Origin of the sequence: Streptomyces sp. NPDC004111, assembly GCF_042874215.1 — a bacterium.
GTDB lineage: Bacteria > Actinomycetota > Actinomycetes > Streptomycetales > Streptomycetaceae > Streptomyces.
The window spans coordinates 1-53193 of record NZ_JBIAMU010000020.1 but is presented as its reverse complement, the minus strand read 5'-3'; the positions used below and the strand labels follow the sequence as shown (position 1 = coordinate 53193).

General features: G+C 70.3%; 66 protein-coding genes and 3 pseudogenes (1 of these 69 only partly in view). 42 read left to right on the top strand and 27 right to left on the bottom strand.

The features are described from left to right. The 19 genes and pseudogenes from ACFYVL_RS33270 to ACFYVL_RS33180 form a co-directional block, all read left to right on the top strand. Positions 1 to 138 (top strand): annotated as a pseudogene (locus ACFYVL_RS33270) (hypothetical protein) (its annotated part extends 69 nt beyond the left edge of the window); the annotation flags it as partial. Positions 139 to 181: 43 nt separating this feature from the next. Next, positions 182 to 877 carry a hypothetical protein gene (locus ACFYVL_RS33265; RefSeq protein WP_389251825.1) on the top strand — a complete coding sequence of 232 codons (696 nt, stop codon included), beginning with the start codon at positions 182 to 184 and terminating at the stop codon, positions 875 to 877. Beyond that, complete coding sequence (locus ACFYVL_RS33260) at positions 874 to 1245, top strand: DUF3310 domain-containing protein (protein WP_389251557.1); 372 nt, start codon at positions 874 to 876, stop codon at positions 1243 to 1245. The genes ACFYVL_RS33265 and ACFYVL_RS33260 overlap by 4 nt, the downstream gene beginning before the upstream one ends. Further along, complete coding sequence (locus tag ACFYVL_RS33255) at positions 1242 to 2042, top strand: metallophosphoesterase (RefSeq protein WP_389251555.1); 801 nt, start codon at positions 1242 to 1244, stop codon at positions 2040 to 2042. The genes ACFYVL_RS33260 and ACFYVL_RS33255 overlap by 4 nt, the downstream gene beginning before the upstream one ends. A 48-nt stretch (positions 2043 to 2090) precedes the next feature. Then, positions 2091 to 2774, top strand: coding sequence for a hypothetical protein (locus ACFYVL_RS33250; RefSeq protein ID WP_389251553.1), 684 nt, complete (start codon positions 2091 to 2093; stop codon positions 2772 to 2774). Between the two features lie 84 nt (positions 2775 to 2858). Beyond that, positions 2859 to 4874: a ribonucleoside-triphosphate reductase, adenosylcobalamin-dependent gene (gene nrdJ, locus ACFYVL_RS33245; RefSeq protein WP_389251551.1), complete on the top strand. Its 2016-nt coding sequence runs from the start codon at positions 2859 to 2861 to the stop codon at positions 4872 to 4874. Positions 4875 to 5002: 128 nt separating this feature from the next. Continuing rightward, a complete protein-coding gene (locus tag ACFYVL_RS33240; protein WP_389251549.1) occupies positions 5003 to 5134 on the top strand; it encodes a hypothetical protein in 132 nt (43 codons plus the stop codon). Continuing rightward, positions 5131 to 5640, top strand: a complete 510-nt coding sequence (locus ACFYVL_RS33235) for a hypothetical protein (RefSeq protein WP_389251547.1) — start codon at positions 5131 to 5133, stop codon at positions 5638 to 5640. Before ACFYVL_RS33240 ends, ACFYVL_RS33235 begins: the two co-directional genes overlap by 4 nt. Before the next feature lie 71 nt (positions 5641 to 5711). After that, complete coding sequence (thyX, locus tag ACFYVL_RS33230; protein ID WP_389251545.1) at positions 5712 to 6410, top strand: FAD-dependent thymidylate synthase; 699 nt, start codon at positions 5712 to 5714, stop codon at positions 6408 to 6410. Between the two features lie 37 nt (positions 6411 to 6447). After that, positions 6448 to 6714: a hypothetical protein gene (locus tag ACFYVL_RS33225; protein ID WP_389251543.1), complete on the top strand. Its 267-nt coding sequence runs from the start codon at positions 6448 to 6450 to the stop codon at positions 6712 to 6714. Next, positions 6714 to 6926 carry a hypothetical protein gene (locus ACFYVL_RS33220; RefSeq protein WP_389251541.1) on the top strand — a complete coding sequence of 71 codons (213 nt, stop codon included), beginning with the start codon at positions 6714 to 6716 and terminating at the stop codon, positions 6924 to 6926. The genes ACFYVL_RS33225 and ACFYVL_RS33220 overlap by 1 nt, the downstream gene beginning before the upstream one ends. After that, positions 6923 to 7162, top strand: a complete 240-nt coding sequence (locus ACFYVL_RS33215; RefSeq protein WP_389251539.1) for a thioredoxin domain-containing protein — start codon at positions 6923 to 6925, stop codon at positions 7160 to 7162. The genes ACFYVL_RS33220 and ACFYVL_RS33215 overlap by 4 nt, the downstream gene beginning before the upstream one ends. Positions 7163 to 7262: 100 nt before the next feature. Next, positions 7263 to 7538 carry a hypothetical protein gene (locus ACFYVL_RS33210; protein WP_389251536.1) on the top strand — a complete coding sequence of 92 codons (276 nt, stop codon included), beginning with the start codon at positions 7263 to 7265 and terminating at the stop codon, positions 7536 to 7538. Next, complete coding sequence (locus ACFYVL_RS33205) at positions 7531 to 7767, top strand: hypothetical protein (RefSeq protein WP_389251534.1); 237 nt, start codon at positions 7531 to 7533, stop codon at positions 7765 to 7767. The genes ACFYVL_RS33210 and ACFYVL_RS33205 overlap by 8 nt, the downstream gene beginning before the upstream one ends. Further along, on the top strand, positions 7767 to 7955 hold the full coding sequence (locus ACFYVL_RS33200) for a hypothetical protein (RefSeq protein WP_389251532.1): 189 nt from the start codon (positions 7767 to 7769) through the stop codon (positions 7953 to 7955). Before ACFYVL_RS33205 ends, ACFYVL_RS33200 begins: the two co-directional genes overlap by 1 nt. Next, positions 7943 to 8173: a hypothetical protein gene (locus tag ACFYVL_RS33195; RefSeq protein ID WP_389251530.1), complete on the top strand. Its 231-nt coding sequence runs from the start codon at positions 7943 to 7945 to the stop codon at positions 8171 to 8173. Before ACFYVL_RS33200 ends, ACFYVL_RS33195 begins: the two co-directional genes overlap by 13 nt. A gap of 66 nt (positions 8174 to 8239) precedes the next feature. Beyond that, positions 8240 to 10159, top strand: a complete 1920-nt coding sequence (locus ACFYVL_RS33190) for a DNA polymerase (RefSeq protein WP_389251528.1) — start codon at positions 8240 to 8242, stop codon at positions 10157 to 10159. Positions 10160 to 10185: 26 nt separating this feature from the next. Continuing rightward, positions 10186 to 10398: a hypothetical protein gene (locus ACFYVL_RS33185; protein ID WP_389251526.1), complete on the top strand. Its 213-nt coding sequence runs from the start codon at positions 10186 to 10188 to the stop codon at positions 10396 to 10398. Further along, positions 10370 to 10795, top strand: coding sequence for a deoxycytidylate deaminase (locus tag ACFYVL_RS33180; RefSeq protein ID WP_389251524.1), 426 nt, complete (start codon positions 10370 to 10372; stop codon positions 10793 to 10795). The genes ACFYVL_RS33185 and ACFYVL_RS33180 overlap by 29 nt, the downstream gene beginning before the upstream one ends. An 89-nt stretch (positions 10796 to 10884) precedes the next feature. On the opposite strand, the gene ACFYVL_RS33175 is transcribed toward ACFYVL_RS33180, so the two are convergent. From ACFYVL_RS33175 to ACFYVL_RS33165, 3 genes are read right to left on the bottom strand one after another with little or no spacing between them, the layout of a single operon-like run. Then, the gene (locus ACFYVL_RS33175) at positions 10885 to 11379 is read right to left on the bottom strand and encodes a hypothetical protein (protein ID WP_389251522.1); all 495 of its coding nucleotides are present in this window, start codon (positions 11377 to 11379) and stop codon (positions 10885 to 10887) included. 1 nt (position 11380) lies between these two features. Further along, a complete protein-coding gene (locus ACFYVL_RS33170; protein WP_389251520.1) occupies positions 11381 to 12034 on the bottom strand; it encodes a hypothetical protein in 654 nt (217 codons plus the stop codon). A gap of 10 nt (positions 12035 to 12044) precedes the next feature. Continuing rightward, positions 12045 to 12332, bottom strand: coding sequence for a hypothetical protein (locus ACFYVL_RS33165; protein WP_389251518.1), 288 nt, complete (start codon positions 12330 to 12332; stop codon positions 12045 to 12047). Positions 12333 to 12433: 101 nt separating this feature from the next. Between ACFYVL_RS33165 and ACFYVL_RS33160 the strand changes: the two genes are divergently transcribed. Beyond that, positions 12434 to 13102, top strand: coding sequence for a pentapeptide repeat-containing protein (locus tag ACFYVL_RS33160; RefSeq protein WP_389251516.1), 669 nt, complete (start codon positions 12434 to 12436; stop codon positions 13100 to 13102). 1 nt (position 13103) lies between these two features. Here ACFYVL_RS33160 and ACFYVL_RS33155 read toward each other — a convergent pair whose 3' ends face one another. From ACFYVL_RS33155 to ACFYVL_RS33145, 3 genes are all read right to left on the bottom strand, one after another. Next, the gene (locus ACFYVL_RS33155) at positions 13104 to 13982 is read right to left on the bottom strand and encodes an aKG-HExxH-type peptide beta-hydroxylase (protein WP_389251514.1); all 879 of its coding nucleotides are present in this window, start codon (positions 13980 to 13982) and stop codon (positions 13104 to 13106) included. Between the two features lie 94 nt (positions 13983 to 14076). After that, a complete protein-coding gene (locus ACFYVL_RS33150) occupies positions 14077 to 14235 on the bottom strand; it encodes a hypothetical protein (protein ID WP_167390876.1) in 159 nt (52 codons plus the stop codon). A 165-nt stretch (positions 14236 to 14400) separates the two neighbouring features. Beyond that, positions 14401 to 14565 (bottom strand): hypothetical protein, encoded by a 165-nt coding sequence (locus tag ACFYVL_RS33145; protein WP_389251512.1) that lies wholly within the window; start codon positions 14563 to 14565, stop codon positions 14401 to 14403. Between the two features lie 473 nt (positions 14566 to 15038). Here ACFYVL_RS33145 and ACFYVL_RS33140 point away from each other — a divergent pair, with 473 nt between their 5' ends. From ACFYVL_RS33140 to ACFYVL_RS33125, 4 genes are read left to right on the top strand one after another with little or no spacing between them, the layout of a single operon-like run. After that, positions 15039 to 15395, top strand: coding sequence for a hypothetical protein (locus ACFYVL_RS33140; RefSeq protein ID WP_389251510.1), 357 nt, complete (start codon positions 15039 to 15041; stop codon positions 15393 to 15395). After that, a complete protein-coding gene (locus ACFYVL_RS33135) occupies positions 15367 to 15891 on the top strand; it encodes a DUF6879 family protein (RefSeq protein WP_389251508.1) in 525 nt (174 codons plus the stop codon). The genes ACFYVL_RS33140 and ACFYVL_RS33135 overlap by 29 nt, the downstream gene beginning before the upstream one ends. A gap of 10 nt (positions 15892 to 15901) precedes the next feature. Next, positions 15902 to 16747 (top strand): helix-turn-helix domain-containing protein, encoded by an 846-nt coding sequence (locus tag ACFYVL_RS33130; RefSeq protein WP_389251506.1) that lies wholly within the window; start codon positions 15902 to 15904, stop codon positions 16745 to 16747. Between the two features lie 14 nt (positions 16748 to 16761). Beyond that, a complete protein-coding gene (locus ACFYVL_RS33125; protein WP_389251504.1) occupies positions 16762 to 16947 on the top strand; it encodes a DUF397 domain-containing protein in 186 nt (61 codons plus the stop codon). Positions 16948 to 16991: 44 nt separating this feature from the next. On the opposite strand, the gene ACFYVL_RS33120 is transcribed toward ACFYVL_RS33125, so the two are convergent. The 5 genes and pseudogenes from ACFYVL_RS33120 to ACFYVL_RS33100 form a co-directional block, all read right to left on the bottom strand. After that, entirely contained in the window at positions 16992 to 18593 is a 1602-nt protein-coding gene (locus ACFYVL_RS33120) for a recombinase family protein (protein WP_389251819.1), read from the bottom strand. A gap of 103 nt (positions 18594 to 18696) precedes the next feature. Then, positions 18697 to 20082, bottom strand: a pseudogene (locus tag ACFYVL_RS33115) (aldehyde dehydrogenase family protein); the annotation flags it as partial. 55 nt (positions 20083 to 20137) lie between these two features. Then, positions 20138 to 21433, bottom strand: coding sequence for a GAF domain-containing protein (locus ACFYVL_RS33110; RefSeq protein ID WP_389251502.1), 1296 nt, complete (start codon positions 21431 to 21433; stop codon positions 20138 to 20140). 164 nt (positions 21434 to 21597) lie between these two features. Then, complete coding sequence (locus tag ACFYVL_RS33105) at positions 21598 to 21846, bottom strand: hypothetical protein (protein ID WP_389251500.1); 249 nt, start codon at positions 21844 to 21846, stop codon at positions 21598 to 21600. Between the two features lie 10 nt (positions 21847 to 21856). Further along, a complete protein-coding gene (locus ACFYVL_RS33100) occupies positions 21857 to 22075 on the bottom strand; it encodes a hypothetical protein (RefSeq protein WP_389251498.1) in 219 nt (72 codons plus the stop codon). Positions 22076 to 22757: 682 nt separating this feature from the next. Between ACFYVL_RS33100 and ACFYVL_RS33095 the strand changes: the two genes are divergently transcribed. The 4 genes from ACFYVL_RS33095 to ACFYVL_RS33080 all read left to right on the top strand — a co-directional run bounded on the left by ACFYVL_RS33095 (position 22758) and on the right by ACFYVL_RS33080 (position 25162). Beyond that, the gene (locus tag ACFYVL_RS33095) at positions 22758 to 23027 is read left to right on the top strand and encodes a hypothetical protein (protein ID WP_389251496.1); all 270 of its coding nucleotides are present in this window, start codon (positions 22758 to 22760) and stop codon (positions 23025 to 23027) included. 169 nt (positions 23028 to 23196) lie between these two features. Next, positions 23197 to 24282: a fatty acid desaturase family protein gene (locus ACFYVL_RS33090; protein WP_389251494.1), complete on the top strand. Its 1086-nt coding sequence runs from the start codon at positions 23197 to 23199 to the stop codon at positions 24280 to 24282. 81 nt (positions 24283 to 24363) lie between these two features. Then, the gene (locus ACFYVL_RS33085; protein ID WP_389251492.1) at positions 24364 to 24546 is read left to right on the top strand and encodes a hypothetical protein; all 183 of its coding nucleotides are present in this window, start codon (positions 24364 to 24366) and stop codon (positions 24544 to 24546) included. A 73-nt stretch (positions 24547 to 24619) separates the two neighbouring features. Next, a complete protein-coding gene (locus ACFYVL_RS33080; RefSeq protein ID WP_389251490.1) occupies positions 24620 to 25162 on the top strand; it encodes an MOSC domain-containing protein in 543 nt (180 codons plus the stop codon). 423 nt (positions 25163 to 25585) lie between these two features. Here the strand turns inward: ACFYVL_RS33080 and ACFYVL_RS33075 are convergent, their stop codons facing one another. Further along, on the bottom strand, positions 25586 to 26389 hold the full coding sequence (locus ACFYVL_RS33075) for a hypothetical protein (protein WP_389251488.1): 804 nt from the start codon (positions 26387 to 26389) through the stop codon (positions 25586 to 25588). 102 nt (positions 26390 to 26491) lie between these two features. Further along, positions 26492 to 26758: a hypothetical protein gene (locus ACFYVL_RS33070; protein ID WP_389251817.1), complete on the bottom strand. Its 267-nt coding sequence runs from the start codon at positions 26756 to 26758 to the stop codon at positions 26492 to 26494. 162 nt (positions 26759 to 26920) lie between these two features. Here ACFYVL_RS33070 and ACFYVL_RS33065 point away from each other — a divergent pair, with 162 nt between their 5' ends. Continuing rightward, the gene (locus tag ACFYVL_RS33065; protein ID WP_389251486.1) at positions 26921 to 27811 is read left to right on the top strand and encodes an oxygenase MpaB family protein; all 891 of its coding nucleotides are present in this window, start codon (positions 26921 to 26923) and stop codon (positions 27809 to 27811) included. A 94-nt stretch (positions 27812 to 27905) separates the two neighbouring features. Here ACFYVL_RS33065 and ACFYVL_RS33060 read toward each other — a convergent pair whose 3' ends face one another. Next, positions 27906 to 28520, bottom strand: a complete 615-nt coding sequence (locus ACFYVL_RS33060) for a class I SAM-dependent methyltransferase (protein ID WP_389251484.1) — start codon at positions 28518 to 28520, stop codon at positions 27906 to 27908. A gap of 189 nt (positions 28521 to 28709) precedes the next feature. Here ACFYVL_RS33060 and ACFYVL_RS33055 point away from each other — a divergent pair, with 189 nt between their 5' ends. The 5 genes from ACFYVL_RS33055 to ACFYVL_RS33035 all read left to right on the top strand — a co-directional run bounded on the left by ACFYVL_RS33055 (position 28710) and on the right by ACFYVL_RS33035 (position 31851). Then, entirely contained in the window at positions 28710 to 29204 is a 495-nt protein-coding gene (locus ACFYVL_RS33055) for a DUF742 domain-containing protein (RefSeq protein ID WP_389251482.1), read from the top strand. Between the two features lie 121 nt (positions 29205 to 29325). Continuing rightward, the gene (locus ACFYVL_RS33050; RefSeq protein WP_389251480.1) at positions 29326 to 29976 is read left to right on the top strand and encodes an ATP/GTP-binding protein; all 651 of its coding nucleotides are present in this window, start codon (positions 29326 to 29328) and stop codon (positions 29974 to 29976) included. Between the two features lie 148 nt (positions 29977 to 30124). Further along, positions 30125 to 30520, top strand: coding sequence for a roadblock/LC7 domain-containing protein (locus ACFYVL_RS33045; RefSeq protein WP_389251478.1), 396 nt, complete (start codon positions 30125 to 30127; stop codon positions 30518 to 30520). Between the two features lie 161 nt (positions 30521 to 30681). Next, complete coding sequence (locus ACFYVL_RS33040) at positions 30682 to 31620, top strand: DUF6397 family protein (protein WP_389251476.1); 939 nt, start codon at positions 30682 to 30684, stop codon at positions 31618 to 31620. 15 nt (positions 31621 to 31635) lie between these two features. Then, complete coding sequence (locus tag ACFYVL_RS33035) at positions 31636 to 31851, top strand: hypothetical protein (protein WP_389251474.1); 216 nt, start codon at positions 31636 to 31638, stop codon at positions 31849 to 31851. Here the strand turns inward: ACFYVL_RS33035 and ACFYVL_RS33030 are convergent. From ACFYVL_RS33030 to ACFYVL_RS33020, 3 genes are all read right to left on the bottom strand, one after another. After that, entirely contained in the window at positions 31833 to 32282 is a 450-nt protein-coding gene (locus ACFYVL_RS33030) for a YchJ family protein (protein WP_389251472.1), read from the bottom strand. The genes ACFYVL_RS33035 and ACFYVL_RS33030 overlap by 19 nt on opposite strands. Before the next feature lie 215 nt (positions 32283 to 32497). Beyond that, a complete protein-coding gene (locus ACFYVL_RS33025) occupies positions 32498 to 32872 on the bottom strand; it encodes an RNA-binding S4 domain-containing protein (protein ID WP_389251470.1) in 375 nt (124 codons plus the stop codon). A 9-nt stretch (positions 32873 to 32881) separates the two neighbouring features. Next, positions 32882 to 33808 (bottom strand): alpha/beta hydrolase, encoded by a 927-nt coding sequence (locus ACFYVL_RS33020; RefSeq protein WP_389251468.1) that lies wholly within the window; start codon positions 33806 to 33808, stop codon positions 32882 to 32884. A 167-nt stretch (positions 33809 to 33975) separates the two neighbouring features. On the opposite strand from ACFYVL_RS33020, the gene ACFYVL_RS33015 reads away from it, so the two are divergent. From ACFYVL_RS33015 to ACFYVL_RS33005, 3 genes are all read left to right on the top strand, one after another. Continuing rightward, positions 33976 to 34227: a hypothetical protein gene (locus ACFYVL_RS33015; RefSeq protein ID WP_389251466.1), complete on the top strand. Its 252-nt coding sequence runs from the start codon at positions 33976 to 33978 to the stop codon at positions 34225 to 34227. 201 nt (positions 34228 to 34428) lie between these two features. After that, positions 34429 to 37500 (top strand): DUF4132 domain-containing protein, encoded by a 3072-nt coding sequence (locus ACFYVL_RS33010; protein ID WP_389251464.1) that lies wholly within the window; start codon positions 34429 to 34431, stop codon positions 37498 to 37500. Positions 37501 to 37877: 377 nt separating this feature from the next. Next, on the top strand, positions 37878 to 38072 hold the full coding sequence (locus ACFYVL_RS33005; RefSeq protein WP_389251462.1) for a hypothetical protein: 195 nt from the start codon (positions 37878 to 37880) through the stop codon (positions 38070 to 38072). A gap of 39 nt (positions 38073 to 38111) precedes the next feature. On the opposite strand, the gene ACFYVL_RS33000 is transcribed toward ACFYVL_RS33005, so the two are convergent. The 3 genes from ACFYVL_RS33000 to ACFYVL_RS32990 form a co-directional block, all read right to left on the bottom strand. After that, a complete protein-coding gene (locus ACFYVL_RS33000) occupies positions 38112 to 38822 on the bottom strand; it encodes a DUF2470 domain-containing protein (protein ID WP_389251460.1) in 711 nt (236 codons plus the stop codon). A 275-nt stretch (positions 38823 to 39097) separates the two neighbouring features. After that, positions 39098 to 39658: a TIGR03086 family metal-binding protein gene (locus tag ACFYVL_RS32995; RefSeq protein ID WP_389251458.1), complete on the bottom strand. Its 561-nt coding sequence runs from the start codon at positions 39656 to 39658 to the stop codon at positions 39098 to 39100. A gap of 88 nt (positions 39659 to 39746) precedes the next feature. Beyond that, positions 39747 to 40367, bottom strand: coding sequence for an L-threonylcarbamoyladenylate synthase (locus ACFYVL_RS32990; protein ID WP_389251456.1), 621 nt, complete (start codon positions 40365 to 40367; stop codon positions 39747 to 39749). A 197-nt stretch (positions 40368 to 40564) separates the two neighbouring features. Here ACFYVL_RS32990 and ACFYVL_RS32985 point away from each other — a divergent pair, with 197 nt between their 5' ends. Beyond that, positions 40565 to 41107 (top strand): FABP family protein, encoded by a 543-nt coding sequence (locus ACFYVL_RS32985; RefSeq protein ID WP_389251454.1) that lies wholly within the window; start codon positions 40565 to 40567, stop codon positions 41105 to 41107. Positions 41108 to 41359: 252 nt separating this feature from the next. Beyond that, a complete protein-coding gene (locus tag ACFYVL_RS32980) occupies positions 41360 to 41695 on the top strand; it encodes a hypothetical protein (RefSeq protein ID WP_389251451.1) in 336 nt (111 codons plus the stop codon). A 163-nt stretch (positions 41696 to 41858) separates the two neighbouring features. Here the strand turns inward: ACFYVL_RS32980 and ACFYVL_RS32975 are convergent, their stop codons facing one another. The 3 genes and pseudogenes from ACFYVL_RS32975 to ACFYVL_RS32965 form a co-directional block, all read right to left on the bottom strand. Further along, a complete protein-coding gene (locus ACFYVL_RS32975) occupies positions 41859 to 43241 on the bottom strand; it encodes an MFS transporter (protein WP_389251450.1) in 1383 nt (460 codons plus the stop codon). 143 nt (positions 43242 to 43384) lie between these two features. Next, a complete protein-coding gene (locus tag ACFYVL_RS32970) occupies positions 43385 to 44005 on the bottom strand; it encodes a GrpB family protein (RefSeq protein WP_389251448.1) in 621 nt (206 codons plus the stop codon). A gap of 519 nt (positions 44006 to 44524) precedes the next feature. Beyond that, positions 44525 to 45364 (bottom strand): annotated as a pseudogene (locus ACFYVL_RS32965) (helix-turn-helix domain-containing protein); the annotation flags it as partial. A gap of 84 nt (positions 45365 to 45448) precedes the next feature. On the opposite strand from ACFYVL_RS32965, the gene ACFYVL_RS32960 reads away from it, so the two are divergent. Beyond that, positions 45449 to 46324, top strand: coding sequence for an alpha/beta fold hydrolase (locus ACFYVL_RS32960; protein WP_389251446.1), 876 nt, complete (start codon positions 45449 to 45451; stop codon positions 46322 to 46324). 63 nt (positions 46325 to 46387) lie between these two features. On the opposite strand, the gene ACFYVL_RS32955 is transcribed toward ACFYVL_RS32960, so the two are convergent. The 3 genes from ACFYVL_RS32955 to ACFYVL_RS32945 form a co-directional block, all read right to left on the bottom strand. After that, on the bottom strand, positions 46388 to 47743 hold the full coding sequence (locus ACFYVL_RS32955; protein ID WP_389251444.1) for a glycoside hydrolase family 18 protein: 1356 nt from the start codon (positions 47741 to 47743) through the stop codon (positions 46388 to 46390). A gap of 88 nt (positions 47744 to 47831) precedes the next feature. Further along, entirely contained in the window at positions 47832 to 48809 is a 978-nt protein-coding gene (locus tag ACFYVL_RS32950) for a threo-3-hydroxy-L-aspartate ammonia-lyase (RefSeq protein WP_389251443.1), read from the bottom strand. 52 nt (positions 48810 to 48861) lie between these two features. Beyond that, positions 48862 to 49890, bottom strand: coding sequence for an ABC transporter permease (locus tag ACFYVL_RS32945; protein ID WP_389251441.1), 1029 nt, complete (start codon positions 49888 to 49890; stop codon positions 48862 to 48864). Between the two features lie 105 nt (positions 49891 to 49995). On the opposite strand from ACFYVL_RS32945, the gene ACFYVL_RS32940 reads away from it, so the two are divergent. Beyond that, the gene (locus ACFYVL_RS32940; RefSeq protein ID WP_389251439.1) at positions 49996 to 50640 is read left to right on the top strand and encodes a TetR/AcrR family transcriptional regulator; all 645 of its coding nucleotides are present in this window, start codon (positions 49996 to 49998) and stop codon (positions 50638 to 50640) included. Here ACFYVL_RS32940 and ACFYVL_RS32935 read toward each other — a convergent pair. Then, on the bottom strand, positions 50627 to 51394 hold the full coding sequence (locus ACFYVL_RS32935; protein ID WP_389251815.1) for a TetR/AcrR family transcriptional regulator: 768 nt from the start codon (positions 51392 to 51394) through the stop codon (positions 50627 to 50629). The genes ACFYVL_RS32940 and ACFYVL_RS32935 overlap by 14 nt on opposite strands. Before the next feature lie 174 nt (positions 51395 to 51568). On the opposite strand from ACFYVL_RS32935, the gene ACFYVL_RS32930 reads away from it, so the two are divergent. Beyond that, positions 51569 to 52600, top strand: a complete 1032-nt coding sequence (locus ACFYVL_RS32930) for a medium chain dehydrogenase/reductase family protein (RefSeq protein WP_389251437.1) — start codon at positions 51569 to 51571, stop codon at positions 52598 to 52600. Positions 52601 to 53193 lie beyond the last annotated feature (593 nt).

Below are 53193 nucleotides of genomic sequence, written 5' to 3'. Positions count from 1 at the left end.
TACCCGCACTGGGAAGCCCCCGACTATCGGCCTGGCTGGGTGAAGTGCCTGTGCCCCGCGCACGACGAGGCCACCCCGTCCGCGAGCGTCAACTACGACCAGGGCTGCGTGAATTGCCAGGCGTGCGACTTCAAGGGGACCGCCTACTCGATCATCATGAAGGAAGAAGGATGTACGTTCAGTGAGGCTAAGCGACGAGCGGAAGAAGCTGCTCTGGGGAGCGGCCAAGACCTTCCGCGACCAGTTCGAGGGGTCGCCGGCCGAAGAGTATTTGGTGGGACACCGCTGCCTGAACCAGGAGACGGTCGACCACTTCAGTCTCGGGTACGTAGGCGATTCGGCGCCTAGCGGCTTCGAGCAGTACCGGGGAACGGTTGCTGTGCCGTACCTCCGCCGGGGGGCGCTCGGGAACTGGAGCGTGATGTCGATCCGCTTCCGGTGTGTCCGGCCGGAGTGCGTGAAGAACCCGGACGGCACCTTCCGCGACGACGAGGTGCACACCGGCCACGGCAAGATGCAATCGATGGCTGGGGACACGCACCGCGTGTACAACACCCTCGCCATCCAGCAGGAGGCCGAGGAGATCGCGGTCTGTGAGGGTGAGCCGGACACGTGGACGGCGAAGATGTGCGGCCTTCCCGCGGTCGGTATCCAGGGCGTCAAGGGCTGGAAGTCCCACTTCGACAAGCTCTTCGTCGGCTACAAGCGGGTGTGGGTCCTGGCGGACGGAGACGACGCAGGGATGGAGTTCGCGGAGACCGTGGCGAACCGACTGCCGTCCGGCCTGGTGGTCCCGATGGGCGCAGGCATGGACGTGAACAAGACGTACAAGAACCACGGCCGCGAGGCCGTACTCAACAAGGTGGGCAGGGCATGAAGGACGACAACGGTAAGCCGCTGACGCGGTCGCAGGAGATCATGAGGCTCGCCTTCCGGGAGCAGGAGGAGCGCTTCGAGAAGAAGCGAGGGGAGTGGGCCCCAGTGTGGGAGGCCGCCCTTAAAGCGGCCCAGGACTTTACATCCACACGAGTCGGTGACGCGGTGAGTCACCCGTCGCACTACACCAGCCACCCGAGCGGGATCGAGGCCATCGAGCTGACCCGTCACCACGACTTCCTGACCGGCAACGTCCTGAAGTACGTGCTCAGGGCCCCGTACAAGGGCTCGGAAGTCCAGGACCTGAAGAAGGCCGCCCAGTACCTCACGTGGGCCATCGAGAAGGCCGAGAGCAAGGAGAGCAAGTGAAGCGGATCGTCGTCATATCCGACACCCAGATGCCCTACGAGGACACACGGGCCCTGCGGAACGTCATCAAGTTCATCGGGGAGTACGGTCCGGACGCTGTGGTCCAGATCGGGGACCTCATGGACTTTCCCGAGCCATCCCGCTGGAACACCGGGACCAAGTCCGAGTTCCAGACCAACGTCCTGCGTGATGCCGAGTACGCGAAGGCGAAGTTCCTGGAGCCGCTGCGCGAGGTCTACGACGGACCCCTCGGAGTGCTCGAAGGCAACCACGACCTACGGCCGCGGACGTACCTGGCGAAGAACGCGCCGGCACTCGCTGACGCGAAGTACTTCGACCTGGACCAGCTCCTCGACTTCGAGACCTACGGGGTCGACCTGCTGCCCGCGTACTACCCGATCGCACCTGGCTGGGTCGCGGTCCACGGACACGAGAGCAAGGGCATGTCGCAGATCCCCGGTCGCACCGCCGCGAGCAAGGCGCTCAAGGCGGGCAAGTCGCTGGTGATGGGGCACACTCACAAGCTCGCCATCTGCCCCAACTCCACCGGCTACGCGGGCCGGTTCAAGGTGACGTACGGCATGGAGGTCGGTCATCTGATGGACGCCAGGAAGGCCGGGTATCTGGCCGGCGGTCCGGCGAACTGGCAGCGAGGCTTCGGGCTGCTCTACGCAGGCCAGTACAACGCGACCCCGCACGCGATCCCTGTCGAGGACGACGGCAGTTTCGTTGTCGAAGGGCAGCGGTACGGCGCCCTCCTCCGTAACGACAAGGGTCACTTCGTCAAGGCCGTCTGACCCTTTTGCAGCTCCGAGACTTTACATCCACACGAGAAAGACCCGAACATGACGCACGTTGAGATCTCCGCCGACGAGTGGGACAAGCTGTACATCGCCGCCACCAAGGCCGGTGGGATCGTCGCCAAGAAGTTCCCCGGCTCGGTCGAGGCCGACGACCTGACCCAGGGTGTAATGGAGCGCTTCATCGAGTGCGAGAACGCCGCTCGTAAGCTCCTGGACTCCGGTGATGTGGGCGGGGACCGCACCATCTTCAAGGCCCTGCTCATCATGGCCAACCAGGTGGCCTCCGCCGAGGTGAACCGACACCGACAGTTCCACGGGAACTTCTCCTACACGACCGATCACGTCCGCAAGCTGCTGGCCTCCGGCCTGCTCATCAAGGCCGAGGACGGGAACATGTTCGAGGCGCAGCTCAACGCCCTGTCGACGGGACGGAAGTCGAAGAAGGACTTCGTCACCCGGGTCAACGTGGACGACAAGATCGACCTGGAGCGCGGCTTCGGTCAGCTCACCCGAGGTCAGCGCGAAGTCATCGTGCGCCGGTACGTGGACGGCGACACCCTCAACAACGTCGAGCGACGGGATCTGACGCGGGCAGTCGAGGCCCTGACCATCCGGATGAACGGCAGTGCAGCGCTGAACAAGGCCGACCACGACGGCCCCGGCTCGCGGCGTGCGATCACCAACGCCTCCGCCCGTGCGATCACCGGGAACAGCTATGACGGCTGACGACTGGATCACGCCCTGGGGCGACCTCAGAGACCCCGACGACTACGAGTACCAGCAAGACACCCAGAAGGAAGAGAACCCCGCATGAAGATGACCCAGACCGGCCACGACGTGTACAAGCGCACCTACGCCCGACCGCTGCCGGACGGCTCGCTGGAGGACTGGGGCCAGACCGTTGAGCGAGTGGTTCGCGGGAACACCGAGCTGGTGGACGAGCGCTTCATCGAGCCCGGCGAGGCCGAGGCCCTGACGAAGATGCTCACCGAGCTGGAGATCGTCCCGGCTGGCCGGCACCTGTGGGCCTCCGGAGTTCCGGGCCGACAGTTCCTCTACAACTGCCACGTCGCGCCCTGGGAGCGCGGCCTCGCAGACCACGCCGAGTTCACGTTCATGCGGCTCATGGAGGGTGGAGGTGTCGGGGCCCGGTACGGCCGCGACGCACAGCCCGCGGAGGCCGTGGAGAACGAGTTGGAGATCCACCTCGTCTGCGCCGAGGAGCACCAGGACCACGCCGCCATGAAGGAGGCCGGCTACCTCTCCGACGAGTACAGCCACGAGTGGCCGGGCGCCTATCGCGTGGCCGACTCCCGGGAAGGCTGGGCAGAGGCCCTGGTCGACCTCATCGAGACCTTCCTCCGTCAGGACGTGAAGAACCGTAAGCGGGTGTACGACCTCTCCGGGGTCCGCCATGCTGGCGCCCCGCTGCGTACCTTCGGTGGCACCGCCAGTGGCCCTGTGCCGCTCTCTAAGCTCCTCGTCGAGGTGGCCCGGGTCATGAACGTGGCCGCCGTCTTCAAGCGCCCCGTATCGGGCCTGGAGGCCATGGAGATCGATCACCTGATTGCGGAGTGCGTGGTGTCCGGCGGCAACCGCCGCAGCGCGCGGATGAGCATGATGCACTGGACCGATCCCGAGATCCACCAGTTCATCAACGTCAAGAAGAACGGTGGGATGTGGACGACGAACCTCTCGGTGATCACGGACTCCGACTTCATCGTGGACCTGGAGGCGGACTACGAACCCGACTCCGACGCCCGCACGGTCTTCGACGCGGTCGTGGACGCGATGTATGTCAACGGTGAGCCGGGCTTCTGGAACGAGGAGCTGTCCAACCGGGACGAGCCGAACCTCACCGTGGCGACCAACCCGTGCGGAGAGCAGCCGCTCCCTGAGATGGGCTCGTGCACGCTCGGCCACGTCAACCTCGCCGCGTTCTCGAAGCCGGAGGACGAAGGCCGGCTGTTCGAGGCGCACCGCCTGATGGCGCGCTATCTGATCCGGGCGACGTACGGCGACATCACCTACCCGAAGCAGAAGGAGGTCATGGAGCGAGACCGACGCATCGGGCTCGGGCATCTCGGTGTTCAGTGGTTCGCCAACCTCAACGGGCTGAAGTTCAGCGAGATCCCCGGCAGTTGGATGGGGCCGATGCTTCGCGAGCTCTACGAGTACGTGGAGAAGACCGCCCAGCGGTACGCCCGGGAGCTGCGCATCCCGGTGCCGGTGAAGCTCACGACCATCGCGCCCACGGGCTCGGTGTCGAAGCTCAGCGGCGTCTCCGAGGGGCTGCACCCGATCTACGCGAAGTGGTTCAACCGTCGCATCCGGTTCTCCGCGATCGACCCGAAGCAGGTGGAACAGCTCCGCAGGTACGAGGAGCAGGGCTATCACGTGGAGGACTGCGTCTACGCCCCGTACACGAAGGTCGTCACCATCCCGACCGAGGACACCCTCGTCCAGGAGGTCAGTCGGATCTTCGGCAAGGCGGGGGAGTGGGCGGAAGACATCGTCGAGTGCGCGGACGACCTCTCGGTCGAAGAGATGCTGGCTGTCCAGGCGTTCTACCAGAAGACGTTCGTGGACTCCGCGATCAGCTTCACCGTCAACTTCGACCCGAACAAGGTGAGCCGCGACGACCTTCGTGCGGCGCTGCTCAAGTACATGCCCGAGATCAAGGGGACCACCGTGCTGCCCGAAGGGAGCTACGCCCAGGCGCCGTACGAGCGCATCACCAAGGAGGAGTTCGACCAGGCCGCGGCCAAGGAGTCCGGCGACGCCGTAGACCTCGAATGCGCCCAGGGAGCCTGTCCCATCAAGTGACGTGCTTCACGGTACTCGACTTGACATCCACACAGTCGGTGTGGGATCTTAAAGGTGAGGGAGCGAGGACGATTCCGCCCCTCCTTTCCTTTCCCCTCTGACTTTACATCCACACAGGAAAGACGCTGATGAACGCCGAACCCGATCCCATCGTGATGGTCATGATCAAGCGTGGCGGTAGCGACTGGGAGGAGATGACCGGAGCGGAGTTCATCGACCAATTCACCACCAGCAACAACGACTTGGAGCACGCTGCATGACCTTCGACCCCTTCGCTAACAACAACCAGGCCGCCACCGAGCAGGCGCCGGCCAACCCCGTGAACACCTCGATGCCGGCCGCCGTCGCCGCCGCCCCGAATCCCTTCAAGATCGGCTTCACGCTGAAGGCCGCCGACCAGATGAGCGGCGAGTGGCTGACCCCGGCCGTCTACGGCCAGACCGCCCAGGAGACCGCCGAGCGCGGCCGTGACCTGATCCACGCCATGCAGGAGGTCGGCCTCATCGACCTCACCGCGAAGGCCGCCTCGTACGTGCGCTCTCAGCACATCGCCCCGGAGAAGCCGAAGGGCAAGCCGAGCTTCCAGGGCGGCAAGGTCCAGCACCAGGCCCAGGGGGGCGACTACGAGTGCGAGCACGGCAAGCGGAACTTCAAGGACGGCGGGAGCTGGGCCGCCCAGTTCTGCGGCGCCCCGCAGGGCGTCCCGAAGGACCAGCAGTGCGCCCCGCTGTGGCGCCAGAAGGACGGCTCCTTCAAGGCCAAGTAACCCGTACGCAATACCTGTTGAGTAACTGGGGGCCCGGCCGACACCGGGCCCCTTCCTTGTGGAAGGCATAGATGACTGAGATCGAATTCCGATCTGACATGAGCGTCGAGCTGATCGACGCGATGGGCGGTGACCACTCCGTGGTGCGCGCCGCCCGCGTCTCCTCCGGCACCGAGGCCGGAGATCCCCAGCGCGACAAGGGGCTGATCAACTTCCTGGCGCGAGACCGCCACGGCAGCCCCTTCGAGGCCATGGTGTTCCAGTTCAAGATCAGCGTCCCGATCTTCGTGGCCCGTGAGTGGTTCCGCCACCGCATCGGCTCGTTCAACGAGGTCAGCGGCCGGTACAAGGTCATGGACCCCGTCTTCTACGTCCCCGGCCCCGAGCGTCCGCTCAAGCAGATCGGCACCCCCGGGGCCTACACCTTCGCGGCCGGCACCCAGCAGCAGACCGACACCACCGCCATGTGCCACAAGAACATGGCCATGGCCGCGTGGAACTTCTACCAGCACATGCTTGGCGAAGGCGTCGCCCGGGAGACCGCCCGCAACGTGTTGCCCGCGAGCCTCTACACGTCCTTCTACTGGACCGTGAACGGCCGGGCGCTGATGAACTTCCTGTCCCTGCGCTGGAACCACCCCAACTCGACCGTCCCGACCTTCCCCCTGCACGAGATCGAGCAGGCCGCCATGAAGGTCGAGGAACAGGCCAAGGCCGTCGCCCCCGAGGCGTTCGCCGCCTTCGACAAGCACGGCCGCGTCAGCCCGTGACCCCCACACCGCGACACACCACCCACCAGGAGAACTGATGGCCACCTTCACCGACTTCCTGAACAAGAACGGCGCCCACATGACCATGGACTACGGCTTCGACCGCATGACTGACCACCTGGACGTGGACCTCCGTGGCCTCAAGGTCAAGAACGTCACCATCGAAACCACCGACGACGGCACCCGCAAGAAGGTCGGCCTGAAGCGTCAGGCCCTGGAGCGGCAGTACGACGCCACCAAGTCCTACGCCGAGCGCGCCGTCCTCCAGGCGCAGATCGACGTGCTCAAGGAGGTGCTGCGCTGATGCCGGAGATCCCCCAGTTCATCGTCTACTCCGCCCGCTGGGGCTGGAACCACGGCTCCGAGTTCCGGTTCGCCAAGGACCACAACCAGGTGCGCAACGTGCTACGCGGCCTGTTCACCCGGTACGGCCCGGACCTCGATGTCGCCGTGTTCATGGTCGGGGAGACCTTCGACCGCACCAGCTCGTTCGTACTCCCCAAGGAGAGCAAGTGATCAAGTTCTACTACCTGCCCAACTGCGGTCCGTGCGAGGCCACCAAGCCGCGAGCCATCGAGGCCGCGGAGCTGACCCACCACGACATCCTCTTCATCAACGCCCAGACCCGGGCCCCGGAAGACCTGGCCTCCGAGGGCGTCACGGTGGCGCCCACGATCTCCAACGGCATCCGGACCATCAAGGGCGAGCAGACCGTGGAACGCCTCGTGCGCTTCTTCCAGGAGGCCAACTGATGGATACCGCGATGAACATCGCCTTCGGCGCCAACCTCGCCATCCTGTTCCTCTTCGTGGTGGCCGGCATCGGCAAGGCCATGCGGAAGGACGACGAGAAGTGAGCTTCAACAACGTCATCCCGGGGTGGATCGCCGCGCGCCTGGCCGAGATCAAGACCGACCGGTCCGTGGTCCGACAGGACGCAGGCGCCGGCCCCCGGCTCGACGGGAACGACAACGCCACCGTCGTCGTCACCGGCACCCACCGCGAGGGCGGGAACTCCAGCACGGAAGTGCTGCACCTGACCTTCGACGCAGCGGTCAAGCTGCACACCCAGCTCGGTGAGGCGATCAAGACCCACCGCATCTTCAAGGAGTTCAAGCGCAATGACTGACCACGGAATGCCGGACCCCGACGAGTTCGCGAAGTACCTGGAGGCCGCGGGGTTCAACGTCATCGACGCGCAGATGAACCAGTACGGCGAGATGGTGGCCTCGGTCATCACGAAGGCCGCGGAGCTGAAGAAGCACGCCGTGTCGAAGGGCTTCAGTGAAGCCGTGTCCGAGGAGATCGCCTTCAACTTCGTTGACCGTCTGGTCAACCGAGGCGGTGAAGACGCCTGATGGAACAGCTCATCTTCGTCGAGTACCCGGACGGCTCCGTGGACGAGTTCCAGGGTGAGGTCGTCTACGAACGGGACTGCGTCCTGATCTACGAGGAGCACGTCTCCCACCGCATCAACCACGCCCACACGCGGGCCGTGCACGCCCATCCCGTCGTCGTCGAGGAGGCCCAGCCGTGTTCGTTCTGAGGTCGACGCTCGACGCATCCCGGCGCGAGGTGCGCCGTCTGGACAGGCTGGTCGCGGACCAGAACAAGGAGCTGGACTTCCGGGCCGAGGCGTACGGCCGACTGCGGCGCCGGCACCTGGAGCTGGAGGACGACTATCAGGCCCTCGAAGCCGAGTTCCGACAGCTGAAGCTCACACTCCCGGCCCGTGACGCTAGGGGGCGCTTTTCGAAGCGCTAGCACTTGACATCCACACAATAGGGGCCCGCTTCGGCGGGCCCCTTCTCCTTGGAAGGGAACCCCCAGATGATCCGCATGTGCGTGAAGGTTGCAGGCGCACCGGTAGTCATCAACGTGCTGGAGGACTCTGGGGACATCCCGGAATTCGTGCACTGGGTGCGGCAGAACCGCCGCGCCCTCGGATGCGACACCGAGACCACCGGCCTGGACTGGTGGTCGTCCGACTTCCGCCTCCGCCTGGTCCAGTTCGGCAACGAGGACACCAGTTACGTGGTGCCCGTCGAGCTGAGTGACGAGCTGCTTGGCGCCGCTGTCGGCGCCGTACGGTTCGTGGACAAGTTGATCTTCCAGAACGGCACGTACGACCTGCTGGTCTTCGACGCGACGACCGATCTCACGATGGAGGAGATCTGGCCGAAGGTGCTCGACACCAAGATCCTCGCCCACCTCGTCGACAGCCGCGGAGAAGCGGACGGCGGCATCGGCCACAGCCTTGCCTCCCTCACGAAGCACTACATCGACGACGGTGTGGCCGCGAAGGTGAAGGGCTCCATGACGGAGATCGCCAAGAGCCTGAAGACCACGAAGGCGAAGGTCTGGAAGGAGGTCGCCTGGGATCACGGCGGCTACCTCACGTACAGCGGCCTCGATCCCGTGCTCGCCTTCCGGCTTGGCCGCAAGCTCATCCCGCTGCTCCCGCGCACCGTGTACCGGAAGACGGAGATAGGCCCCGGCATCGAGCCGATGAACCTCATCGAGTTCGAGCACAAGGTGGCGGAGATCTGCTCGTACATGAGCCGTCCCGGCATCCGTCTCGACGAGGACTACACCCGCCGCCTGGAGGCCCGCCTCGCGCTGGAGGAGAGCCGCTGGACCAAGCGGGCTCAGGAGATGGGCTGCGAGAACCCCTGGAGCACTGAGCAGTGTGCCGACGCCTTCGAGGCTCGCGGCATCACGACCTTCGACACGACGCCGACAGGAAACCGCAAGGTCGACAAGAGCTTCCTCAACGAGCTGCGGACCAAGGGCGACGAGCTGGCCGAGGCCATCCACCAGGCCAAGTCCGCGCGCAAGAAGCGGAACACGTGGATCAAGTCGTTCCTGGAGTCGATGGACCCCTCGGGGCGTATCCACCCGTCGATCAACTCGATCCAGGCCAGGACCGCCCGCCAGAGCATCCAGGGAATCCCGGCCCAGACGCTTCCCTCCGGGGACTACGAGATCCGGGCGTGCTTCGTCGCCAACGACGGCGAGATCATGCTCAGCACCGACTACTCCAACATGGAGCTGCGCTTCCTCGCGGCGTACTCGCGTGACGAGCGCATGTTGCTGGCCTTCCGCAACGGCGAGGATCTGCACCAGATCACGGCGACGGCCGCGGGCGTTTCTCGCAAGCTCGGCAAGATGACGAACTTCTTGATCGTGTTCGGCGGAGGCCCTGGTGCGCTCTCGCAGCAGGCCGGCATCTCCGTCGCGGAGGCCGAGCGGATCATGAACATCTTCATGGAGACCTACCCGGGCGTGGCCCGGTTCATGGAGGAGAAGACCAAGGAGGCCCGGCGCAACGGCTACGTCACCACGCCGTCCGGCCGGCGCCTGTACGTCGAGAAGCGGTTCGCCTTCCGGGGCACGAACTACTTCGTCCAGAGCGGGTCGCGGGACATCACCTGCCGGGCCCTGGTTCGGCTCCACCACGCAGGTCTCACCCGTCATGCGCTGCTCCCGATCCACGACGAGATCTTGTTCTCGGTGCCGATCGAGCACGCGGACACGGCCGCGCGGATGACCGACGAGCTGATGCGGGAGACGGTGGCCGGCCTGGAGATCCCGACCGACCCCGACCGGGGCGGGAAGTCCTGGGGGTCGCTGTACATGAGCGGCGTGGACACCCTCACCGAGCACGACCCGTACTACCGCGAGAACCCCGAACAGGCGCTGATCGACGACCGGCGGCGCCACCCAGAGAACTACGAGCTGGCCGCTTGAGCGGCGCTGAACGAGAGGAAATGATCTTGCCGACGACTCCATGGGACCCGAACGAGGACGACGCCCGGCGCTGGTTCGAGTTCACCACCGAGGAGCTGGAGGAGCTGTCCGCGATGTTCCAGGGAGCCGAGGAGTACTACCTGAACTACCGGTTGGCCTGCGAGCTGGACCGCCAGATCGAACGTGAGCTGTCCTCCCGGGAGGTGCGCGTTGAGTTCACCTCGCCCTGCCTGGGATGAGTACTTCATCGCCGGAGCCAAGTGGGCTTCTACGCGCGCAGACTGCACCCGCTCTCGGGTCGGCGCGCTCCTCGTGGACGCGAAGAACGAGCTGATCAAGTCGGGGTACAACGGGGCGCCTGCGGGCGTGCCCGGTTGCGCCTCGGCGGGGGCCTGCCCGCGAGGGCGGCTGACGGCCGCGGAGTGCGCTCCCGACAGCGACTACAGCAACTGCATCGCTGACCACGCGGAGAGGAACGCGATCCGCAGGTGCCCGCCCCGGGAGCTACCCGGCGCCACCCTCTATTCGACGCGACGCCCCTGCCCGGCCTGCTGGACCCTGATCGAGGCCGCCGGCATCCACCGGGCGGTGTGGCTGAACGGAGACGGAGGGATCGAATCCCTGGTGCTCCGCTAACTATCTGACGCATCGTCAGTTCATAGATGACACAACGGAAGACGCCCTCGGCCTGTGCCGGGGGCGTCTCTTTTTTGCGTTGTGGGGAGCTACAGGACGATGTCGTGGGGGAAGTCCTTCACGATCGGTTCCAGGTCCCGCCGCATGTTGCACTCCTGTGCGGACCTGATCACCTCGACGTACTTGCCGAAGCGGTTCTCCAGGCGGATGGAGAGGGTGACCGTGCCACGGCCCTCGCGGGGGCCGTCCGCCTTCTCGAACGCGGCCCACTCGCGGTTCGGGTAGTGATCGGGCCTCGGGTCGGTCCAGTAGCGGTAGTGCGGACTCCAGGAAGCACAGGGTTCCCCGCCGTGCGGCTCCTGGAGCATGGAGTGGCACTCCAGGGTGCGCAGCGTCCACTTGTGGGTGTTGCCGTTCAGGTAGAAGTCCGTGAAGCCGTGGAAGCCCCACTCCCGTCCGGAGGGCACCGTGAGCCGGTACGTCATCAGCAGGTACGGGATGCCTCGGTGGCCCTGCGGGTCGAGCCCCTTACGCCACTCCTTGATGGTGGGGTGGCGCCGGTAGCCGTATCGGTCGTAGGGCATGTCAGCCCACCAATGCGAAGGTCCGGAGATCCGCGTAGCGGATGCCCGAGAGTCGGTTCACGGACATGTTGGCGATCATCCACTTGATCTGCGGGTCACCGAAGGAGACCTGGACGGGGTCCAGCGAGACGGGCTCCAGGGTGCGCGGATTGATGAGGACGCCGGCCACCCCCCACGGGTAGTTGTAGTCCGCGTACGCGGCCACGTACCGGTCCCTGAGTCTCGGGCAGCTCATTGCCGCCTCCGGCGCGCAGCCCTGACAGACCGGCGCTGCCGTGGTCAGCTCGCCCTCCTTGATGGGCGTTCCCTTCGCGCTGTTCATGACGTAGAGCTGGCGTTCGAAGCTCTCCTCGATCGTCTTCCCGCCGCAGACCTGGCACAGCAGGTCGAACATCGCGCGACGCTGGCGGAACGCGTGCACCTTGGGGAACAGAGCCTTGCCCTTCCCGCGTGCCAGGCCCTGACGGACCCAGAGCACCCCGTGTTCGTCACGGTCCATCGGGTTCTCGTCAGCGAAGGCCAGGTGAGGGCCGGCCTCGTGCGTGACACGGATGCCCAGCTTCGGGAAGAGCTGCTTCTCGTACTCCCAGGCAGTGATGAACGGGACCGTGAGCCCGGACTGTTCGAAGCGAGGCTTCGCGGAAAGCAGTGCCATCGAACTGCCCCTACGCGGTGCGGCGGACGGAGCCGCGGGTGATCGGTCGGTAGATCAGGGCGGGCGTCTTCATGGTCCAGGGGCCGTGGCCCTCCAGGATCAGTACGCGGGCACCGGACCCGCCCCGGCCGCGCATGTCGTTCACGCGGCGGTTCTTGCCGTCCACGAAGACGTAGTCGCCCACCTGCATGTCGTGCGGGGCGCAGTGCTCCGGCGTCGTGTTGCGCGGGGCCGGCGGGCGCTGTGGGCCCTGGTCTTCGGACGCGCCGCTGACTGCTCTCACGTAATACACGGCCATGAACTCATTCGTCCTTACGTGTGGTGAGTGGTCGAAACTCGGGGGCGTTTTATGGCTAGACTCGGGGGCACCGAGACCCCTCGAAGAAATGGAGATCTCCCATGCCCAAGATCGCCCGCCAAGGTGGAAGGGTAAAAGCGCCGGAGGCTCCTCGGATTGCCTCGGTGCTGAGGCCGGCGGACGGGATCGAGCTGGAGGACGACGCGATCCTGAAGGGGCTCAGGTTCGACGGCGACGCCTTCGTGGGCCTGGAGGCCGAGGCCGTCGAAGCCCAGGGATGCCGCTTCGCCAACGTGCGCTTCACCGGCTCCAGCCTGCGCCAAAGCCAGTTCAGTGACTGCGTGTTGGAGACCTGTGACTTCTCCCAGCTCACCGCCGGAGACGTGTCGGTCCTCCGGTCCACCGTGACCGGCAGCAGGCTCACCGGGTCCTCGTGGAAGTCGGGCACGTTCCGGGACGCGAAGTTCTCCGGATGTGTTGCGACCCCCGGCGTGTTCCGCCATATGAAGATCTATGCGACGGAATTCGAGGACTGTCGGCTGGCCGGAATCGACTTTCAGTTCACCGAATTCCACAACGTCAAGTTCGTGAATTGTGACCTGAGCGGTGCGCAGTTCGGAAACGTGAAAGTCGGCTCCGCGCGATTCGAGAATTGCACGCTGCTCGATGTGGGTGGGGCTGGCTTCCTGAAGGGCACCACCGTGGCAGGCCCCGGGTCGATGGAGCTGGCCCTGAGCCTGGCACGGGAGGCCGGGATCGCCTTCGAGTAGGTCAGGCCGGCACCTGCGGGCGGTACCCGGAGAACTCCGGGCTGGTGATGCCGTGGCCGATCTCGTCGAAGTCGAGCGGGTCGGCCTCGACCCACTTCGTCATCTCGTCGAGGAGGAGCTGCCCGTACTCGGTGAACCGGTCGCGCTTGGTCTGCATGTCGGCGCAGGCGTCGCGGAGCGAGGCCGTGTACTGGTCGACGAGCGTGATCTCGCCCTGGTGGCTCTCCATGTACATCAACGGCACGGCGACGGCCGCCGCGTGGAAGGCCGCGTGCAGGGGCCGCTTCTCCCCGATCTTCACCGCCGACAGGGCGCGGTGCTCGTCCTTCTCCAGCTCGCTCGGCGGCAGGTGGAACAGGGGGTGGACCGAGTCCAGGACGAACAGGCCGGAGTGCAGACCCTCGTGGACGATGCACTCCGCGAAGTCGAGGGTCATCCAGGTTCCGCCGGGGCTCATCATCACGACGCCGGGCATCGTGTTGGCCGAGCCGCCGCCGTCCGCACCGGAGTTGAGGGCGACGATGTCCGTGACGAACAGGTCGACCATCTGACGGAGGCCGGGGTCGATGTCCTGGATCAGGTCCAGGGCCGCGATGATCTGGCGGTCCCACTCCTCGCGGGTCGGTCCGTCCGAGGGCGAGGCGGGGCCGACGATGTGAGGGAAGATGGACCGCTGCTTGCAGTGGTCAACCCAGGGGCTGTCCTCGTACCCGATCTTGATGCCCTCCGGCTGGGCCGGGAGGAACGCGGGGCGCAGGGTGTTGATCGCCTCCGCGTAGGCGGGGCGCAGGGCCTCGATGGAGTCGACGTGCTTGCCGTTGATCGCGTGGACGAACCGTCCCAGGGTCTCCACCAGGTGCCCGACGTTGAGCATGTGCATGGCCTTGTCCTTCTTCCAGGGGTACGGGGTGCGCGCCCGGAGCGAGACCGACCTCGCTCCGGGCGCTCTGTACGGACCTACGGGCGGGGGAGGACTAGTTCGTCCAGCCGCCCATCATCACGACCTCGGAGCCGGACATGGCGTCCGTGACGCGGGCCTTGATGCCGGCCGCGACCGCCGCCGGGTCCTCCTTGACGGCCTCCAGCAGCGCGCTGAAGTCGGTGCTGGGCTTCTCGATCTTGACGGGGCTCATGCGAACCACTCCCTTGTCTGGATGAACAGGACTGTGGAGCAACCCGCCCCGGAAGGGACGGGGGTCTTTGGGGTCAGCCGGACGCGAGTCGGCTGACGAGCAGGGAGACGACGAAGGCCCAGATGAATCCGAGGGCGATGTCGCCCAACGTGGGGTGCCTCCACTTCACGCGGTGCGCCTCTCCTCGGTGTCGGCGGTGCGGTGCAGGGCGCACTTGCACGGAGGCCACACGAACGACACCAGGGGGACGGGGGGCTTGTCCCTGTCGATCTCGTACGTGGTCTTCCTGGAGAAGGTTTCGCCGTTGTCCCGGGAGACCCTGATGGTCATGGCCACCGCGCTCACCACAGGTCGACGGGTCGGCCCCAGTGGGGGTGACGGAGTATGACCTTGTTGCACTCGCCGCGCCTCCGGAGGTCGCCGTCCTCGATGGCCGTCGTGCGGTCCTCGTCGGCGCTCGTGCAGGTGAGGCACCGCGGATGCGGGGGAGGGTCCGAGCGCGGCACAGATGCGGAGACGGCCGGCGCCTCGGGAGCCGTTCGAGCCGGTGAACAGGTGATTCCCGTGAAGCTCGCCATGCTTCGCCTCGTTCCTGTGTCGCTCGGAAGTTCTCCACGAACGTAGGACCGGCTGTCCTCAACTCCCAAGAAACTTGCAGATGTTTGCAGCACAGAGTTTGACGGGCCCGAACAGTCAGACGACCATCTGAACGACGCGCAAACTCTTGCAAGGCAGAGGACGGGAGAGCGGCCGTGAAGCTACGGTTCTTGGGTAAGAACTCAACTCCGGGCGACAGTCCGACGTTGTACGCCACCGACCAGGACAGCTTCGTCGTGCAGGGCTGGAAGATCTTCGCGAACGACTTGCTGATGCAGCTCGACGTGCCGGACGGACACGTGGCAGTCGAGGTTCCGACCGAGCTGTTTGAGCACCTGACCAAGGACGGACTACCGTCCGGAACGATCAAGAACTTCACGGCCCCGATCATGATCCTTACCGAACAGGGGACGTGCATCGTGCAGGGGCCCGCGATGCGCGACCCCGAAGCCTTGGGTCAGATGCGGCTTCCTGACTACGAGGACTGCATCGAAGTCCCGCGAGCAGCGATCCTGAACCTCCTGGAGGAAAAGAGTGGACCTGATCACCAGCGCGCAGCGTGACGAGCTGTTCAACAGCTTCGAGCGCGATGCCTTCCACCTGGAGCTGAGAGACGACTACGGCTCCCCGGTTGAGGACACGCCGTACGTGCGTTGGCAGCGGGGCGAGCCGGACAGCTACGAATGGTTGGACCCGTGGAAGACGCTGATGCGGCGGGTCACCGGCGAGGGCAAGACGGTGCGGCGAGTACGCGTGATCACGGAGCCCCACTCTCAGTACGTCACGTGGGAGCACTCCCTGACGGCACAGAACATCGAAGTGGGGGAGGACATCCGCTGGCTGCCGCGCCACCAACTTCCCGCCGGGCTCGCCTTCCCGGTACAGGGGAACGACTGGTGGCTCTACGACGACAAGCTCCTCGCGGTCGGCCACTTCGATGACGAAGGCCGCGTCCTCGGATCTGAACTGATCGACGATCCCGAGACCGTGTCCGAGTGCGTGCGTGTCCGCGATCTCCTCTGGGGGATCGCTGTTCCCCACGGTGAGTACCAGCCCTGATCATCGGACCGTGAGCACCGAGGCAAAAGATCAGAAAGAAGCGTTGGGCGCCCGCCTGCGCGTGTTCCGCAGGAACGCGGGATACGCGAGCGGGCGTTCCTTCGCGAACGCCGTGGGCTTCCACGAGTCCAAGGTCTCTCGAATAGAGCATGGCCGGCAGAATCCCAGCGAGGACGACCTCCGAGCCTGGTGTGAGATCACCGGCCAGCAAGACCAGCTCCCAGACCTGATCGCGGCCCTGCGGCACATCAACGAACTGTGGCTGGAGTGGAAGCGTCAGCTCTCCGAGGGTGCGACCTCCCGGCAGCAGAAAGCCATTCCGGTCTACGCCAAGACCAAGCTCTTCCGGATCTGGCACCCGACATTGATCTGGGGGGCACTGCAAACTGCCGACTACGCCGCTGAGACCTTCAAGCAGGTCGTCAGCTTCTACGACATTCCCGACGACATCGAATCCGCCAGGGACAAGCGCCTCGAACGGCAGAAGTACCTCTACGAGGGGGACCGGGCCTTCCACGTGCTCCTGGCGGAGCAGGCCCTGTACAGCAACTTCGGGGGCCGGAACGTGATGCTCGCGCAGCTTGAGTGGCTGCTGAACGTCATGCGGCTCCCGCGTTTGAGCCTAGGTTTCGTCCCACGGGATGCGCCGCTACTGATCTGGCCCGGCAACTCGTTCTCGATGTTCGACGAGAAGCTGGTCCTCGTGGAGACCTACTCTGCGGAGCTGACCGTGACAAAGCCCTCTGAGATCGAGACCTACGTCAAAGCCTTCGGGCTCCTCAAGCGATCAGCGGTCTACGGCGACAGCGCCAAGGCGCTGATCCATGGTGCCATCCGGCACTACGAGCGGTACTGACTCCAGGAGAAGTGATGACCGAGCCTCTGAACTGGCGCACCAGCACGTACACGAAGACGGACAACTGCGTCGAGGTCGCTGACAACGACACGGCGAAGGTTCACGTCCGCGACTCGAAGCGCAGGTCTGGCCCCGAGGTGACCTGGTCTCCCGACGCGTGGGGGGCCTTCATCGAGCACACCCGCCGGATCGAAGTCTGATCAGGTCAGCAATGGCCCCCAGCCGACGCCGGGGGCCAACCTGATCATGCTGCTAGCTGAGCCTGGAACTCCTTGATCTGCTTCAGCCACTTCGTTTCGGACACCGGGTCCACCAGGCCGGAGGCCGCGTTCTGCGCCCGGTCTATGAAGTCGTCCGAGTGCACGAAGACGTACGTCGGGTCGACCGGAGTGCCGGTGACGATGAACCGCACCCCAGAGCGTCGGAGGAGCTTGCCTCGCTCCTCCGGGGAGCTGCGGGCCCACTTCTCTCCGAAGGTCTCGCCGGTGCTCACCTCGATCCAGCGGGCCGGGACGACGGGCTCCTTCTCCAGGTCGCGGAGCGTCGTCACGTGCTCGTCCATCATCTCTTCGATGGCCTCGTAGCGCGGGTCACCCTCGTCGTACTTCATCTGCCGCTTGGTGAGCTTGCCGATCGCTTCCTTGATCTCCGCGATCCGCGGCCGGTTGTCGCGGCCGGCCTCGTAGCGCTTGTTCATGATGTCCAGGCCGCCGAGCTTGGCCATGAAGGCGTCCTCCAGCTCCTCCAGGACGATCGCCCGGTGCCATGCCTGCATGTAGGCGCACTTCTGCCCGAAGCGGTTCTTGTTCCTGGTGGCGCAGCGGAAGTACTCGTAGCGCTTCGTCGAGCCGTCCTTCTTCTTCCGCGTCGCGGTGTCCTGCTGGAGGCGCTGGCCGCACAGGCACCACAGGGCGCCGTTCCACGGGCCTCGGTCGCGGTTGTAGCCCCTCATGGCCTCGCCGCGCTCCACGATGACCTCCTGGAGCTTCTGCCACTGCTCCGGGGTCAGGATCGGGTCGGCGTATTGGCGGGGGAGACCGTTCTCCGCGAGGATCACTTCGCCGTCGTGCATCGACTGGCCCATGCTGCTGACGCTGGTCATCCAGGCGTACATATTCGCGTACTCCCAGCGTGCGCCCTTGGGCTCGATGGAGACGCCCTCCTTTTCGAGGACACCGTTCATGAATCGCTGGTGATCGCGAGGCGTGCGGATTCCGCGCTCATTCCAGTCGGCGCAGATCTCGGTGATGGGGTCGCCTTCTTCGACGACGCGGAGATATGCCTCCATGACCAGGGGCGCGGTGATCTCGTCCTTGACGAGCTTCCAACGGATCTTGCCGTTGTGCTTGACCTTGATCGGGCGGTAGCCGAAAGGCCACGGACCGCCGGACCAGAGACCTTCATCGCGGAAGTACGCCTTCTGGTTCTTACGCTTCGTCGAGACCGCTTCCAGGTATCCAGAGTCCTGGTACGAGCGGAAATGTGACATGAGTCGCGAATTGCGATCGTAGAGATCGAATTCGGGGTCCGAGACGAGGCGGATGTGCTTGCCGTGCTTCCGGCACAGAAGCAGGAATGCCATCCATTCCCAGTCGTCACGGGTTATTCGGTCCTGCTCGGTGACTACGAGAACCTGCCACATCGAGAGGCGAGGTTCGCTCATCCACTTACCGAGGGAGGGGCGGTCCGCAAGGTTCACGGAACCAGAGACCGTGGCGTCCTCGACATCGTCGATGATGTCGATGCCCGTCTCTCTGACGTGCTTGTTGATCGTCTTGTCCTGGGAGTCCAGGGCCGCCGACTCTTCGGTGTCCTTGCTGATCCGGCGAACCTTGATGCCCGGCATCCCACGCAGGTCTCTCACGGGGTATGTCGCTCCTGTCCCATTTGCCCATCCGGTCCCAGGTTACGACATGCACCATCTGATATGGTTTGGTCAGTCGTAACAAGGACTGGTAGCAGTTCGTCCAGACGCGGCCCGCCTGGATCGCGCGGCCCGCGCGGTAGGCCGTGTTCATGTCGCGGGTCCAGACGCCGGCGCCCAGGCCGTACAGCGTGTCGTTGGCCGTGCCGATCGCGTCGTCGAAGTCGGTGAAGGAAGTGACCGCGACCACCGGGCCGAAGATCTCCTCCTGGAAGACGCGCATCCTGTTGTCGCCCTCGAAGACGGTGGGCTGGACGTAGAAGCCGCCCGCCAGCTCGCCGTCGTACTCGATGCGCTGGCCACCGGTGAGGATCTTCGCGCCCTCCTGCTGGCCGATGTCCAGGTAGGAAAGGATCTTCTGGAGCTGGTCGTTGGAGGCCTGGGCGCCGATCATCGTGTCCGTGTCCAGGGGGTGGCCCGGCTCGATGAGTTCGGTGCGGGCGACCGCCGCTTCCATGAAGTCGCCGTAGATACCGCGCTGCACCAGCGCCCGCGACGGACAGGTGCACACCTCGCCCTGGTTGAGGGCGAACATGGTGAACCCTTCGAGGGCCTTGTCGCGGAAGTCGTCGTCCGCGTTCCAGACGTCGTCGAAGAAGATGTTCGGGCTCTTGCCGCCGAGTTCCAGGGTGACCGGCTTGATGTTCTCCGAGGCGTACTGCATGATCAGCCGCCCCGTGGTGGTCTCCCCGGTGAACGCGATCTTCGCGACGCGCGGGCTGGACGCGAGCGGCTTGCCCGCCTCGACGCCGAAGCCGTTGACGATGTTGACCACGCCCGGCGGCAACAGGTCGGCGATCAGGCCCATCCAGACGTGGATGGACGCGGGGGTCTGTTCGGCGGGCTTGAGGACGACGGCGTTTCCGGCGGCGAGCGCCGGCGCCAGCTTCCAGGTCGCCATCAGGATCGGGAAGTTCCAGGGGATGATCTGGCCGACGACCCCCAGCGGCTCGTGGAAGTGGTACGCGACGGTGTCGTCGTCGAGTTCGCTGAGCGACCCCTCCTGCCCGCGCAGCGCCCCGGCGAAGTACCGGAAGTGGTCGATGGCCAGCGGGATGTCGGCGTTCAGCGTCTCGCGCACCGGTTTGCCGTTCTCCCAGCTCTCCGCGACGGCGAGCTCCTCCAGATGCGCCTCCATCCGGTCGGCGATCTTCAGGAGGATGTTCGCGCGCTCGCCGGGCGCGGTACGGCCCCAGCCCGGCGCCGCCGCGTGCGCCGCGTCCAGGGCCAGCTCGACGTCCTCGGCGGTGCCGCGGGCGATCTCGGTGAAGGTGCGGCCGTTGACCGGGCTCGGGTTCTCGAAGTAGCCGCCGCGCACCGGAGCCACGTACGCGCCGCCGATCCAGTGGTCGTAGCGGTCCTGGTACGAGACGATCGCGCCGTCCGTGCCGGGCGCGGAGTAACGGGTCATCGCAGAGGCCTCCCTCGGACGTGCCGCCCGCCGTTGGGCGCCACCTCGACGGACGCTAGAGCGGCGGACGTTGCAACCCCGTTGCGGGCTCCGCCGCCCGCAGTTCCGCGTCCAGGGTGCGTACCCGCGCATGCACCGACGGCCGCCCGGATCCGGACGTGACCGCGGCCAGCGCCCGCCACACCGGCAGGTCGTCCTCGCCCCACGGGCTGCCCACCCAGTCCGACAGCAGCCCCGGGTCCGCCCGCGCCACCAGCGCCGCCCGCAGCTCGCCCTCCAGCCTGTGCCGCAGCCGCACCACGGCCGGCGCCTGCGACCCCGGCAGCAACGGCCCCCGGTACGCCCCCATGGCCGCGGCCACCGCCCCCGAGCCCAGCCGGCGCGCCACCGTCGTGAAGTCCGCGTCGACGGGCACGGTCAGCCGGTACGGGCGCGAACGCAGCAGCTCCGGGCCCAGCAGGCGCCGCAGCCGCGACAGCTCCGCCCGCAACGTCACCGGGCTGGCCGCGCCGTCCTCGTACAGCTCGCACAGCAGCTCCTCGCCGGAGAGGCCCTCCGGGTGCCGGGCGAGCAGCACCACGATCTCGCTGTGCCGTCTGCTCAGCCGCACCCGGGTCCCGCCCGCCACCAGCACCGCCTCGTCGCGGCCCAGCGCGCACAGCGAAGCGGCGCGGTCCCGGTCCGGCGGCACGGGTGCCAGCAGCGCCAGGTGCGACTCGGCGGCGCGCGCCACGGCATGTACGAACGCCAGGCTGTGCGGATGGGCCAGGCTGTCCCCGCCGGTGATGTCGAGCGCGCCGAGCAGCCGCCCCGAACGCGGGTCGTGCAGCGGGGCCGCCGCACAGGTCCACGGATGCACCGGGCGCAGGAAGTGCTCCGCGGCGAACACCTGCACCGGGCGGTCCAGGGCCAGTGCCGTGCCCGGGGCGTTCGTGCCGACCGACCCCTCCGACCAGCGGGCACCCGGTACGAAGTTCATGCGGCCCGCGCGCCGGCGGGAGGACGCGTCCCCCTCCACCCACAGCAGGCGCCCCTCGGCGTCGCACACCGCGACGAGGTGCTCGCCGTCCCGGGCGTAGGACTGCGTCAACTCCCGTACCAGGGGCATCGCCCGAGCCAGTGGATGGCTGTCGCGGTACGCGCCGAGGTCGTCGTCCGCCAGCTCCACGCGCGCGTGCCCGTCGGGGCTGACCCGGGCGCGGGCCGAGCGCCGCCAGGACTCGGCGACCACCGGGCGCACCGGCCGCTCGACCCGGCCCGCCGTGGCGAACGCCTCGTGCGCCCTGCGCAGCGCGTCCAGCCGCTCCCGCGGATCGGCGCCCGGCTCCAGGGCAACCCATGCGTCGGTCAACTCGGCCTCCCCGGCGCGGACTTCGGTGGGCTGCGACCTCGGGGACGTCGGGGCCGCCCGGCCCATCGTCGCCGCGCGGGGGAGGGGCGGCAAGAGCCGCGGCAGGCACCGGAGGGACCGGGTCCGTGTCCCCGCCCGCCGGTGACCGCCCCTGGGCCGCGCGCCTACCCCTCCGACTGGGCCGCGATGATCAGCTCCTTCATCAGCTCCCGGCTCAGCTCCGGATCGTCCTCGAAGGGCAGCCAGTCGCGACCGCACCGGCAGCGTATCCGCACCGGGTCGCCCCACCTGCCCCCGGCGGAGAACCCGGTGACCGCGGCGCATCCGGGGCAGGCCATCGGGCCTTCCCCCGCCACCATGATCGGTGCGAGCATCTCGATCGACCACGGGTCCAGCAGCTCGAACTCGTCCACGGCAGCGCCCCTACCGGGGCGGGATCTCGCCGAGATCGGCGCTCAGTTGACGCAGGTCGCCGGGGGCGATCCCGCTCAGCCCGGCCACCTCCTCAATGTCCGCCCCGGACTGCACGGCCGCGACCGCTTCCGTCTCGACGTCCGTGCGGGCGGCGTTCAGCGCGACCTCGGCCTCCCGCAGCCGGTGCACGGCGAGCTCCAGCGCTGCGAGGTTCTTCTCGGTTTCCATGATGCGGATAGTGGCACGGGAGCGGAGCGCACTGCCAACCGGCGAGTGCGCGACCGCCCCTGTTCAGCGGCCTGCCGGGAAGGTGTGGCAGCCACGGGCGGAGCACGGTGCGGGCCGCCTCCCGTAGCCCCCGGTGCGGGTCACCGTTGACGCCGAGGGGGCAGGTGACCCGGCGGACATCTCCGGGGTGCCTCTGCTGCCGCTGCGCGCGTCAGGTGCCGGTGTCGTACGCACCTCCGGATTCGCGGGCGACATTTCCGCCATGCCGTGCATGATCGGTGGCGCCCGCGCGGTCACCGTACGGGTGTTGCGGAAGGGTGCCAGGACCCCTGGTATGTGCCGTGAGGGGCAGGTGAGTTGGGCCCGTCGACCACTGCGGATATCCGGAATGTCGCGATCCCGTCCGTGCCGCGCACCAACTTGCGCACAGGGGTCGCGGGCCGGGTCCGTACGGCCGACCCTGGACGTTATGGCCACGCCGCCCCAACCACCGCGTCAGCCGCCCGGAAACCCGCCCGGAGGGGGCTTCGGCCCGCCCGGGGCACCACCCGGGGGACCACCCCAGGGACCGCCCGGCGGCTACGGGCCGCCCACCGTCGGGGGCGGAGCCGACCGGCCCCCCGGAGACCCGCCGCCGGACGGACCGCCGCCGGGCTCCGGTGGCCGCCGCCCGCTGATCATCGTGCTCGCCGCCGTCCTCGCGGTCGCCGCAGTCGTGGCGATCGTCCTCGTCGTGACCGGCGGCAGCGGTGCGAAGAAGCCGGAACAGCCCGCGCCCACCGCCACGAAGACCAAGCCCTCCTTCAGCCTGCCGAGCGAGTTCCCCACCAGTCTCCCCTCGGAGCTCCCGACCGCGCTGCCATCCGACTTCCCCACGGAGCTGCCCAGCGAGATCCCGACGGACCTCCTGCCCTCCGACTTCCCCTCCGACCTGGAGTCCTTCCTGCCCTGACACCGTGACCGCAAGGGGGCGGGGTGCGGTCAGCACCACCGCCCCACGGGGGTTGTCCTCCCCGGGACCGGGGGCTACCGCCATGGCCCGGTGCCTGCCGCGCTCCGTAATTTTCTGGGAGTCGGGTGCCGCGAACGCCGCATGCGCCTCCAGAGACCGGAGCCCAGCCATGCCCCCAGCCCTTCCGCCAGCCACGCCCGCAACCCTTCCCGCCGCCCCCGCCGGGCGGCCGTCCGGGTCCGCGACCGGCAGCGACTTTTCGCCACTCCTGCAAGCGGTCAGGGGCCAGGGGCTGCTGGAACGCCGCCACGGCTGGTACGCCGCGCGCGCCGCGGTCAACCTCGCCTCGCTCGCGGCCGTGATCACCGGCCTGGTGCTCCTCGGCCACTCCTGGTGGGTGCTGCTGCTCGCCGTACCTTTCTCGCTGGTGTGGACCCGGACCGCCTACCTCGCCCACGACGCCGGCCACGCCCAGATATCGAGCAGCCGCCGCACCGGCCGGTGGATCTCCCTCACCCACGCCAACCTCCTCCTCGGCATGAGCCAGGCCTGGTGGAACGAGAAGCACAACCGGCACCACGCCCATCCCAACCACGTCGACAAGGACCCGGACGTCGGGGTCGGCGCCCTCGTCTGGACCCAGCGCCAGGCGGCCGACCGGGAGGGATTCGCCCGCTGGCTCACCCGGCACCAGGCCCGGCTCTTCTTCCCGATGCTGCTTCTCGAAGGCTTCGCCCTGAAGCTGTACGGGTTCCAGGACCTGCGCCGCCAAGACCCCCGCGAACGCAGGGCGGAGGGCACCCTCCTGGTCGTTCACCTCGCCCTGTACGCGAGCCTGCTGCTGACCACGATGGCCCCGCTCACCGCACTCGTCTTCGCCCTGCTGCACCACGCCCTCTTCGGCCTCCAGCTCGGGCTGGCCTTCGCCCCCAACCACAAGGGCATGGAGATGCCCGACCCGGACGGCGAGCGCTGGGGCCACCTGCGCCGTCAGGTCGTCACCTCGCGCAACGTACGGGGCGGGTCGCTCACCGACTGGTTCCTCGGCGGCCTGAACTACCAGATCGAGCACCACCTGTTCCCGAACATGCCGCGCCCGCACCTGCGGCTCGCCCAGCCCCTGGTCCGCGCCCACTGCCGGGCGGTCGGCCTGCCGTACACCGAGACCGGACTCGTCGAGTCCTACCGGCAGGCGCTGAGCCACATGCACGAGGTCGGCGCACCGCTGCGCACCGGGCCCGCGGCCCAGGAGTGAACCGGCTGCCCGGGAACCGTGACGGGCCGGTACGCGTTGTCAGAAGCAGGAGCGGCAGCTGCCGCGGAGGAGGCGTCGAAGATGTCTAACGGTGCGAAGGTCGCAGTCGGCGGTGTCGTGGTGGGCGTGGCCCTCATGATGATGATCGGGTTCTGGCCCGGACTGCTGGTCATGGTGGGCGTTCCCGTCGCCGCCTATCTGATGCTGGACAAGACCCAGCGGCGCAGGCTCCAGCGCATCACCCGCAAGGAGCTGGGACGCTGACCCCGGACCCGCCGATCAGCTCCGGACCTGTACGGAGAACGTCCAGCCCGCACGGAGAAGAGGAAGCGGCCCCATGGGAGCGACGGTCACGGCGGTCAGCCGCAACGGCACCTACACCTTCACCAAGCCGAACCGCGACAGCATCACCCTGCTGGCCGGACTCGGGGTCGAGGGGGACGTGCACGCGGGAGTGACGGTCAAGCACCGCTCCCGGGTGGCCCAGGACCCCACCCGGCCCAACCTGCGCCAGGTCCACCTCATCCACCAGGAGCTCTTCGCCGAGGTGCGGGAGAAGGGCTTCGAGGTCGAGCCCGGCCAGCTCGGCGAGAACGTCACCACCAGCGGTCTTGATCTGCTCGCCCTGCCGGTCGGTACGCTCCTGCGCCTCGGCGACGAAGCGGTCGTCGAGGTCACGGGCCTGCGCAACCCGTGCGCGCAGATCGACGGCTTCCAGCGAGGTCTGCTCAAGCAGGTCGTGGGCCGGGACGCCGAAGGCGCCGTCGTCCACAAGGCCGGAATCATGAGCGTCGTGCACACCGGCGGGGTGGTCCGGCCCGGCGACACCATCACCGTCGAGCTGCCCGCCGAACCGCACCGCCGACTCGAACGGGTCTGAGGGCGGCCCCGGGACGGGGGGCACTTCGGGCGGGGCGGCCCGGCTCCGGGCCGCAGCCGCGCGGCCGGTGCGGACCCGGCAGGTGGCACGTCGTGCGAGGGCGGCAGGTGGCGCGCTGAGTCAGGTCGGTATGTGGCGCGTCGTGGGAGGCCGGTACGTTGCGTCGCGCGCGTCCACCAGGACCGGCGCAGTGCGGCTACGGCGGTCAGGCTCCGGTCCGCACCGTACAGCTCCGGTCCGCCCTGCGCGGTCAGGCTCCGGCTCGTGCAGGTGCGGTCAACGCGGCCCGCCTGTCGCTCCGGCCCGCCTGTTGCTCAGGGTCTGCCCGCGCTGCTCCGGTCCGCCCGTGCCGCTCCGATCCGCCCTGCTGCCCCGGTCCGCGTCGCGCCTCCCGGCGGCCCGGTCCCGTACGTCCGGGTACCCTCAGGCCGGACGTACCGCGATCTTGTCCAGTGACTCCAGCAGGCCCGGCAGCTCCTCGCCCCGGCCCACCGTAAGTACCTCGCCCGGCTCCTCGTCCAGCAGCAGGAACGCGATGTCGTCCGTCCTGGCCACGAACGACCAGCCTGGCCCGTCGGCCCGCAGCGTACGGGCCTCGCTGCTGGCGAACGCCGACCGCACCCGGCCCACCGGGGGCGGCTCGGCGACGTACCCGTGCAGCGCGTCGATCACCCGCCGCACCGCCGGACGCAGCTCACCGCCGGTCCCCTCGAATGTCCCGGTGTCGCTCTCCTCGTCCAGCTGCCCGCGCCACACCGCCCACTGCCGCGCTATCTCGTCCGCGCCCAGCCTGCGCTGCGCGGGACCCCACGCGTCCGTGTCCGGGGGAGTCAGGACCAGCCCCGCACCGTCCGGATCGTCCTCGTCCGGTTCGGGGTCGTGCGGGGCCGGGATGTCGGGCGTCGCCACCGCGAGCGCCAGCGGCCAGCCCGGCAAAGCCGTCACCACCGAGCGCTCCGGCGGCGAGAGGTCGTACTCCATGCCGCAGTCCCAGGAGGCGATGGCCACCGCCACCAGCGACACGTCGTCCACGGCCACCGTCCAGCGCGCCCCGGCCCCGTCCTGGCCGAGCACCAGCCCGTACCCCTCGCCGAGCGGCTCCAGACCGAGCGCCGCGCACGCCGCCGGAAAGTCGTCGCCCAGCACGCTCGGGAACTGCGCGGGCGTCAACAGCACCGCGGTGAGCACGAACAGCTCGTCGTCCTCGGCAGCTTCCGTCCCGGTCACGGCGCCCTCCCCAGATGATCCGTCGTCGGCGCAACTTAACCTGCCGGTAACTGGCGCGTCGAGGGGCGGCGGCACGAAAACCGGGAACCCGGGACCCGCGGGTCAGGCGGCCGGCAGCCCCAGCAGACTCCGCGCGACGTGCTGCGGGGACTCGTCGCGCTCGCGCGCGAGCGCGATGACCGCCCGGCAGGCCAGCTCGGTCACCCCGAAGGACAGTGCCTCCGGCGACACCCACCCGGCCGCCTCGTCGCCGCGCTGTTCGTCGTCCTCCGCACACGCGGCCACGTAGACCGCGGCCGCCTCGAAGAGGTTGTGCCGCCGTTCGGCCTCCCGTGCCACCGGCACCCCGGGCCGCAGCGGCTCCCGCAGCGTCCGGAAGAGTTCCTTGATCCTGTCGAGCACCCGGACCACATCCCCGTGAGCAGTAGATCGGCGGACACTCCAAGTGTGCCCGCCGGACGTAGAGTTGAGCCTTCGTGAACAGGGTGCTGCCGCGGGACGGCGGCAGAAGGTTCGGCAGAGGGGCGACGTGTGGTGAAGCGCTACGACCGGCTCAAGCAGATCCAGCGGCTCGATCCGGAGCGGGACTTCCTGCGGATCTACCGGATGACCACCACCTACGAGTTCCCGTGGGACTTCACCAGGGCGCTGGAGCTCGCGCTCTACCGGACGTACGCGGTCCCCAGCATCGGCCGGCTGCTCGCCGAGACCACCGAGTTCACCGAACGCACCCAGAAGCGCTACGACGACACCGCCCTCCTGCTGGACGCGATCGTGGAGCACGGCTTCACCAGTGAACGGGGCCGCACCGCCGTCCGCCGGATCAACGCGATGCACCGCAGCTACGACATCAGCAACGACGACATGCGCTACGTCCTGTGCACCTTCGTCGTCATACCCAAGCGGTGGCTGGACAGCTACGGCTGGCGCAGGCTCTGCGACCACGAACTGCGTGCGACGGCGGAGTACTACCGCACCCTCGGCAGACACCTGGGCATCCGGGAGATCCCGGAGTCCTTCGAGGAGTTCGAGCGCTGCCTCGACCGGTACGAGGCGGACCGGTTCGGCTGGGACGAGGGCTCCCGCAAGGTCTCCGACGCGACGCTCGACCTGATGGCCTCCTGGTACGGGCCGCTGGCGCCACTGGTGCGCGGGGCGAGCCTCGCCCTGCTCGACGACCCGCTGCTGCGGGCCTTCCGCTACGACCTCCCGCACCCGGCGGCCCGCACCGTCGCCCGGGGCGCGCTGCGGCTGCGCGCGCGTGCCGTACGTCTGCTGCCGCCCCGCCGCACACCCCACCACGCCCGCCAGAACTGGGAGATCAAGGGCTACCCGAACGGCTACGAGGTCGCCGAACTGGGCAGTTTCCCGGTGCCGGGTGTGCGTGGCTGCCCCGTGCCGCACGCCAACCGGACCCCGTAACGCCCGCGCGGCCCGCCCCGTACAACTCCGTACGCCCGGCACCTGCCCCGTACCGGCGGCCTCCGCGCGCGGCGGGGGCCGAGCCCCGTGGCGGCTACGGGCGGGCGTGCGGCTCCTCGCGGGCGGCCAGCGCCAGGAAGCGGCTGTCCTCGTCGACGTACGACAGCAGCCGCCAGCCCGCATCGGCCAGCAGGGGCCGCAGCCGGGGTTCGGCGCGCAGGTCGTCCTCGGTGATCCGGCGTCCCTGCCGGGCCGCCAGAGCGGCCCGGCCGACCGGATGGAACAGGGCGAGCAGCCCGCCGGGGCGCACCGTCCGGGCCAGTTCGCGCAGGTTCCCCTCCGGCTCCGGGAGGTGCGCGATCAGCCCGGCGGCGAACACGCCGTCCAGGACACCCGTGCCCAGCGGCAGCCGCGCCACATCGGTCCGCAGGAGCAGGGCGTGCCGGTCCCGCCCCGCCCGTACGGCCTCGTCGAGCATCTCCTGCGTCAGGTCCGCGCCCAGCACCGTTCCCGAAGCTCCCACCGCGGCCCGCAGGTACGGCAGCGCGCGCCCCGTGCCGCAGCCCGCGTCCAGCACCGCACCGCCGGGCGGCAGGCCCATGGCGGCGACGGCCGCCTCGTACCGGGGGCCGTCGCCCGCGAAGCGCGAGTCCCAGTGGGCGGCGCGGGCGCCGAAGAACTCCTGAACCTGCGTGTGGTCGTCAGTCATGCCGCCATGATCCCCCGTCCCCGGCCCGCGGTGACGCGCACGTTCGAGCCCGGTCCGATCGCCTCGGGCAACCTTCCCGCCACATTGCGCCTGCTTTCGAAATGTGTGCGGGAGCCGTGCACGGGCGGGACTACCGTCCGGACTCCACGAAGCGCACCGCGCCTCAGCCGGAGCCGGAGTAAGCCACGGATGATCGAGCATCAGAGGGCCGCCGAAGGCAGCGCCCAGTGGTACGACGCGGAAGCGGGGCCTCTCGTACGCCCCTACGCGCGCACCGGTGCACGCGGCCGGGAGAACGCGGCGGCGGGGGCTCCGCGCGGAGCCTACGCCTCCGGATGTGTGGGCGACCTGGCGGATGAGCCCGGCGGAGGCGGTGGTGCGGACCGGGCCGGTGACCCCGGCGGCCCGCATGCCGACCTCGTCGCCCAGGTCTCCGCCGTCGTCGACGCGGAAGCACCCGAACCGGTCCTGCTGAGCAGTGCGCACCGCACCCTGCTCGGTCTGTGCCGCGCCGAACCGCAGACCGTCGCGGACCTCGCCGCGGCGTCGGACCTGCCCACGGGAGTCGTGCGCGACCTCGTGGACGACCTGGCCCGTGCGGGCCAGGTGGCATGGGCCGACCCCGCGGGACTGCCCGCCCGCCTGCCCGTGCAGGAAGTCATCGACGGCCTGCGCGCCCTCTGACCGGCGGCCGGAACGCGCCCCCGGGCGCCCCTTCGCCCCGTCCTCCCTACCGAGCCCTCCCGCCAGCCCCGAGCCCGAACGCCGCCCGAACCCCGCCCGAACGCCGAAGGAAACGTCCCCCATGACCACAGAGCACACCGCCGGGACCACGGAACACACCCCCGGCCCAGCCGCCCCCGACACGGACGGTGGCGAACCGGACGGTACGCCGCTCGCGCTGAAAATACTGGTCGCGGGCGGCTTCGGCGTCGGCAAGACCACCCTGGTCGGTTCCGTCAGCGAGATACGCCCGCTGCGCACCGAGGAACTACTCACCCGGGCGGGGGAGGGCGTGGACGACACCTCCGGGCTCGACCACAAGGCGTCGTCGACCGTCGCCATGGACTTCGGACGGATCACCATCCGCGCGGGACTCTCCCTGTACCTGTTCGGGACCCCCGGCCAGGACCGGTTCTGGTTCCTGTGGGACGACCTCTCCCAGGGGGCGCTGGGCGCCGTCGTGATCGCCGACACCCGCAGGCTCGCCGACAGCTTCTTCGCCGTCGACTACTTCGAGGACCGCCGCATCCCCTTCGTCGTGGCGGTCAACTGCTTCGCCGGCGCGCAGGCCTACGGCGCGCGCGAGGTCTCCCAGGCGCTCGACCTCGACCGGGGCACACCCGTGGTGCTGTGCGACGCGCGCGACCGCGACTCCGGCAAGGAAGTGCTGATCAGGCTGGTGGAGTACGCGGGGCGCGTGCACACCACACGCATGCTCGACGCGATGGCCTGATCGCGCCGCGGCACCCCCGCCCGAGGTGCCGTCCGTACCCCGTGGGACTCTCCGGTGACCCGGATCTGCTTGCCGCCGCGCCGACTGTGGGTAAGGCTTGCGGGAGCACCGGGGACACGGGGAACGAATGAGCGGGGAGAGCCGAAACATGGCGCTGAACAAAGGACTTGACTGGCTGCTCGACGACCTGACCAACCGGATCCATCACATCCGGCACGCGCTGGTCCTCTCCAACGACGGGCTGGTGACGGGTGCGAGCGCCGGACTGGCACGGCCTGACGCCGAACACCTCGCCGCCGTCTCGTCGGGGCTGCACAGTCTGGCCAAGGGATCCGGACGGCACTTCGGCGCGGGGAAGGTGCGCCAGACGATGATCGAGTTCGACGACGGTGTCCTCTTCGTCACCGCGGCGGGCGACGGTAGCTGTCTGTGCGTACTGAGCGCGGCGGAAGCCGACTTCGGGCAGATCGCGTACGAGATGACGCTGCTCGTCAACCGGGTCGGCGAGCATCTCGGGGTCGCGGCACGCCAGCCGGGAGTCTGACCACTCGTAACCGCTGAGCTGCGCGAATGCGGCTACTGGGCGGTGCGGTCGGGCCCGGCCCCGGAGTTGTCCACAGGGCGTTCTCCACAGGCCGGGCACGATCCGCCGCAACGGGCTACGGTCGTCACCGAGAGTGTTCGTACTCACGGGGGAGGACCGTCATGGTCGTCAAGGAAGTCCAGCAGGCGCACGCCACCGTCACCGCCGTCCGCGCGGCACGCGAACTCGGCCTCGACCGGGCCGAGTTCGGGCTCGCGGTGCAGCTCGGCCGCATCCGGACCGTACCGGACCGCGATGGCGGCCGGCGCCGCGTCGCCCGCGAAGAGCTGGAGCGGCTGCGGGAGTTGGAGCGCGCCGCCACCGCACCGCTGAGAACGCGGCTGCGGACGGTGGGGACGGCCGAGGGCGCCGTGCTGATGGGGATCAGCCCGTTCCGCTTCACCGCCCTGGCTCGCGCCGGCTATCTCAGTCCGGCCAACTTCTACCTGAACCGCTACCGGGCGGTCGTCTGGCTCTACCTGGCCGAGGAACTGACCGACTTCACGGCCCGGTACGCGGAGATGCTGACCGGCAACTATCCCCAGCCCATGCGCGCCTCCCTCGACGAGGGCGCGGACCGTCGGGCCAGGAACTGGCGCAGCCGCCGGCTCGGCCAGCTGCTCAGCAGGAGCGACGACCCGTGGGAACAGGCCGCGCTCTTCGCCTCCCTGCTGGATCCCGGGGAACTGGCCGACCTGGTGCGGGACCCCCGGGAGAGCGCTCACCTCGCCGGACTCTGGTCCGGGCTGGTCCCCGGAGAACCGGCAGGCCAGGCCGCCAGGGAGGTCGCGCGGCGGCTCTTCGTGGCGCGGGACCGGGACGAGATCGAGTGGATCGGGGCGGGCCTGGCCCTGGCGCTGGACGAGGCCCGCACCCGCCGGCCGCTGCCGGGCCCGGACCGGGCGGCGATGCCCGTACTGCCCGGCGCGCCCGAGTGGCTCGACCGGGTGAAAGGCGTCCGCTCCTGGCTGCACCGCGGGATGAAGCGCACCCTGCGGCGCCGTCGCCGCGGCGTGCCGGACCGGGAGAGGGGAGCGGCAGCGGAAGCGGGCCTGCGATGAGGCACACTGGCCGATGTGTCGTCTCCTCGCCGTGTCTGCCCCGTGTGCCGCCGTGAAATCGCCGTCGTCGCCACCCGCTTCGCCCGCCACGACCCGCCCGGTGCGCGCGGCACTACGGAGCTCGTCTCCTGCCCCGGCTCACGGATGACCGCGCCGCTCGGGGCGGCCCTGCAGCAGTCGCTGGACGGATACGCCCCGCCGGAGTTCCCCGGTCAGCTGCCGCTGTTCTGACCGTCGAGGTACACCCAGCGGCCGTCCACCCGTACGAAGCGGCTCAGCTCGCGCTGGCTGTCGGCCTGCCCCTCCTCGAGGTAGTGGGCGCGGAACTCGACCGTGCCCTCCTGGTGGAAGGCGCTGCCGTCCTTCGTGCCCAGGATGTCGAGCCCGGTCCACCGCAGGCCGGCGTCGAGGTCCAGGGCCGGGGGCCGCGTCGAGGGGTGCCAGGTGTGGAGCAGGTAGGCGGTGTCGAGCACCACGAACGCGCTGTAGCGCGAGCGCATCAGCCGCTCGGCGGTCGGTGCGGTCGCCTCCCCGCGGTGGAAGGGGCCGCAGCACTCCGCGTAGGACTGCTCGCGCCCACAGGGGCAGGGCGCGGCGGGGTCGGCCTTCGCGGCGGCCGGCCGCGCGGTGGACTTCGTACGGGAACGAGACTTCTTGGACATGCCCCCATCCTCCCCGACGGCCGCCCCGGCCCCGTCCCGCCCTCGGGGAGGCCGGGCCACCGCCGGGAGCAACGGGCCGTCCGGCAGGAGAACCGGGAACACAGGGAGCAACGGGCTGTCCGCCAGGAGAAGCGGGATCACCGGAATCGAGCGGGATCACCGGGAGCGCAGTCGCCGCCTGGCACCCCGCTGCCAGAGGAACCGGCGGCCGGGACTCAGAGCCCGCCGCGCAGCTGCTCCCACTCCCGGCGGTCCCGTTTGGTGGGGCGTCCCGTTCCACGGTCGCGCACACCGATACCGAGGACCTCCTTCGGCGGGCGCGGCGCGCTGCGGTCCACGTACGCCTCGGCCGCGGGGGCCGCGCCGACCCGCTTGCGGACGAGCTGGGAGACGATGACCACGCGTTCCCAGCCCTCGTGCCGCACCCGGACCTCGTCGCCGATCCGCACGGACTGGGCGGGCTTGGCCCGCTCGCCGTTGACCCGCACGTGTCCGGCACGGCAGGCAGCGGCGGCCGTCGACCGTGTCTTCATCAGCCGCACGGACCAGATCCAGCTGTCGACCCTGACGGTTCCCGTATCCGAAGCCATGCGAGCAGCCTAATGCCGTGCGGCGAGCGCTTGCCGCAGCGCTGTCAGGGACGGCTGGGCGGCGGCCCGGCAGGACGGCACGAGGTCCGCGAAGTTCAGGAAGCCGTGCACCATGTCGTCCTGGACGTCCAGACGCGCGGGCACGCCCGCGTCGCGCAGCTGGCGCGCGTAGGTGGTGCCCTCGTCGAGCAGCCGGTCGTTGCCCGCGACCAGGACGTACGCCGGGGCCAGCCCCGAGTGGTCGCCGGCCAGTGAGACCGCGCCGTAGGGGACGGCTTCCTGGCGGGGGATCGCCCCGAAGTGGTGGCGCTTGAAGAACAGCATCGCGTCCGCGCCCAGGACGGGCGCCGAGGCGAACCGCGCGCGCGAGGGCGTCATGTCCAGACCCGTCGCCGGATACCAGAGCAGCTGGAAGACCGGCTGCGGCAGACCCCGGTCGCGGGCCATCAGACACACGGCGGCCGAGATCGACGCGCCCGCACTGTCCCCGGCGACCGCCACCCGGGCCGGATCGCCGCCCAGCTCGCCCGCGTGCGCCCGCACCCACGCGTACGCGGCGAACCCGTCCTCCAGAGCCGCCGGGAACGGGTGCTCGGGCGACAGCCGGTAGTCCACCGACACCACGATCGACCCGCTCTCCTTCGCCGTGGTGCGGCAGAGCGCGTCGTGGCTGTCCCGGTCGCCGATGACGAACCCGCCGCCGTGGCAGAAGACGGTGACCGGCAGTCCGGGGTCCGTCGAGGGGTGATAGACGCGCACCGGGATCCCGCCCGCAGGGCCGGGGACGGTGCGCTGGGAGACCTTCGCGAGCTGTGTCGTGACGGGCAGCAGGGCGAGCGCGGCCGCCGACTGCTTGCGGAAGGTGACGGGATCGAGGGACCAGTCCAAGGCCGGGATCTGGTCGAGGAACTGCTGGAGTGCGGCTTCGATCGGCATACGGCTCTCCCTGACGGATCGTCAACGATGCGCAGAATGTACGTGCCTCCTGCACCGAGGGGAAGAGCCGTACCGTCCGGGACCGACGGTCCTACAGTGGGGGCGGGCGGGCCCGGCCGAGGGACGTTCGGCGCAGGGCGAGGCAGAGGGAGCGGACGGTGGGCGACATGTCGTGGCCGGTCCTGCTGTCGCCCCGGGCCGCCAAGGTGGCCGCCGAACTCCCCTTCCCCGTGCGGGAGATGGTCCGTGACGTGCTCGACCTCGCCGCACGGTCACCCTGGGGATTCGCCCAGTGGGACCCCACCGACCCGGAGGGCGAGGACGTGCGTTCGGCAGCCGTCGGCCTGCTCACCGTCGTGTACTGGGTCAACCGCGCCGCCCGGCGCCTGTCCGTCCTCGACGTCGTCTGGACCGGGTGACGGCAGTCGGTCGGGCCGGTGGGCCGCCGGTCCCGGGCAGGGCCGAAGCTACGGGCGACGCGTCGGGGCCGGTGTGCCGCCAGGGGGAGAACCCGCAGTCCCGGAGCTTTGTCAGTGCCGCCGTCTAAGGTGTGATCACTCGCCCGTGGAGCGGGCGGGCACGGAGTTCGTGAACGCACGGGGAGCACGGGGGAGCACGTCATGGGGGAGTCCCAGAGCCGGCGGACGGTCGGCGACTACGAGGTGGCGCTGGACGCCTACGCCGAACCAGCGCCCCAGCTGCGCTGTCGCAACGCGTCCGGGCGCGAGCTGAAGAAGCTGCCGCCCGCGCTGAAGAACGAGCCCGCGGTGCAGGAACTGAAGGGCCTGGCGGAGTGGGTCGGGGACCACGCCGCCGAGGCGCGCAGCCATGTGGAGCGGTGGATGTCCCGCTCGCTGCCGGTTCCGACGGCGCTCGTACGGGCGGTGTGGTCCGACCCGTACTGGCGCAGGGCACTGCGCTACGCGGTGGTCGCCCCGTACGCCCAGGGCCCCGACGGCGGACCGGACATCGCGAGCGCCGGGCTCCTGACCGACGTGGACCCGGGCCCGGACGGCGCCCTGCGGGCCACCGGGGTCGACGGCAGCGTCAGCATCCACGCACCCCTGCTGGCCCTGCCCCACCCGGTACTCCTCGACCCGCAGGGCACCGGACAGCTGGAGCGCTGGCACGACCTGCTGGACACCTTCGGCGGCGAGCAGCACATCGAGCAGCTGCACCGCACGGTGTGGGTGCGGCCCGATTCGTCACCCGCCCCGCTCCCCAGGATTCCCTACGGCATCTGGGCCTTCGACGGCGCGGACTACGAGAGCGGGGCCCGCTTCGCGCGCGTGGTGTCCCGGTTCGACGGCACGATCAGCGGGGAATCCGTCCACTATTCCTTCTCCGAGGCCGGGTTGCCGCACGGGCTGACGCTCGACCTGCGCTACCAGGGACCCATGTCCGCCGTCGGTGTGCACCAGTTCGACTGGAGCCGCACCCACGGCAGGCACGGCCCGGGTGCCTACGACACGGTGCCGCGCGTCGCCTGGTCCGAGGGCGTCCGGGCGATGGCGGCCGTCTTCGACGAGTGCGACGCCCCGATGTCCGGCGAACCGCTGGAGGCCGACTCCACGGCCGCCTACCAGAAGTTCCTCGTCGGCTGCGCGGAGTACGGCGCCGTCGCACCCTCGCCCGCCGAACCGGCGCCGCCCCTCGCGCGGGCGACCGACGCCCAACTGCTCGCCGCCGGAGCCGTACTGCCCGGCAGCCCCGCGGGCCCCGACGAGGAACACCTGACGGCCCGCGCGTACGACTGGGCCGCCCTGGACGCCGGGGACCGCATCGTCCGCCTGGTCCCGCGGCGGGCCGGCGCCGCCGAGGACGTGGTGGCGGACGTGCTCGGGCTGACCCCGGACACCGGCACCGGCCAGGAGGTGGGCCGGGTGCGGACCCGGCCGCTCGGCTTCCTCGCCCGGGTGTGCGTGGCCCGCCCGCAATCCGCGCACCTCGCCATGTCGCTGCTCTCCCCGATGCGCCGCTGCGCCGAACAGGCACCCGCGAAGCCCGGCCGTTCGGCCGGCCAGCTGCGCGACACGCTCGTCAGGTCGACCGGGTCCGATCCCGGGCTGCTGCCGTACGCACTGGACGAGGGAGCCCGGATCGTCGCCAGGGCGGGCAGCGCGGCCATGGCCAGGCCGCTGTTCGGCGAAGCGCGGGAGGCCGACCGCAAGCTCGGCGGCCCGGTCGACGAGGACGCCCACCAGGAACTCCTGTCCGAGTCCGCACAGCTCGGCATCGTCACCGTCAAGGTGCTGAAGGAGTACCGCGCCGAGGTGGCGGCACGGACCACGGACGCCGAGTCCTACCGCCGCTACCGCGAGATCGTGCGGGACTGGTGCCGGTCGGGACAGGAGATCCCCGGTGCCTTCGCCGTCGACCTGACCACGGGCACCGAAACCCCGCTCCCCGACGACGACACGAACACCGAGATCCTCGCCGCCCTGCTGACCCGGCGCGGACTGGAGAAGGCGGCCCCCGGCGTCTGGGCGGCCTGGCTCCCGACGCTGCGGCGGCTCCTGCGCGAACAGCCCGAACTGGGCGACGAACTGCTGCGCCTGACGTCCGTGCCCCGTGGCGGTTCGGCCGCCGCCCTGGCCCGCACCGCCGAGTCCTGGCTGGACCTTTTGGCGAACGTCGGGGTCCTGGCGCGCCTCACCGGTGAAGCCGCATCGGCCGACCACATCCCCGTGCCCGCAGCCCAGCGCTGGCTCACCCTCTTCCTGGTCAGCTACCAGGGGATGCGCCTGCCGGTCACCGGCCTGGAATCCGTACTGGCCGCCGTCGCCCGGCGCACGGCAGCGGCGGGGGAGACCCGGCAACCACTGGCCGGACTGCGCACCCCGCTCGACCGGGCGAGCACCTGGCGGGCGGGGCAGAACCTCGAACTGCTGGCCGCGCAGCTGCGCCTGGGGATGCCCTTCGCCGACCTGGAGCCCTACCAGCGGCTGGAGGCACTCCACTGGCTGGAGAAGCGAGGCACGGCGGAAGTCGAGGCACTGCTGGCCGAACCGCGGTTCCGCGACAGCATCCGCGAGGAGCTCCAGGAAGACGTACGCGGCCAGCTCGCCTACACCGTGGGCAGGCATCCACTGGGCAAGGCACCGAAGGCGGCCCGGCGGATCGCGGAGCGCGCGCCGCTGCGCGAGCTGCTGGACGAGGTCCTCGCGCAACGGGCGGCACAGCTCTCCGAAGGGGACAGCAGGGACAGGCTGTACGCCTGGCAGGCCCTGCTGCTCCACACGGAACCGCTGCTGCACGCCAAAGTGGCCGAGCACTTCGAGGGACCGGTGCGCACCGCGCTGGGTGCCGACGCGACCCTCGTGCTGGCCGAGACGGTGGCCGCTCTCTGCGCGGACGCCGAACACGGCGCGGAGCCGGACGCGGGCGTGGACGGCGCGGCGGCCGGGTGCCCCTTCGCCGCCATGTCGGCCGATCAGGCCAGGACCGTACTCGCCGCGTCAGGTGCGGAGCTGAGGGCCCTCGCCACGGGGGGACACACGGGCGACCCGCGGACCCGCGCCATGCTCTACCTCGACGTCACGGTTCCGGAAAGGGCCGCACTGTTCCGGCCGGTCTGGGATGCGCTCGACGGCTTCACCGACGAGCGGTGCCGGACGAGGGCGTCGGCGGTGCTGCTCGGGGTGCTGGAGTGCGAGGAGTGGCAGCGGGAACTGCGGGCCCTCCTCGACTAGGAAGAGCGCAGGACAAGGACGAGTAGGGCGAGCCAGGACAAGGGCCGGCCCGGATCCGGGCAGGGCAGGCCCGGACGGGACGGGACGGGTCCGGACAGGGGGTCCCGGAGCGACCCCTGCGGCCGGCCCCGGGCGGCTGTCCCGGCTCGCCGCGCTTCCGTACGGTGGACACGTCGCCGTGGGCACGCCCCGGATGCGGAAGCGCGGGGGTGGCCGCCTACTGGAGTGGGGCCGGACGGCCCCGGCTCGCCGCACCGGGTGTTCCGCCCGCCAGAAGGGTTTGCGCCATGCTCCGAATCCGCCGAGTTCCCGCCGGTCGCCAAGTCCCCGCCAGGCGCCGAGTTCCCGCCGGTCGCAGGGTTTCAGCCGCGGTCGCCGTGGCCGTACTGGCTGGCAGTCTCCTGCTGGCCCCCGGGGCGGCGGCCGAGACTGCCGTGGACCCGGGGCGCTGCGCGGCGCTCCAGCGCGATGTCGACGCCTACCGGCGCGGCGAGGTCCAGTACTTCGTCGACCCCACCCCCGCCTGGCGGGCGGAGGCCGAACGGTTGGGCTGCGACATCTGCGGTCTCTGAACCGGCGGCACCCTCAGGCCCAGGGCGTATCCGCGCGTCTCACGCGGGCAGCCGGTTGGGGTGGGACATCCTGCGGGCCGCCCGCAACAGGCCCTGGATCTGCGGCCCGGCCTGGTCGGGAGCGCTCACCGGGGTGGGGAACGCCAGCCGGACATCGGTGTGCGACCGGGAGCACTCCAGCCGCAGCGTGATGCCGTACCGGTCCATGGCCAGCGGCATGACCCGGGTCGGCTTGACGGCCCTGGGCGTACGCACCAGCCGGAGCAGCAGCGGGATCAACTCGGCGTGCGCGTCCAGGAGGTGGGTCAGCATGCCCGCCTCGACCCCGGCCAGCGGGTCCGGCGCCAGCTCCTCCAGTTCCTCCAGGGTGACGAAGGCACGGCCTTCGGCGTCCTCGATGACCGCCTGCCCGAACTCCATGCACGTGCTCTCGTCGGAGTCGGACACCCGGTAGGGAGCGGCGAGGAGTCCGGTCACGGTGACCCGCGCGCGGATCCGGTCCCGTACCGGCGTGGGGGCGACGTCGGTGAACTCCAGCCGCACCGGAACGCGTTCGGTGCCCGGTTCGGGAGGGAGGTGCGGAGTCGGCGCGTGCACGTGGATGCGGCTCATCACCCCCGCCCCGTCCAGCCTGCGCACTTCGGTGTGCAGACCGTCGCTGACGACGGTCATCGAATGCGCGGCGGCCAGTACGGACCGGACACGTTCGGCGCTGGTCGGCTGCTGGGCACGGGAGCGGGGCAGACGCATGCGGAATCTCCATGGGGGCAGCGGTGGGGGACACCAGGCTCGGCGACTTAGGTAAGCCTAACCTAATGCATTCCTGGTTGGTCCTGGACGGTTCCGATGAACCCGATCGGGCGACATCGCGACCGGATCCACCGGAACGGGCCACCACCGGGGGCGGTCCGGTGCAACGGGCCGGACGACTCCGGCCCCTCGCCCGCATGTGTCCGCCCGCACGTGCCCTCGCCCGCACAAGCCCGTGCCCGCACGCCTCCTCGCACACCCGTGCCCGTCAGCGCTCAGGGCCGACGACCGGTGACCCCCAACACCCGGTGCAGCAGCGGAGCGTCCGGCGCCACCTCGACGGGCGGCCCCCACAGCTCCGGACTCCCGGCTTCCACGACGAAGCCGGACACATGCGCGTAGCAGTCCCGCAGCGTCTGCTCGGGCAGTTCGAAGGGCTGGCCGGTGGCACGCGCCAGGTCCCAGCCGTGCACCACCACCTCCGTGAGCGCGATCCGCCCCCACAGTTCGTTGGGCAGCTCGAACCCCACCCCGGCGCCGCCCACGCCCTCCCAGGCGGCGGGGTCGTCCCACGCCTCGCCGAGTTCGCGCAGGCTCCCGGCCAGGTCCGCGCGCCAGTTCTCCGGCAGCCGCACCACCTCCGGGCCGGCGGCGGGAGCGTCGTCCTGCGCCTCCTTGCGGGCGGTCGCCGTGAACGCCCGCGACAGCATGACGATGTGGCCGACGAGGTCGGTGACGTCGTACTTCTCGCAGGGAGTGGGGTCGCTCATCTGCTGGTCGCGCACCCCCGCCAGCACCTCGGTCATTCCCTGACAGGCCGGCTTCAGATCGAGCATGGGTCCTCCTCGGTACGCCCTCGCGGTCCGCATGAGGCGGGCCACAAAGGGCAGACCGAGGAGCGCCCCGGAACTCATCGGCGTACGGCTACTCGAATCGCGAGGTGTCGCCCGCCCCTCGGCGTACGATCTCGGCCTCGCCGTCGGAGAAGTCCACGACGGTGGTCGGCACCGTGCCGCAGTCGCCGGAGTCGATCACCGCGTCCACCTCGTGGTCGAGGCGCTCCTTGATCTCCCAGCCCTGCGTCATCGGCTCCTCCTGGTCGGGCAGCAGCAGAGTGCTCGACAGCAGCGGCTCGCCCAGTTCGGCCAGCAGCGCCTGCGCGGCCACGTGTTCCGGGATCCGCACGCCCACGGTCTTCTTCTTCGGGTGCAGCAGCTGGCGCGGCACCTCCTTCGTGGCGGGCAGGATGAAGGTGTAGCTGCCCGGCGTGGCCGCCTTGATGGCGCGGAACACCCTGTTGTCGAGCTGTACGAACTGGCCGAGCTGCGCGAAGTCGTGGCACACGAGGGTGAAGTGGTGCCGGTCGTCGAGATTGCGGATCGACCGGATCCGGTTGATGCCGTCGCGGTTGCCGAGCTGACAGCCCAGCGCGTAACAGGAGTCCGTCGGATACGCGACGAGCGCACCGGACCGGATGCTGTCCACAACGCTCTTGATGGTGCGCGGCTGGGGGTTTTCGGGGTGCACGTCGAAGTACTTCGCCATTCGCGGAGTCTAGGCGATCACCGCGCGGCGACCGCCGAAGGCCCGGCCGGGCGACACCACGAAGGCGGTGCCCGGCGAAGATGTGCTGCACTGCCCCTGCGACGGCTCGTCCGCCGCACCCGTCCCCGGCCCCGTCGCCGTGACCCACCGCAACGCCCGGCCCCAGGCCGCGCCGCCCGACCCCAGGAGCGCACACCGTGTCCGACCCCGCCGCCACGCACCCGTACCCCGACAGCGAAGGGACGCGGGGCGCGCCCGCACCGCACGAACAGCTCGCCCCCGTGCTCGGCCTCCTGGGCACCTGGCACGGCCGGGGCACCGGCGAGTACCCCACCCTCGACCAGGGTTTCTCCTACGCGCAGGAGGTCACCTTCAGCCACGACGGCCGGCCTTTCCTCCGGTACGAGTCCCGGGCCTGGATCGTCGACGGGGACGGCGCCCCGCTGCGCCCGTCCGCCCGGGAGAGCGGCTGGTGGCGCCTCCAGCCCGACGGCCGCGTCGAGGCGCTCGTCACGCAGCCCACCGGAATCGCGGAGATCATGGTCGGCCGGGCGGACGGCCGCACGGTCGACCTCACCAGCCACGAAGTGGCCCTCACTCCCACCGCCAAACAGGTGGACGCCACCCGCCGCCGCTACACCCTCACCGACGACGACACGCTCGACTTCGCCCACGAGCTCGCGGCGGTCGGGCAGCCGCTGCAGCACCACCTCGCGGCGCGGTTGAGGCGCAAGGCGTAGGAGGGGCGAACCGGGAGCGTCCCGCGATCACCTCGCGGCGGTCCGCAAAAGCCCTGGTCGGAGGGCGGGACGTCCCAACACGTCGTCACTTTGGGGGTATTTGCGGTAGCTGTGGCGGTCGACCGGGAAGGCTGGTGGGCGGACGCAGGACGGAGCGGGGGCCGGTCACGGTTGCCGACCCGTACACCGAGTCGCTCGGGCGTCCGGACCCTCCGGGGCATCCGGTTCACCAAGTGCAAAGGACATCGGATCATGGTCATCACCTCGCGCAAGCGGTTCGCCGTCGCGGTCGCCGCGCTCGCCCTCGGCGGCGGGCTCGCCCTCCCGGTCACCACCGCCACGGCCGTCACCACGGCCGCCCCCGCCGCACAGAACATCGCGGTGCGGGGGACGGCCCCCGCGTGCGTGGCCCGCGACGTCATCAAGCAGAAGAAGCAAGTGACCGTCACCAACAACTGCAACCAGGTCATGCACGTGAAGCTGGTCATCAACAACGGCCCCGACGGGCAGTGCTGGACCTACCAGCGCGGCGACGCCCGGCTGTGGACCTGGAAGCTCGGTTCCTACGGCAAGATCGTCACCTGCTGATCCGCGCCGGGTACGCGTCGATCCGCGACTCGGCAGCCGACTGCCGCACCTGTTGACCTCCGCCCCGCCGGCCCGGCGGGGCGGAAGGCGCCGACGGCCGGAGGCCGCCCATCCGAAGTGCGGTGGGCGGCCTCCGGCCGTGGTGTTCCGGTGGTCGGCCCGGTCAGCCGGCGCCGCGGCCCGCGGTCCGCGGAACCGCCACCGGGTCCGCGTCGAGCGCACGCCCCTTGGTCTCCGGGGCCGCCACCGCCATCCACCCCATCGCGACCAGCACCACCACCGCCAGCACCCCGAACGTCCACGGCAGCCCGAGCAGCGGCCACAGCACCGAGCCGAACAGCAGCGGAGCGAAGCCGGTGAGGGAGCGGCTCACCGAGGACGCCCACCCGAAGCCGCTGGCCCGCAGCGCGGTGGGGTACAGCTCGGAGGCGTACGCGTACAGGACGGGGATCGCCAGCTGGATCAGGAAACCGAAGACGGCGATCGCGACCAGCGGCGCGGTCCCGCCGTCCCGCACCAGCGCGAACGCCACCAGGGCGAAGGTCGCCAGCGGTGCCGTCACCCCGATCAGCCACTTGCGGCCGACGACGTCCACCAGGGCGGTGGAGACGATGACGCCGAGAATGCCGACGGCGCTCATGAGCGTGGTGCCGGTGAACGCGGCGGCGTCGCCGTGCCCCTCGGCCTTGAGGATGGTCGGCATCCAGCTGAGCGCCGCGTAGTAGACGAGCATGATGGCGGCGAAGGCCAGCCAGAGCGCCGAGGTGATCCGCGGGCTGAACCCCCAGATCAGCCGCAGCTGTTCGACCGCCGCAGCCAGTCCCCTCGTACGGGGACCCTCGTCGGGGCGGGCGACGCCGTACGGCTCGGGGACCGCTCCGGTACGGGCCACCAGGTCGTCGATGACTGCCCTGGCCTCCGCCTCGCGGCCCTTCTCGGACAGATAGACCGGCGACTCCGGTACCCCGCGGCGTACCCAGAACAGCAGCAGCGCGGGCAGCGTCATCGTGAGGAGCATCCACCGCCAGTTCCCGTCGAGCGGCAGCATCGCGGTCGACACCAGCCCGCACAGGGTGATCCCGACCGGCCACCACAGATCGAGCGCGGTGAGGATCCGCCCCCGGTACTTGCGCGGGGAGAACTCGCTGACCAGCGCGTAGTCGACCGGAATGCAGCCGCCGAGCCCGATGCCCGCGAGGAAGCGCAACAGCAGGAAGACCCAGTACGCGGGCGAGGCCGCGCCCAGCACGGAGAAGACCGCGAAGATCAGCAGCGTCACGCTGAACGCCTTCTTGCGGCCGATCCGGTCCGCCACCGAGCCCCAGGCGATCGCGCCGACCGCCATGCCGACCAGGTTCGCGGTGGCGACGAGTCCGCGCTCCGCGAGGGTGAGGTCGAACTCCGTGCCCACCAGCGGCATCAGGAAGCCGTTCAGGGCGATGTCGTACGCGTCGAAGAGGTAACCGAGGCCGCCGATGAGGAACACCTTGCCCTGGACACCCCATTTCCACGGGAGATCCTGGACGATCTGATCGCCTGACTTCACTGTCGCTCCAAAACCGGGGTAGGGCGGTGCACGCACGGTCGGAACTCCTTGTTCCGCAGCGAAGCATCCTGCCTCAGAGCGGGCCGGGCGACGCAAGGCGGGGCCGTCCGGGGCGGACGGCCCTCGATCCGCGGGCCGGTGCGTCAGGTCTGTGGCTGTGCGTCCCGGCCGCTGCGGGCCTCGGCCCGCTCCGTGATCTCGGCCACGACCTCGGACTTCGCGTCGGCGTAGTTCTGCATGAACTTCCAGTCCTGCGAGGCCAGGCGCAGCTTCGTGCGCTGGTAGAGCTCGCGGTCGGCGGGGTGCGCACGCAGATGGTCGCGGAAGCGGAGCATCCGGGCGGTCTCGGCGCAGTCCGGCGGGAAGACGTGCAGGTTGGCCTGGGGGAGCGCGGTACTGAGCCCGGACTTCTTCAGCACCCGGTGCTCGTACCAGTCGGGTTCGCGGATGGCCAGCACATAGTCCAGCGCGGCGAGCGGCACCGCGTAGGAGTCCTCGTCGGCGGGGTCCGGCACGACGAGCACCAGATCCAGCAGGGGCTTGGCGGCGAGACCGGGCACCGACGTCGAACCGGCGTGGTGCAGCTCGACCGCGTGCGGCAGCACCTCGCGGATGCGCGCGGCCTCCTCCTCGTACACGGCGGGCCAGACGGGATCGTAGGGATCGATGCTGATCCGTCCCTGGAGGGGCTGCGGCGTTCCCACCGTGGCGGCGCGAATGGCCTCCTCCGACGTCGGGGCCGAACCGTCGGGCTGGTCGGTCATCTGATTTCCTCCGTACGGGGCGCGGCCCCGCTGCGGCCCATGAGGGCGACGGCGCGGGGCAGACAGCCAAGGGCGGGGCGGAGCAAGGCGGCGCGGGTGGGTCGGCACGAGCGTCGACCACGATACGAGGCGGCCGGGACGGGCCCGTGGGGGAGTCGGGCGGAGGCTGCCGTCACGGTCAGGAACGCCCGCGCCCACGCACCGTCAGGAGCGCACCGGGCCGCCCCGCTCCGGGACCGCGGTGCGCGGCCCGGCCCGGTGAGCCGCACCGGGGCGACCGGCCGTGCGGCCCTCAGCGAGCCGGCGGTCGACCGTACCGGGGAGCCCGGCCCCGCGACCCGCGTCGAGGCCACGGGCCTCATGAGCTGGATCGGGGCGCCCGGCCCCGCGACCCGCATCGAGACCACGGGCCTCGTGAGCTGGATCGAGGCGCCCCGCCCCGCGACCCGCATCGAGGCGACCAGCTTCATGCGCTGGATCGGGCAGCCCCGCCCCGTGTGCCGTGAGCAGCCGTCCCGCGCTGGGCCAGGCGCGGTCGTCGACCGTCAGGAAGGGCTCGGCGGCCACGTCCGCCGGGGTCAGCCCGGTGAACGTCCTGATGTCGCGGTGCAGATGGGACTGGTCGAAGTACCCGCCGTCCGCCGCGACCCGGGCCGCGCCCACACCCGCCACCAGCCGGTGGGCGGAACGGTCGAAGCGGGCCAGCCGCACGGCGTGCTTGGGCGCCATGCCCAATTGCGCCTGGAAGCGGGACCACAGGCGCTTGCGGCTCCACCCCAGCTCCGCCGCCAGCCCTTCGACACGTACGCGGCCGTGCCGGGAGGCGATCCGCTGCCAGGCCCAGGCAACCTCCGGATCGACCGGCGCGTGCGAGGCGGCGCGGCGGGCGAGCAGCGATTGGACCCGTGCGAAGCGCTCCTGCCACGAGGCGAGTTCGCTCAGCTGCTCGTGGATCCGCGCCGCGTCACGGCCCCAGAGCGCGTCGAGGCCCACCATGGTTCCGGCCAGTTCGGCGGGCCCTGCGCCCAGCACCGCACGGGCGACCACGGGGGACAGGCGCACCTGGAGGCACTCGGCCCGCTCGCCCCACGCGCGTGCGCTGCCGCCGGAGCCGAAACCCGGCCCGGTGACGAGGCTGCCCCGGCACCGCTGCCCTTGGCCGTCGTCCACGTGGGACCGGCTCTCCCCGAGATCCAGGAACAGCGTCACGGCCGGGTGCGGCACGATCCGCAACCCGCCGCTCAGGGCCCCGGCGATACGGAACCCGGCCATGTCGACACCGGGCACCAGGCCCGCCCGCTCCGGACGGGCGACTTCCCAGGAAGCCTGATCGGAAGGCCCGTTCGCCGTGTCACGCATGCCTCCACGGTACGGGGACCGGCAGCGCGGCGGCGGGAACATTTTTCCAATCCCCGGGCGCACGGCGGCGACCACAGTGGGCGCATGACTCCTGCCCAAGGAACACCGAGTACGCCACCCGCCGAAACCGCTGCCGGCCCGGCCCCCGGGCCCGCCGAGGAGGCCACCCTCTCCCTCGGCCACGGCGACCTGCACGTCTGCCTCGACGGCCCGCGCCACGCCCCCGCGCTTCTCCTCGTCCACGGATCGGCCGCCACCGCCCGATCCTGGGACTGGCTGGTCCCGCTGCTGACCTCGTCCCACCGCGTCGTACGGGTCGACCTGCCCGGCCACGGCCGCTCGCCCGCACCCGCCGACGGCGACTTCGCGACGGCCGCACAGGCCCGCGCCGTCGGTGCGGCGCTGGAGCGGCTCGGCATCGGGCACGCCGTGGTCGTCGGCCACTCCAGCGGCGGCTACACCGCCACCGCTCTCGCCGGGCAACGCCCCGGCCTGGTGACCGCACTCGCGCTGATCAACACCGGGCCGGCCCTGGAGGCCTTCATCGCCCCGGAGTCCGGCCCGCCCGACCCCGCCGACTGGCCGCCGTCCGACGAGGAGCTGCGCCGTTTCGCCAGCAGTGGCTTCCGGGACGGCTTCGAGATCCCGCAGGAGTTCGTGGAACAGCTGCGCACCCTGGACCTCCGTGCGAGCGCGGCGGCCATGCGGGGCTCGCTCGCCTACCTCAAGGAGCAGGCACTCCCCGCGCGGCTGGCACCGCTCGGCACGCCCCTCCAGGTGATCTTCGGTGACCAGGACCGCAGGTGGCTGCCGTCCTCCGCCGCCGACTACCGGGCCGTCCCGGGCGCGGACGTCACGATGCTGCCCGGCTCCGGCCACACGCCGATCATCGAAGACCCCGCGGGCACCGCCGCACCGCTCCTGGCCTTCACGGCGCGGCACCGGGGTCCTCGGACGTGATCGCGGCCCGCTTCCCGTGCCGCGGTGGCACGGGAAGCGGGCCGATCTGAGTCCGTCGGCCCCTCAGCGGCCGAGGCCGCGGTCCAGGGCGCGGATCAGTTCGCCGTCCGCGGTGTCGCCGTCCAGGGACCAGGCCATCGCGCCGCCGAGCCCCCGGGCACGTACATAGGCGGCCTTGGTGAGCAGTACGGCCGGGTCGTCGTACGTCCACATGGTCGTGCCGTCGAACAGCCAGGCGTGGCCGCGCAGCAGGTCGCGGTGCACCTTGAACCTGCCCTCCTGGACGAGGGGCTTGAGCTCCTTGTAGTCGGCGTATCCGGCGGCCCACTTCGCGGGCGCGGGGCCGGTGGCGGGCTTGCCGAGGCCGTTGCCGCCGCCGGTGACGCCGGTCCAGCCCTGTCCGTAGAACGGCATCCCGACGACCAGCTTGCGGGCGGGCGCGCCGCGCTGGAGCCAGGACTGCACCGTGCCGTGCACGCTGAAGTCGCCCGGGGCGAAGAGGGCCGACTGCTGGGCCGTCTTCTTCTCGCCGCTGACGTGGAAGTCGTAGCCCTGGAGGTTGACGAAGTCGAAGTCCTTCATGATCTTGCGGACCTCGAAGCCCGCGTCGATCTTCTCCTCCGAGGTCGGCACGAACGCGGACAGCTCGTAGTGCTTGCGCTTCTGCTTGCCCAGCGCGTCGAGCTGGCTGCGGAACTCCCGTACCAGCGCGGTGAAGTTCTGCTTGTCCTCGGGGCGGTACACGGTGTCGGTGTCGCCGGCCGAGCCCGGCCACTCCCAGTCGATGTCGATGCCGTCGAAGACTCCCTCGGCCGCTCCCTCGCCGCCGCGCGCGCCGTCCTTGGGCAGGTCGCCCTTGATGTACAGGTCGATGCAGGAGGAGACGAGCGCCTTGCGCGAGGCGGGGGTGAGCACGGCGTCCGAGAAGTTCGTCGACCAGCTCCAACCGCCCAGCGAGATCATGGCCTTGAGGTTCCTGTGCTTGGCCTTGAGCTCGCGGATCTGGTTGAAGTTGCCCGCCAGCGGCTGGGTGTCGGTGTCGGCCGCCCCGTCGACGGAGGTCGCGGCGTCCAGCGGACGCTGGTAGTCGGCCCACGGGTCGCTCTCGCCCGGGGCCGGGGTGAGGAAGCACTTGCCGGACTTGTCGACGTTGCCGAAGGCGTAGTTGAGGTGGGTGAGGCGTGCTGCCGTACCGCTGGTGTCCAGGTCCTTGACCTGGAAGTTGCGGCCGTACACCCCCCATTGGGTGAAGTAGCCGACCCGTTTGAGCGGGGTCGCGGAGCCGTGGCCCGCGCCCGGCTGCGCGGCAGCGGGTGCGGGGCCGGGCGCGGCGCTCGCGGGGGGCGCGAGGGTGGCGAGGAGCGAAGTGACGCAGGCGGCGGCGACGAGGGCCGACCCTTTCAGAAGTCTTCGACGCATGCGTGGACGTTATTGGTCTGGACCAACTAGGGTCAAGGGGTGGTCATGAGGTGGTCATGGGCGCGAGGTGAGCGAGGGGACGCGGGGACTACGGGGCCAGCAGTGACGCGTACCGGTCGAGGTCGATGTTGCCGCCGCTGATGATCACTCCGATCCGCCGGCCGCGCAGCCGGTCGGCCAGACGGCGGACCGCGGCGAACCCCAGACACCCTGTGGGTTCCACCACGATCTTCATGAAGGTCGCGAAGTCCCGCATGGCATCCACGAGTTGCGCGTCGGAGACGGTGTGGATGTCGGTGACCTCACGGCGGACGATCTCGAACGTCCAGGCGCCCAGGTGCTGGGTCTGGGCGCCGTCGGCGATGGTCTTCGGGGTGTCGATGTGGACGACGGACCCCTGACGCAGGGACTGCCGGCCGTCGTCCCCGGCCTCGGGCTCCACGCCGTACAGCCGGCACCCGGGCGACAGCACCCGCGCCGACAGCGACGATCCCGACAGCAGCCCGCCTCCGCCCAACGGGACGAACAGGTCGTCGAGTTCACCGACCTCCTCGAACAGCTCCTTGGCCACCGTGCCCTGCCCCGCGATCACATGCGGGTGGTCGTACGGAGGGATCAGCGTGAGGCCGTGCTCGGCGGCCAGCGCGCGGCCGATCTCCTCCCGGTCCTCGGTGTAGCGGTCGTAGGTGACGACCTGCCCGCCGTAGCCCTTGGTCGCGGCGACCTTGGACGCGGGCGCGTCGTGCGGCATCACGATCGTGGCCGGGATGCCCAGCAGCCGCGCGGACAGCGAGACGGCCTGGGCGTGGTTGCCGGAGGAGTAGGCGACCACCCCGGCCCGCCGCTGCTCGGGAGTGAACTGAGCCAGGGCGTTGAAGGCGCCGCGGAACTTGAAGGCGCCCATCCGCTGGAAGTTCTCGCACTTGAACACGACATCGGCGCCGAGCGCCTCGTTGACCAGGCGCGAACGCAGGACCGGTGTGCGGTGGGCGTGAGGGGCGATGCGGTCGGCGGCGGCCCGGACGTCGTCGTAGGTGGGCGGCTGGAGCACGGGTGACTGAGACATCCGCCGATCATGACCCTTCGGGAGGTACGGACGCCAGGGCGCGTCCCCTTGCTCAGCGGTGCGCCGGGGCCGGCCGCTGCGCCGCGTCGTCGGCGGCGTCGGGCCGGGCGGAGGGTGCCGGGTCCGCCGCCTTGGCGCTGCGTCGGCGTCCCCCGGCCACCAGCACTGCGGCCAGCCCTAGCCCCGCCCACAGCGTCAGCGTCAGCTGGGCCGGGCCCGAGGCCGCTCCGTCGAAGAAGGCCGTCGACCTGAGCAGGGTGCCGCCCGCGCCCGGCGGCAGCAGCTGACCGAGTGCCCCGGCGGGTGCGGGCAGCAGCTCGGGCGCGCTGGTAACCCCGGAGAACGAGTTGCCGAGCAGCACCATCACCAGTCCGCCGAGCGCCAGCCCCGCCCGGCCCAGCACTGCCGCCAGCCCCGCGATCCCCGCCGCGACGGCCAGCACGGTCAGGCCGAGCACGCCCGCCTCCGTCCACCAGTCGCCGCTCAGGATGCCCAGCCAGCTGTGGGCCAGCCCGGCGGCCACCAGGCCGACCAGCGCGGACGCTCCGGTCAGCGCGAGCACGGCGCGCGCCCCGCGCAGCTGCAGAACGGTGACCACGGCCCCGGTTGCCACCCCGGCCAGCGCCAGCGGCAGGAGGCTCGCGCCCAGTGCGCTGCCCCTCGGGTCACCGGGCGGCGTGGCCACCACGTCCGTCACGCGCGGCGGCGCAGCTGCTGGGGTCCTGGCGGTCGCGGCGTCCCGCAGCAGCTGGGCGACGACGGGGCTCCCGGCGGTCGCGGTGAGCACCTCGACCCCCTGCGGGGACGCCACGACCGCGCCGTACACGTCGCGGTTCTCGATGGCGGTGAGGGCGCTCGCGCGGTCGGGGTAGCGGTGCACCTCAAAGGCGCCCGGCCGCTGCTCGAACCCCTGCTGGAGCTGCGCGAGCGCCGCGGGCGGCCCCGCGACACCGACCGGGAGGTCGCGCGGCGCGATGCGGGCGGCGGGCCAGGCGAACGCCCACAGGGCCAGGGCCGCCACGACGGGGGCCAGCAGGAGCGCGACGAGAGTGCGACGGGAGAGCGAGAGCGGGGCGGACATGAGGTCCCTCGATTCCTAAAAAGAAGGATCGTTCTTTTTTCTTTCCTCCATGGTGTCCCTCTGCCCGTCCTTGTCAAGAAGGAATGTTCGTTTTAAGTTGTGGAGATGGCACGCGTATCCCAGGAACACCTCGACGCCCGGCGCCGCCAGATCCTGGACGGCGCGACGCGCTGCTTCGCGCGTTCGGGCTTCCACGCTGCGTCCATGCAGGACGTGCTGCGCGAGATCGGCCTCTCGCCGGGGGCCGTCTACCGGTACTTCAGCGGCAAGGACGAACTGATCGCGGCCATCGCCACCGAGGTCTTCGCCGATGTGCGTGCCGCCTTCGAGGCCGCGGCCGAGCAGAGCCCGCCGCCGCTGCCGCACGAACTGCTGGCCCGGGTGGTCGGCCAGGTCGTGGCGTCCCGCGAGGGGCTGCGCGTCGACGGGCGGCCCGCGTTCCCGGGCCTGGTCCTCCAGGTGTGGGCGGAGACCCTGCGCGACGAACGGCTCCAGGTGCTGCTGTGGTCCGCGTACGCGGAGATGTGCGGCGTCTGGGTGAGGCTCGTCGAGAGCTACCGGGCCGCCGGGCTGATGTCCGCGGACGTACCGGCGGACCATGTGGCGCGCACGATGATCGCGCTGGCCCAGGGGTTCATCGCGCAGCAGGCACTGTTCGGGGAGGCGTCACCCGATGTGCTGCGGGACGGGCTGAAGGCGCTGACCACGATGGAGCGCCCCGCAGCGGAAGCGCCCCTCACGCACCCCTGAGCAGGTCGTCGATCTCCGCCGCGTAGAGCAGGGCCGGGTCGAAGTCCATGCCGGCGAACTGCCCGGCGACCTCCAGGGACAGCACCCCGTGCAGCCGGGTCCAGAAGGACAGCGCCCGGTGCAGGAGCGCGGGCGGGGCCGGGTGGCCCTGTGCCCATTGCCGGTGGTCCGCGAGATGGGCGGCGAACTCCTTCGCCGGACCGGCGCCGGAATCCATCGGCGCGGACCCCGTCGGCGCGGACTCCGCCGATACGGACTCGGCCGACGAGGGCTCCGTCCCTGCGGGCTCCGCCGGCGGGGGTTCCGCCGCTGAGGGCGCCGCCGTCCCGGCCGCGGCGAGGGTGTCCAGCAGCGTCGCCATGACCTCCCCCGAAATCGCCGTCGTGTCCGCGGGTGCCTGGTAGCCCGGCACGGGAGTGCCGTAGATCAGCAGGTACCGCTGGGGGTCCGCCAGGGCCCACCGGCGCATCGCCAGGGCCAGTGCGGCCGGGTCCGCGCCGGAGTCGGCCGCGCCGCGCAAGGTGTCGGCGAGGCTCCGGTACGCGTCCCTGATGAGTTCGGTGATCAGGTCGTCGCGGCTGGCGAAGTAGCGGTAGAGCGCGGGACCGCTCATGCCCATCTGCTTGGCGATGGCGTTGAGCGAGAGCGCGGAGGCGCCCGCGGTGGCGATCTGTTCCCAGGCGCGTTCCTTGACCTCCGCCCGCACCTGGGCGCGGTACCGCTCGCGCGGAGTCTGCGTGCCGGAATCCGTCACGGTTGCCACCTGCTCTCTCCGTACCTGCTGCTCTCGCCCTGCCTGCGCGGATACAGACTCAAGAATTAGTTAGAGGCTATCACTCAAGCTCTTGACGAGGGCTTCTCGCAGACGTTAGAACTTATAACGAACACGAGAGCACATCACCAGATGTGCGGTGCGGTGGAGGTCGCCATGAACGTCGAAGGACTCGTCGAGATCGTGCTGCCGGGCGAGGTCGAGCCGGACGGACTGCTCGTCAGGCGCGGAGCGCTGCCCACGGCGGGGCCCCGGCAGGTCCTCGTCCGGATGGAGGCGACCGGGGTCTCCTTCGCCGAGCAGCAGATGCGCCGCGGTCGCTACTACGACCAGCCGGCCTACCCGTTCGTCCCCGGGTACGACGTCGTCGGCACGGTCCAGGCGGTCGGCGAGGGCGTCGACCCCGGCCTGATCGGCACGCGGGTCGCGGCACTCGTCAAGGTGGGCGGCTGGGCCAGCCACGTACGGGTCGACGCGGCGGACACGGTTCCGGTGCCCGACGGCATCGGCGCCGCCGAGGCGGAGACCCTCGTGGTCAACGGCATCACCGCCTGGCAGATGCTGCACCGCAAGGCCCGGATCCGTGCGGGCCGGACGATCCTGGTGCACGGCGCCAACGGCGGCGTCGGCTCCGTACTGGTCCAACTCGGCCTCGCCGCAGGGGTGAAGGTCATCGGTACGGCCTCCGCCCGGCACCACGAAGCGCTGCGGCAGCGCGGCGTCGTTCCCGTCGACTACCGCACCGAGGACGTTCCCGCCCGGGTCTGTGAACTCGCACCCGGCGGCGTCGACGCGGTCTTCGACCACGTCGGCGGCCGGAGCGTCGTCGACTCCTGGCGCCTGCTCGCCCCCGGCGGCACGCTCGTCTCGTACGGCAGCGCCTCCACCAGGGACGACCGGGGCTCCAAGCAGTTGCCGGTGCTCAGGATCCTCGGCCGGGTGTGGTGGTGGAACACCGTGCCCAACGGCCGCCGGGCGTACTTCTTCAACGTCTGGGCCGGCCGTTCACTGGCCAGGAACCGGTTCCGGAGCCGGCTCCGCGCCGACCTCACCCAGGTCTTCGCCGCCCTCCAGCGAGGCGACGTCACCGCACAGATCGCTGACCGCTTCCCGCTCGACCGCATCGCGGACGCCGTGCGGCTGGCGGAGTCCGGCACGGTGGCGGGCAAGGTCGTGCTGCACCCGTAGCACGCCGTACGCAAGCGGCCGGGCGGGCGCGGTGCGCCGCGGGCCCGGACCTGACCGGGCGGACCGAACCGCGCGAGATCGGCACGCCGCGTCGAACCGCCTTTCCGAACCGGGCTTTCCGGCGGTCCTGTTGAGCAGTCCTGTTGAGCCGGCCTGTTGAGCTGCCCTGTTGAACAGCCGCGCCGCACCAGCGTGTGAGCCGCGCCGGCCGGAAGCCGCGCCGGACCGCCGAGGGCGGCGCACCCGCAGAGCCGGGCAGGCGTGCGGACCGGACCCGGAACCGGATCTGGGCCCGGAACCGGACCTGGGCCCGGAACCGGACCTGGGCCCGGAATCGGACCTCGCTCCAGGGCCACAACTCCCTGCCGGTACGTCTCAAGCCCCGCTGCCCGTCCGCCCCCTTTGTCCCGGCCCTCCGGCCCGTCGGCACTTCGCTCCCCGGGTCCCGGCCGCCCTCCTGTCCACCCTGACCCCATCCCGACCACCGCATCACCCCACCCGAAAGACATCTCACGTGCCTAAGAAGTCAAGCCGCGACGGCCGAGTCCGCTGCTGAGGAGGTGAAAGCATGTTGCTCGTCGAAGAGCTGTCCG

Bases quoted from the DNA above. Each gene is read 5' to 3' on its own strand.
- ACFYVL_RS33260 (WP_389251557.1), top strand. From the start codon at position 874: ATGAAGGACGACAACGGTAAGCCGCTGACGCGGTCGCAGGAGATCATG.
- ACFYVL_RS33250 (WP_389251553.1), top strand. From the start codon at position 2,091: ATGACGCACGTTGAGATCTCCGCCGACGAGTGGGACAAGCTGTACATC.
- nrdJ (WP_389251551.1), top strand. From the start codon at position 2,859: ATGAAGATGACCCAGACCGGCCACGACGTGTACAAGCGCACCTACGCC.
- ACFYVL_RS33240 (WP_389251549.1), top strand. From the start codon at position 5,003: ATGAACGCCGAACCCGATCCCATCGTGATGGTCATGATCAAGCGTGGC.
- ACFYVL_RS33235 (WP_389251547.1), top strand. From the start codon at position 5,131: ATGACCTTCGACCCCTTCGCTAACAACAACCAGGCCGCCACCGAGCAG.
- thyX (WP_389251545.1), top strand. From the start codon at position 5,712: ATGACTGAGATCGAATTCCGATCTGACATGAGCGTCGAGCTGATCGAC.
- ACFYVL_RS33225 (WP_389251543.1), top strand. From the start codon at position 6,448: ATGGCCACCTTCACCGACTTCCTGAACAAGAACGGCGCCCACATGACC.
- ACFYVL_RS33220 (WP_389251541.1), top strand. From the start codon at position 6,714: ATGCCGGAGATCCCCCAGTTCATCGTCTACTCCGCCCGCTGGGGCTGG.
- ACFYVL_RS33205 (WP_389251534.1), top strand. From the start codon at position 7,531: ATGACTGACCACGGAATGCCGGACCCCGACGAGTTCGCGAAGTACCTG.
- ACFYVL_RS33200 (WP_389251532.1), top strand. From the start codon at position 7,767: ATGGAACAGCTCATCTTCGTCGAGTACCCGGACGGCTCCGTGGACGAG.
- ACFYVL_RS33190 (WP_389251528.1), top strand. From the start codon at position 8,240: ATGATCCGCATGTGCGTGAAGGTTGCAGGCGCACCGGTAGTCATCAAC.
- ACFYVL_RS33175 (WP_389251522.1), bottom strand. From the start codon at position 11,379: ATGCCCTACGACCGATACGGCTACCGGCGCCACCCCACCATCAAGGAG.
- ACFYVL_RS33170 (WP_389251520.1), bottom strand. From the start codon at position 12,034: ATGGCACTGCTTTCCGCGAAGCCTCGCTTCGAACAGTCCGGGCTCACG.
- ACFYVL_RS33165 (WP_389251518.1), bottom strand. From the start codon at position 12,332: ATGGCCGTGTATTACGTGAGAGCAGTCAGCGGCGCGTCCGAAGACCAG.
- ACFYVL_RS33160 (WP_389251516.1), top strand. From the start codon at position 12,434: ATGCCCAAGATCGCCCGCCAAGGTGGAAGGGTAAAAGCGCCGGAGGCT.
- ACFYVL_RS33155 (WP_389251514.1), bottom strand. From the start codon at position 13,982: ATGCACATGCTCAACGTCGGGCACCTGGTGGAGACCCTGGGACGGTTC.
- ACFYVL_RS33150 (WP_167390876.1), bottom strand. From the start codon at position 14,235: ATGAGCCCCGTCAAGATCGAGAAGCCCAGCACCGACTTCAGCGCGCTG.
- ACFYVL_RS33145 (WP_389251512.1), bottom strand. From the start codon at position 14,565: ATGACCATCAGGGTCTCCCGGGACAACGGCGAAACCTTCTCCAGGAAG.
- ACFYVL_RS33125 (WP_389251504.1), top strand. From the start codon at position 16,762: ATGACCGAGCCTCTGAACTGGCGCACCAGCACGTACACGAAGACGGAC.
- ACFYVL_RS33120 (WP_389251819.1), bottom strand. From the start codon at position 18,593: ATGCCGGGCATCAAGGTTCGCCGGATCAGCAAGGACACCGAAGAGTCG.
- ACFYVL_RS33100 (WP_389251498.1), bottom strand. From the start codon at position 22,075: ATGGAAACCGAGAAGAACCTCGCAGCGCTGGAGCTCGCCGTGCACCGG.
- ACFYVL_RS33090 (WP_389251494.1), top strand. From the start codon at position 23,197: ATGCCCCCAGCCCTTCCGCCAGCCACGCCCGCAACCCTTCCCGCCGCC.
- ACFYVL_RS33085 (WP_389251492.1), top strand. From the start codon at position 24,364: ATGTCTAACGGTGCGAAGGTCGCAGTCGGCGGTGTCGTGGTGGGCGTG.
- ACFYVL_RS33080 (WP_389251490.1), top strand. From the start codon at position 24,620: ATGGGAGCGACGGTCACGGCGGTCAGCCGCAACGGCACCTACACCTTC.
- ACFYVL_RS33060 (WP_389251484.1), bottom strand. From the start codon at position 28,520: ATGACTGACGACCACACGCAGGTTCAGGAGTTCTTCGGCGCCCGCGCC.
- ACFYVL_RS33055 (WP_389251482.1), top strand. From the start codon at position 28,710: ATGATCGAGCATCAGAGGGCCGCCGAAGGCAGCGCCCAGTGGTACGAC.
- ACFYVL_RS33050 (WP_389251480.1), top strand. From the start codon at position 29,326: ATGACCACAGAGCACACCGCCGGGACCACGGAACACACCCCCGGCCCA.
- ACFYVL_RS33045 (WP_389251478.1), top strand. From the start codon at position 30,125: ATGGCGCTGAACAAAGGACTTGACTGGCTGCTCGACGACCTGACCAAC.
- ACFYVL_RS33040 (WP_389251476.1), top strand. From the start codon at position 30,682: ATGGTCGTCAAGGAAGTCCAGCAGGCGCACGCCACCGTCACCGCCGTC.
- ACFYVL_RS33030 (WP_389251472.1), bottom strand. From the start codon at position 32,282: ATGTCCAAGAAGTCTCGTTCCCGTACGAAGTCCACCGCGCGGCCGGCC.
- ACFYVL_RS33025 (WP_389251470.1), bottom strand. From the start codon at position 32,872: ATGGCTTCGGATACGGGAACCGTCAGGGTCGACAGCTGGATCTGGTCC.
- ACFYVL_RS33020 (WP_389251468.1), bottom strand. From the start codon at position 33,808: ATGCCGATCGAAGCCGCACTCCAGCAGTTCCTCGACCAGATCCCGGCC.
- ACFYVL_RS33015 (WP_389251466.1), top strand. From the start codon at position 33,976: ATGTCGTGGCCGGTCCTGCTGTCGCCCCGGGCCGCCAAGGTGGCCGCC.
- ACFYVL_RS33010 (WP_389251464.1), top strand. From the start codon at position 34,429: ATGGGGGAGTCCCAGAGCCGGCGGACGGTCGGCGACTACGAGGTGGCG.
- ACFYVL_RS33000 (WP_389251460.1), bottom strand. From the start codon at position 38,822: ATGCGTCTGCCCCGCTCCCGTGCCCAGCAGCCGACCAGCGCCGAACGT.
- ACFYVL_RS32995 (WP_389251458.1), bottom strand. From the start codon at position 39,658: ATGCTCGATCTGAAGCCGGCCTGTCAGGGAATGACCGAGGTGCTGGCG.
- ACFYVL_RS32990 (WP_389251456.1), bottom strand. From the start codon at position 40,367: ATGGCGAAGTACTTCGACGTGCACCCCGAAAACCCCCAGCCGCGCACC.
- ACFYVL_RS32980 (WP_389251451.1), top strand. From the start codon at position 41,360: ATGGTCATCACCTCGCGCAAGCGGTTCGCCGTCGCGGTCGCCGCGCTC.
- ACFYVL_RS32970 (WP_389251448.1), bottom strand. From the start codon at position 44,005: ATGACCGACCAGCCCGACGGTTCGGCCCCGACGTCGGAGGAGGCCATT.
- ACFYVL_RS32960 (WP_389251446.1), top strand. From the start codon at position 45,449: ATGACTCCTGCCCAAGGAACACCGAGTACGCCACCCGCCGAAACCGCT.
- ACFYVL_RS32955 (WP_389251444.1), bottom strand. From the start codon at position 47,743: ATGCGTCGAAGACTTCTGAAAGGGTCGGCCCTCGTCGCCGCCGCCTGC.
- ACFYVL_RS32950 (WP_389251443.1), bottom strand. From the start codon at position 48,809: ATGTCTCAGTCACCCGTGCTCCAGCCGCCCACCTACGACGACGTCCGG.
- ACFYVL_RS32945 (WP_389251441.1), bottom strand. From the start codon at position 49,890: ATGTCCGCCCCGCTCTCGCTCTCCCGTCGCACTCTCGTCGCGCTCCTG.
- ACFYVL_RS32940 (WP_389251439.1), top strand. From the start codon at position 49,996: ATGGCACGCGTATCCCAGGAACACCTCGACGCCCGGCGCCGCCAGATC.
- ACFYVL_RS32930 (WP_389251437.1), top strand. From the start codon at position 51,569: ATGAACGTCGAAGGACTCGTCGAGATCGTGCTGCCGGGCGAGGTCGAG.